This is a genomic window from Rhizobium sp. 01L419 (assembly GCF_056400025.1).
Map to the genome: position 1 here is coordinate 1 of NZ_JBFTSM010000020.1, position 56069 is coordinate 56069.

The following is a 56069-nucleotide window of genomic DNA, read 5'->3' on the forward strand; positions in this document are numbered from 1 at the left end:
TTCCCGCATCTGACGATCCTGGAAAACTGCACGCTGGCGCCGATCTGGGTGCGCAAGATGCCGAAGAAGCAGGCCGAAGATATCGCCATGCACTTCTTGAAGCGCGTCAAGATTCCCGAGCAGGCCAACAAATATCCGGGCCAGCTTTCAGGCGGCCAGCAGCAGCGCGTGGCGATTGCCCGCTCGCTCTGCATGAACCCGAAGATCATGCTGTTCGACGAGCCGACCTCGGCGCTCGATCCGGAGATGATCAAGGAAGTGCTGGATACGATGGTGGGCCTTGCCGAAGAAGGCATGACGATGCTCTGCGTCACCCACGAAATGGGCTTTGCCCGCCAGGTTGCGAACCGTGTGATCTTCATGGACCAGGGCCAGATCGTCGAGCAGAATTCGCCGGCTGAATTCTTCGACAATCCTCAGCACGAGCGCACCAAGCTGTTCCTCAGCCAGATCCTGCACTGATCGAACGGCGCGGAAAGGATCTCGAAAGATGTTTTTGTTCAGCAAGGTGAATCTGCCCGACGCGCGCAGGATTGTCGTCTTGGAGATCGACGGTCGCGAAGCCACCTGCTTTGAAGGTGATACGGTTGCCGCCGTCCTGCTTCTCAGCGACCTGCAGCCCTACCGCCGAAATGTCGTTTCCGGAGCAGAAAGGGCGCCATTCTGCATGATGGGCGCATGCTTCGAATGCCTGGTCGAGGTCGACGGAGTACCGAACCAGCAGGGATGTCTCCGTAATGTGGCAGATGGCATGCGCATTCGCCGGCAGCTGATACTGGCAACCAGTACCACACTCAAGGAGCTCGAAGAGTGATCGAAGCCGTCGATATTCTTGTCGTGGGCGGCGGGCCAGCTGGGATGGCCGCGGCGACGATGGCGGCAACGGAGGGCCTCTCTGTCGTACTCATCGACGAACGTCCCGATGCCGGGGGGCAGATTTATCGAGGGCTGGAGGGCGGCCCGTTTCGCCATAGCGTCTTGCTGGGTCCCGATTATTCGGGCGGATCCGCTGCCATCTCCCGCTTCAGGCGAGCCGGCGTCACCTCGCTCTTTGGCGCGAGTCTATGGCGCATAGACATGAAGGAACAGGGCGGCGTCGCGTGCTACACCATGGATGCACAGTCCCGGCGCCTGGCATTTCGAAAACTTATCCTGGCCACTGGCGCGGTCGAGCGGCCCGTGCCGTTCGAGGGTTGGACGCTTCCCGGTGTGATGACCGTCGGTGCGGCCCAGCTTCTCCTGAAGTCGTCCGCGATAGCTCCGGTCGGACGCGTCGCGTTTGCAGGAAACGGCCCGCTGATGCTGCTGTTTGTGACGCAGCTACTTGCCCTCGGGGTTAGGGTCTCGGCGCTTCTCGATACTGCGCCTCCCACGAGGGTCGCCAAAGCCGCGCTCGGCAATGTTGGAGCTCTTGTGAGCAATGCGGGCAAGATTCGCAAGGGACTGCGGATGCTGCGGGATATTCGCGCGGCCCAGATCCCGATCCATAGGAACGTCGCTGGCCTCGTCGCGCGTGGTAACGGCAAATTGGAAACGATCGCTTTCGAAGCCAATGGTGTAGAAGATCAAGCCGACGTCGACACGCTGCTGGTACATGAAGGCATCATTCCAAACACGCAGCTTTCCCTTGCTCTGGGGTGCAAGCACAGCTGGAACGAGAGGCTGCAATGCCTGCAGCCGGACATCAGCGAATTTGGAGAGAGCAGTATCGCGGACGTGTTCATCGTCGGGGACGGCGCTACCGTCAACGGCGCGGTCGCTGCCCCGGCGTCAGCCGAAATCGCGGTTGGTCTAATCCTTGAGCAGATGGGACATGCGAACACTCGTTCGCGCGCAACCGTCCAGAGGGCAAGGAGGGTCATCGGGCGTGAACATGCTTTCCGTCCGTTCCTCGAAGCACTCTATCCGCCACGCCTTTCAATCGCGACGCCGTCCGCCTCCACCATAGTCTGCCGGTGTGAAGAGGTGACGGCCGGCACGCTGCGGTCTGCCGTCGAGGATGGCGCCATCGGTCCGGCGCAGGCAAAGGCGTTCACCCGCTGTGGCATGGGCCCATGCCAGGGGCGCATGTGCGGCCCGCCGGTGTCCCGCCTGATCGCGGACGAGGCGGGGCGGCCCGTCGGTGACGTCGGCGCCTACAACGTCCGCTTCCCGTTGAAGCCTGCCACCGTTGCGGAAATGGCCGGGTGCGGAGAGGCAAACACCATAGTCGAGGCGCATCATGCAGCTTGAGACAGAGGTGGCCGTAATCGGCGGTGGTCTCGTCGGAATTTCGATTGGATATGGTCTCGCACTTCGGAAGGTCCGGAGCGTCGTGCTGGACGAGGGTGACAGCGCAATCCGAGCGAGCCGCGGGAACTTCGGGCTCGTATGGGTGCAGGGAAAAGGACTTTCTCTTCCCGCGTATACGGGTTGGGCGATGCGTGCCGCCGAGTGCTGGCCCGAGTTTGCTAGTAAGCTCCGCACGGAGACAGACATTGATGTCGGGCTCACCCAGAATGGTGGCCTTTACCTTTGCAGGTCGCCCGAGGCGATGGCCCAGCGCGGGAAAGATCTCGCCGCGGTCCAGTCGCGCTTCAACGGCCGCTATGATTTCGACATGCTGGATCACGTGTCCGTCAGAAAGCTTGTACCGGAGATCGGAACCGATTTTGCTGGAGCCAGCTATTCAAGGCATGACGGTCAGGCCAATCCGTTGCGGCTGCTTCACGCGCTGCATCGCGGCTATATGCGACGAGACAGTCGCTATCTCCCCGGCATGGGCGTCCTCGACATCAAGCACAACGGATCGAAATTTGTGCTCACGACGTCCAGGGGCGAGGTGACCGCGGAGTGTATCGTGCTTGCGTCCGGTCTGGGGAATGTCGCCCTTGGCGACATGCTGGGGGTGCGGATCCCCGTGAAGCCGGTGCGCGGACAGATCATGGTAACCGAGCGTGTGCCACAGATGTTCAAACTTGCCATCGAGCAGGTGCGGCAGACGGAAGACGGCACGCTGATGCTCGGTGGCAGCTGGGAAGAGGTCGGCCACGATCTCAACACAACGTTCGAGGCCACACGCCGGATCGCCGCGGACACGCAGGCATTCTTCCCATTCCTCAGGGATGTCCGCATCATCCGCAGCTGGGCCGCACTCAGGATCATTACACCCGATGCGGCACCCGTCTATGAGGAAGTCGTGCCTGGAGCGTTCCTGGTCACGTGTCACAGCGGCGTGTCTCTTGCCGCCATTCATGCCTTCGAGACGGCCGGGTGGATTGCAGATGGAGGCATTCCCGACGGGATGCGGGATTTCAGTCTCACGCGCTTTACCGCATCGAGTTGCACCGGTTGAATACAGCGATCTCTTTTCCCTAACGAACGTTCGGTTGTTTGGCGCTCAGACGGGGTCAACCTCACATTTGTGAGCGAATGCATGATATCGCCGAGGAATTTCTTCGTGCGCGGGCTCCTTGGCGTGTCAAAAAAACACGTGCGGATTGCCGATATCAACGATCTCGCCAGCCTTCCATAAACACGACGCGGTCCGCCACTTTTCGGGCGAACCCCATTTCGTGGGTAACCACGATCATGGTCATCCCGTCCTCCGCGAGCGAGATCATTGTGTCGAGAACCTCCTTCACCATTTCCTAGTTAAGGGCGGAGGTGGGCTCATCGAACAGCATGATCTTCGGCGCCCATGCAGACGGTCCCAGTCACCTCGAACTGCTCGCAGAAATCAGTTGCGGCGATCGCAGCGCGCAGATTGGCGATCATGATTATGGTCAGCGACGAGATTTCGGTTGGCAAATTGAAGCTCGATCGACCAGCAATATCTGAAGGCGTCTTCCTGTGGATTTTTCGAGCGTGTGAGCTAACCGCTAAACAACCCACATCCATTAGAGCGACCGAAATATCTGCTCGATTTTCTCGCGGGTATCGCCCCGAGCAAGGCAAAGCGCGAGCAGGATTCGTGCCTTGTGGGGATTGATGTCGCTGCCCGCGATGATCCCGATCTTTTTGTGATAAGCGCTATCTACCACGAGCCCCGACCCCGTGCGAGAAGATTGGACGACAATCACGCCGGCCTCGACCAGCTTACTCAGGGCCAGCGTCTCTGCGGGCGTCGCCATGCCTGGACCGAAGCCTGCTGAAACAATGCCGCGCGCTCCAGCGGCCGCGAACGCTAAGGCGGCACTTCCGTCCGCTCCAACGTGACTGTAGGTAATGTCAACACGCGGCAAGGCTCGAAGAAGCTCGTGCGAAAAGCCTCGGTTCCGGTTGGAGCTTTCCTCAGTACGTGACATCCGTACTTCCGATCCGTCGATGTAACCGAGTGGGCCTGTCCACGGAGACTGGAAGGCACCAAGACGTAGTGTGTGGGTCTTTGTCACCGCCCTTGGCGAATGAATTTCGTCGTTCAAGACGACAAGCACCTCAGGATGAAGATCAGGCGACGAAGCAGCGCGGACCGCGGCGGCGAGATTTGCATGTGCATCGGTCGATATGCCAGTGAGTGGTCGCATAGATCCCGTAAGGATCACCGGTACTCTCAGTTTGAGCACCAGAGACAAAACCCAGGCTGTCTCCTCCAAACTCGCAGTCCCATGCCCGATCACAATGCCCGACAAATCCGGGTCCTCAGCAAGCCTCAAACAGATCTCGGCGAGGTCGGCCCAGTCGTTATAAGTCAGCGCCGTACTGTCGATCTGTCTGAAGTTAACGAGAACGATTTCGGCGATCTTCCCTTGAATGCCGACGCTCTCTATCAGGGAGGCCGCATCAACGCGCTCATCGTCGGCGTTGTAATCCATGAGATCGAACTGATCTTTCCCGATTGAAGCAATCGTTCCACCGGTTCCGATGAAGGCAACTTTTGGCAGCATTTCTGTTCCAATCTCGCTAACGACTGTCGGGGTATAGAGGCCTCTACACGGTTGCGGCAAGCAGACCGGAAAAGTATGAGAGAAATTGACGTGAATAGGGCTCAGGAGCATACCCGGCAGCTGTTCCGGATGACGATCGCCACTGCGCCGTGTTGACCTCATGGCTTGAATCGGCTCAGGCTGCGGGCATGGGTGCAAAGATAGTGTTCTCGTGAAACATGCGCGGAAGTTTAGTCTCTCAGTTTCATTGGTACGTAGACGAGCAAACCTGCGATGACGTCAGATGGCGACGTGACGGGGCTATTTTATTGAAAAATCCTGCCCCAAGGCTTCCCTGAAGCTTTGGCTTTCTTGGAAGCGTGCGATGAATCTCAGGCAGATTGAAATTTTCCGGGTTGTTATGACGAATGGTACTACGGCACGTGCGGCTGAAATATTACACGTCTCCCAGCCTGCGGTGAGCAAAATGATCATGGAACTCGAACGGTCTCTCGGCTTCGATCTGTTCAGCCGTGTTAAAGGAAGGCTGCATCCGACTCCCGAGGGGCAACTGTTTTACCGCGAGGTAGAGCATGCTTATCTTGGGCTCAGTCATCTGCGTGGCGCGGCGGCCAGAATTCGCGATTTCGGATCTGGTGAATTGAGAATTGCCTGCCTTTCGGCGCTTTCGACGAATGTGCTGCCGCGCGCGTTGAATGTATTCATGTCCCGCAACCCGAATGTAGCTATTACATTCCAGGCGCGGATGTCATCGACCGTCAGGGATCTCGTGGCATCTGGCCAATTTGATCTCGGCATTGTCGCTGATGAAATAGACCAGACCGGTGTCGAGGTTACGGCGTTCGCTCAATTTCGTGTGGCCGTCGCCGTTCCTGTTGGTCATCCGCTGGAAATGCTCGAAACGATCCGCCCACAGGACCTGGATTCCATCCCCTTTATCGCTTTAGCTCCTGAAGATACGACGCGAGGCGAAGCCGAAACTGTTTTCCAGAGCCTCGGCGTAAAGGTGAGAGTGGTGATGGAAACGCCGTATTCAACAACGATCTGTGCGATGGTCGCGGCGGGAATTGGCGTCGGACTTGTCGATCCACTGACCGCCGAACCCTTTATCGGGCGTGGCCTGACATTGAGACCATTCGAAACAGGGTTGTATTTCCGGACGCTGTTAATCACCCCACCCAACCGGATAGCGTCACGGCACCTCCAGGAATTTATCGACGATTTGAGGCAGGCAATCTGAGCCATTCCGGCGGGCAATGTGCGAGGTTCGTTTCTGGCATATTATAAGAGGCCGGAAACGATCCATACGCGTCCGCGTGACGTCAGGCGATAGCGCGTTCAACCTGAGAAGCTTTGATCCGGCCCCTTATGTTATTCTGGACGCCGCCAAAGAACGGGGAACCAGTCTTCCCTCAGCCGATCGCCGTTTTTCATGCCGTGACCCGGAAAAGGCGGTGACGTTCGCCCCGGCCGCTCGATATATCTAACATCATCGCCCACCAGGCGGAGCGAAAACGCCCGACGTCGTGTGCCGCTTTGATTGCCGCGCGCCCCATGTAAAACGTAGTAGTTGAAGGCGACGGCATCACCCGGCTCCATTTCCCATTCGCGAACCGGCATTCCCTCGGCGTCTGGGTCCGGTACGGGCATGTAGAGATCATCGTCGGGATAAAAGTTCTCCTCCGACAACCACCGCGTCGGTAGGACCGGTTTTTCCCAAAGGTGCGAGCCGGCGACACACCGCAGTGAGGCTTCACGCACAGGGTCAAGCGGCGACCAGAAACTTATAGTCTGTTTTCCGTCCACGAAGTAATAGGGACCATCCTGGTGCCAGGGCGTCGGCCTGGACGTGCCGGGCTCCTTGACCAGAACATGGTCATGAAACAATTGCACTGCTTCAGAAGACATGAGGTCCGCGGCTACCTCGGCCGCTGGTGATTGGCGGATGACGTCACGGAACTCGTCAATGCGTTCCCAGTTGCAGTAGTCGTCGAAGAACCGGCCGCTATCTCCCGTTTTCAGGTTTTCTGCGGCGTATGGACCCGGGTGAGCCATGTTGACTTCAACGCCTCGTCTCAGGGTCTCCACATGATCGCTGAACAGCCCCTTTATCAAAACCACGCCTTCAGTCTGAAATGTCTTGATCTGATCCGGGGTTACGAATGGATTTTTCATTGGTTTCTTTTGCCTCCGTTGCAAGTTGCATGGTGGCGGATGATCCAGTTAATTTCTAATAATGTCTTTGGAAGAAGGTCATAATCTGATGTTGCATGTTTCATTGCGTCAACTCGAATACATCGTCGCTATCGGCAAAGCCGGGAGTATGTCAGCGGCCTCGCATCAGTTGAGCGTGTCTCAACCCGCGCTATCGGTGGCAATCACGCACATTGAGAACCGCGTGGGTTTCCCGCTATTCATTCGCCGAAAGGGAGTGGCGATTACCCCGACCGCCTTCGGGCGGATTTTTTTAAAAGACGCTGAGGATCTCATTGCTGATGCCGATCGGTTGGAGCAGCCCGGCGCAATGTCGCGACGAAGACAGGCACGCGTGAGAATAGGAATCCTTGAGGAACTCGCACCTGCATGGTTTGCTCCTGTCATTGTGAAGCTGAGAGAAACCTGTCCTGACACAGAGTTCCAGGTGCTTGCGATGTCGTTTGAAACGCTCACGAGCGCACTGCTGTCGGGGCAGATTGATCTTGGATTGACCTATGACCTTGGCCTTGACGCCAGTTTCCAGCGTGATCTGCTGGTCCACGTGGCTCCCTGGATTTGGATCTCGCCCGAGGACGAACTAGCGTTGCGTGAGACCATTTCTCTGGCCGAAATTGCCGATCGCCCTTTAATCTTGTCCGATCAGGCTTTGTCTGTGCGTCACATGCTCGGTCTATTCCGGACAATTGGTTTAACTCCCACGGTCAAACACAGAGCGGCATCCATTGAGTTGCTTCGTAGTCTCTCTGCAAATGGCGAGGGGATCGGGATTAGTTATACCAACCCTCCGGGATCGACGACCTATGATGGCAGACAGGTCGTGCGGGTCCAGATCACCGATGCGTATGCTATCGAGCCGGTTGTCCTTGCTTATACCGGCCTTCAGCCGGAGCCTCTAGGGCTGGTGCGTGCCACAATTTCGATGTTTGCTCAAACCCGTTGAAATGGGGTGGCAGCGGCATTGGCTTGTAATCGGTGAACGGGCTCACGATCGGCTGACATCCAACGCTTAGAAAGGCGTGGTACCTCACACCATTTGTGCTTGAATGCCAGATAGGCCGGCACGACCCCAAACTGAACACTAAAAGCTATAACCTGTACGAATAGATAGCCCGATTCTTACTATTGGACGCAGATATGCGTGGGTCTCATATTGCCCGTGTCGGAAAGCAGATGCCGGTCCTCCCAAGATGTCTGCTCGTCCGCCGCAACAACAATATGGGGAACATCAATGTTCAAAACGACCAGTCGCCTCCCAATGATTGCAGTGCTTGCCGTATTCGCCACGGGCGGCAACAGCTTTGCCCAGAGTTTCGACACGTCCTCGATCAAGGTCGAGGAAGCTCTCGCTGCCCGGCTACCCGAAAAGATCAAATCGGCCGGCGTTCTTACGATCGGTTCCGACACGTCCTACGCGCCATGGGAATTTCTCAGTGAAAAGGACGGGCAAACGCCTGAAGGAATTGACGTGGACATCGCAAACGCCATTGGCAAGAAGCTCGGTGTGAAAATCGATTTCCAGACGGCTGCATTTGAAGCGATTCTTCCGGCTTTGGGCACCAAGTTCGATATCGGGGTCTCGGCATTTTCCATTACGAACGAGCGTATGAAGGCAGTCAATTTTGTCAGCTACGCCGATACCGGGAGCCTGTGGGCTGTCAAGGCTGGCAATCCGACGAAGTTCGACCCGACGAATCTCTGCGGTCGAAAGATCGCTATTCAATCCGGCACCTACTTCGAGCGCTCGATCAACCAGGAGAATGATCAGTGCAAAGCCGGAGGTAAGGCAGAAATTGAAATTCTTCCGTTTTCGAAGCAGCCCGAAACGCTGACACGTGTGGCTGCCGGCGGCGCGGATGCGACGGTCTCCGGTGAGGCCGGAATTGGCTACGCCGCCAAACAGTCGAGAGGGCAGCTTGAAACGCTGAAGTCCACGTCCGGACCGCTGAGCAAACACGGCCCGAATGGTATCGCTGTCGCCAAACCGGATATGGCTCTCACCCAGCTTATCGCAGATACGATCAACTCCCTGATCGCTGACGGGACGTACAAGTCGCTTCTCGATACGTGGGGCATCGGTTCGGTTATCATCGACAAGGCCCTGGTCAACCCCGAAGTCAAGATCTGACCATGGCTTCCAACATCAAGAACATCGGGGTCGGCCTGACGCCGGCCTTCCTTAACAAACCGGGAATAACACGCAACGTCGTGGTCCCTCGACGCCATCCGGGTCGCTGGCTGGCCATCGCCATCCTGGCGATCATCGCTCTCCAGATAGGCCAGGCAGTCTCCGCCAATCCCAACTTCCATTGGGACGTCTACCTCACATATCTGTTTTCGCCGCAGGTCGTCCGGGGCGTTGGCTGGACACTTCTACTAACGGTCATTGCGATGACGGTAGCAATCGTGGTCGCCGGGTTGCTCGTGGTCATGCGTGACAGTGAAAATCCTGTTCTGCGCGGGCTTGCCTACTCCTGGGTGTGGTTTTTCCGCGGGACGCCGATCTATACGCAGTTGCTTTTCTGGGGCCTCTTCGCTGTTCTTTTTCCCAACCTCAGCCTGGCGATCCCGTTCGGTCCCGACATCATCAGCGTCGAGACGAAATACATCGTTACACCGGCAATGGCTGCTATCCTCGGACTTGGGTTCAATGAATCCGCCTACCTGACAGAAATATTCCGCGCCGGGTTTAACTCCATCGATCGGGGGCAGGCCGAGGCTGCACAAGCACTTGGGATGAAGCCGCCAAAGATCTGGTGGCGGATTCTCATGCCGCAGGCAATGCGCGTGATCATCCCACCAACCGGGAATGAAACCATCGGCATGCTCAAGATGACGTCTCTTGTTCTGGCAATTCCATTCACACTTGATCTGACCTTCGCGACCAACGCGATTTCAAATCGGCTTTATCTCCCGATCCCGCTGCTGCTCGTGGCCGGAACCTGGTATCTCGCCATTACCAGCTTGCTGATGGTCGGTCAGCATTTCCTCGAACGCCATTTCGGTAAGGGCGTTTCCGTTCATCCAGCCCGGGTGGAGTAGGCCATGAACGCAAACATACCCGAATTCTGCGTCGAAATGCAGAACATTCACAAATTCTATGGCCCGGTACATGCGCTCAAGGGTGTCGATCTTCGCGTGAAGCGAGGCGAAGTCTGTGTCGCGATCGGACCGTCAGGATCTGGCAAATCGACATTACTCCGATGCATCAACCAGTTGGAGAATATCTCTGCGGGCCGGGTGTTCCTGAAAGGCGAATTGCAAGGCTTTGTCGAGCGAGATGGTCGGTTCCATCCTCTGTCACTGAGCCAGATCGCCGCACAGCGACGGCTGACCGGAATGGTATTCCAACGGTTCCAATTGTTTCCACATATGACTGCCCTCGAAAATGTCATGGAAGGTCCTTCGCACGTCAAAGGTTGGCCAAAAGAGCAAGCTCGGTCCAAGGCCAATGAGCTTATGAAACGTGTTGGGCTGGACGGTTTCGGCAACCGTTATCCTGCGCAGCTTTCGGGCGGCCAGCAACAGCGTGTCGCGATAGCCCGTGCATTGGCGATGGAACCGGAGGTCATGCTGTTCGACGAACCGACATCGGCGCTCGATCCCGAACTTGTCGGCGAGGTCCTTGATGTCATCAAGGATCTGGCACGAAGCGGTATCACGATGGTGGTCGTAACGCACGAGATCGGATTCGCTCGGGAGGTTGGCAATCACCTGGTCTTCATGGATCAGGGCCAGATCGTTGAAGAAGGGCACCCTCGCACCATGCTCGCCAGCCCGAAGAACCCGCGTACCACGGCGTTTCTGTCCAAGGTGCTGTGAGCGGGGGTGAGCATGGTCAGATACAGCTCCTTTCATCTCTCAGCACGACCTCTGGATGAACCCTGCAAGAATTCGACACCGAAGGCGATTGCTTGTGCTCAACTGCAAGCGGATGGGGCCCTTCGCTCGAGAACACACGAGGACACACAAGGGATCTCAAGCAAATACATCGAAATCGCACCGGGCGCTTCGAGGGGGCAACGATCCAGATCATTTTCTCCATACTCGGTAACTCCCGAGAATAGCACAGCGCAGGTTCAGTCGCTTTGGCATTGATTGCTTCAGCAGATTGAAGCCGTTTTTAGAAAGGTTCGCTCATGAACGATCTCACACAATGTGTCCTTACACCTGAGGTCACGAATGAAGGATTTTCGCCGCTCGGCGTCGGCGTGCACCGCGCCTCGACAATCGTGTTCAAAGACGCAGCCGCCTACGCCTCGCGAAGCGATCGCGGCCATGAAGGTTATTCTTATGGTCTGTACGGAACGCCGACGACACGCACCCTCGAAGCCAAGCTGACTAGCCTTGAAGGCGGTGCCTGGAGTTTTCTCACGCCTTCGGGCCAGGCTGCGAACGCGCTTGCAGTGCTACCATTCCTAGCAACCGGTGATCATATCCTGATTGCCGATACGGCCTATCCACCGATGCGGGATCTGGCAGAAACAGACTTGCGCCGTCTCGGTGTCGAGGTCGAGTTTTTCGATCCCCGGTCGCCTGAGGACGTTGCGTCGAGGATGCACAAATCAACGAAGATCGTCTGGTGCGAAAGTCCGGGTTCGACGACGATGGAAATCGTCGATCTGCCGAAGATTGCGGCCATAGCTCATGAGCACGGAGCGTTGGTGGGCGTCGATAACACATGGGCGACACCATTGAACTTCAAGCCGCTCGAGCACGGTGCTGACATCGTAACCGAAGCGCTAACCAAGTTCGTATCGGGTCACTCCGACGTGCTGATGGGATCGATCACCATCAAGGACGCCCCGCTCATTAAGCCGATCCGGTCGCTGATTGGCAGGATGGGCATCGGCGTCTCTCCGGACGATGCATCACTGGTATTACGCGGGTTCGAAACGCTCGGTGTGCGTCTGCGGCACTCTGAACGAGTTGCCCTGCAGTTCGCCGCCAAGATCGCAGATCACCCGGCAGTCGAACAGGTCCTTCATCCCGCGCTCGAGAGCTTTCCTGGTCATGCGCTTTGGAAGCGGGATTTCCTGGGGTCAAGCGGAGTGTTCAGCATCGTCTTCAAGTCAGAGGCTGCGGCCCATGTGGCGGCAGCTCTTGACACGTTGAAGGTCTTTGCGATTGGCGCGTCCTGGGGCGGGACCAGGAGCCTTGCAGCTCCGATGTCCATCGACGCATTTCGGACAGCGACATCCTGGTCGGGACCCGATGTCATTCTAAGGCTGAGTATCGGCCTTGAGGACGAAAACGAATTGTGGGCCGATATAGACGGAATGCTCGCAGCGCTCGACGCCCGGATAAAGTCGTCGTCAAGCAAAAGCCGGAGATCGGCTTCGAGCCGTGGCTGATTGGTCTTCCGCCGCGTTCTCGCTGGTAGATAAATAAGGAAACAGAGACGTGCCCAACAGAGATGACGTATTCGATGATATCGACCTGAACTTCGATGTCACCGTGGCCAAACTGCTTGAGCTGATCGCCATACCGTCGATATCGAGCGAGCCTTCGGGCGAAGCCGGAATCGCCCGCGCGGCTGAATGGTTGAAGCAGGAACTGGATACGAACGGGCTTCCGGCGCAGATCGTTGCAACCAAGGGACATCCAGTCGTGTTGGCACGATCGGCAGTTGTCGCGGGTGCAAAGCGCCCCAGCCTGTTGTTCTATGGGCATTATGATGTGCAGCCGGTGGGGGATCTCGCCCAATGGACACATGCGCCGTTTGCGCCTCGGGTGATCGAGGAAGATGGTCTGCATCGTCTCTACGGGCGTGGTTCTTCCGACAGCAAAAGCCAGCTCTGGACATTTATCGAGGCCTTGCGGGCTTGGAAATCGGTTTACGGCGAGTTTCCGGCCGATGTCATTGTCCTTCTGGAAGGAGAGGAAGAATGCGGATCGCCCAGTCTGCCCTATTTCATCGAACGTCATCGGAGCGAGCTTGCGTGCGACGTCGCTTTCATATGTGACGCCGAGATGTGGTCATCGACGCAACCGGCGATCACTACTCAGCTCAAGGGACTGCTGCACGAACGTGTAAAAATTTTTGCCCCCAATCCCGACCTTCATTCGGGGCACTACGGGGCGGTTGCCGCAAATCCGATCCGGATCCTGAGCACGATCCTTGCCGGGCTCCACGACGCAAAAGGCAAGGTAGCGATCGAGGGCTTCTATGACGGCGTCCGAGACATCCCGGATAACGTTCGGCTACTATGGGGCGAGCTAGCAAAAGAACGAAGCCTCATCGGTGACGTCGACCTCACAGGAGGCGTCACGGAGGAGGGGTATTCATCGTTGGAAGCGATGTGGGGCAGACCAGCCCTCGACATCAACGGGATTACCGGCGGGAACCAGGGGCCTGGCGAACGTTCGGTCCTACCCGGATCCGCCACTGCCCGTCTGTCCTTCAGACTTGTTGCCGGCCAGGAGCCAGAAACCATCAGGAACCGGTTCCGCAGCCATGTCGAGGCTCGTCTGCCTGCAGGATGCAAAGTGGAGTTCGAAGGTGTTGGTGGAAGCTCCGCGGTGGTGCTGTCACAGGAGAGCAGGTTTTTGACGGCTTCGTCGCGCGGCCTGCTGGCGGAGTGGGGGACGCCCGCCGTGCTTCGCGGGACAGGTGGCGCCATTCCGCTTGTGGAGCAGTTCAGCCGCGGGCTGGGCGCTGAATGTGTGGTCATCGGGTTTATCTTGCCGGGCGATGCCATCCACGCACCGGACGAACGCTATGATACTGAACGGCTGCGAAAGGGAGCTCGTAGTTGGGTGAGGATCTTTGAAGAGATCCAACAGGGCGCCGGTAACTGACCGTGGAGGATGTGCACATCTTATCGGGCCGACTGGAAGAGGATGCGCTCGGCGTGCGGGTCATCCCGGACGATGTCGCCTTTGGGATTCAAACGATGCGAGCGGTTGAGAACTTCTCGATCTCCGGCCGGACCATCGCCGATATCGAGGGCTTTGTGCCGGCAATCATCTTGATCAAACACGCAGCCGCCGAAGCCAATCGTCGGGCCGGTGAGCTTGATCCGGCTATCGCGCAGGCCATTGTCACTGCAGCCTCTGAACAACGGGTTGATGTAGCAGCCGAGAACTATCCGGTCGATATCTATCACGGTGGCGGCGGCACGGCTGCCAATATGAATGTCAATGAAGTGTTGGCGAACCGCGCCAGTGAAATCTTGGCGGGCAGAAAAGGGCCGGATCCGGTTCATCCCAACACCCACGTGAATATGTCACAATCCACCAACGACGTCATTCCCTCGGCGATGAAGATGGCCGTCGGCAATGAGCTCGGATTGCTCAGGTCAGCGTTGGATCTTCTTGTCGATGCCTTGAAGGAGAAGGAAAGTGTCTTCGCCGGCACCGTGAAGTTGGCACGGACTTGTCTGCAGGACGCTCTGCCCATCACCTTTGGCCAACAGTTTTCGGGCTATCGCTCCGCGCTGGAACGGCAGTCGCGCGATCTGGAATTATTGGAAGATACGTGCCTCGCTTTACCGCTAGGCGCTACGGCGGTAGGTACGGCCTTCGGTGCGTCTGCCGACTATCGCCGGCTTGTCTTCGAAGAGCTTCGAGCGCTGACCGGCAAGAATTATCACGTCGAGAAGAACCTGTTCGACGCGCTGCAGAATGCGGATCATTGGATACGGGTCTCCGGAAGTCTCAAGGCAATCGCTGTCACGCTTTTAAAGCTGTCGTCCGATCTCAGATTGATGTCCTCGGGTCCCCGTGCCGGGTTTGGCGAGATCAGCTTGCCTGCGATGCAGCCCGGCTCGTCGATCATGCCGGGCAAGGTCAATCCGGTCATGCCGGAAATGATGATGCAGGTCGCTTTCCGGGTGATCGGGAACGATGCGACGGTCACCCGCGCAGCCGAAGGCGAGCTGGATCTCAACGTCTGGGAATCAATCATCCTTGAGGCTTTGAGCGAGACCATCCGGCTCATGCGGCGGGCCATCCCGCTTTTTGTCTCCGGCTGCGTCGCCGGGATCGAGGTGAATGCCGACCGCGGCCATGCCGACGCTTCAGGCTCACTCGCCCTCTCGACTGCCCTTGCTGCAATTTACGGCTACCCGCCCGCCTCCGCTGTGGCCAAGCACGCAGAAGCTCGAGGCATTCCGGTATCGCTCGCCGCCGTCGAATGCGGGCTGATGAGCCAGACAGATGCCAAAGGGCTTTTCGTCGATGTTTCGGTGTTCGCGGACGCGGAACGGTCAGAGCAGGTAATTGCGGAATTCAGGGAAGCCGCTGCACATCCTGCGGCGTCGCAAGGGTGAAAGCGCTCGTCTCTCCCGCTTTTCTGCGGCTGTGGATCGGTAACACGGCCTCTGGCCTTGCGACCTGGGCCTTGCCATTCGTTCTGGGGTTCGCTGTGGTTGATGGCCGTCTGACCGCCACCGATCTCGGCATCGCTCTTGCCGCCCGCACGATCGGATTTCTGGCCGCTGTACCGATTGCAGGCGTGCTGTCCGATCGGCACGGGCCAAGGCCGATTATCCTCGCATCAGGACTTGTCGCTGCAGTGGCCACGCCATTCATCGTAGCAGGACTCTTCGGACCAGATGCGTGGGCACCATGGTTGCTCCGCGCAGGTGCGTTTGCCGCGGGTATGGGCCAAGGTGCTTGCAGACCCGCCTATCAGGCAATCATCCCTAAGCTCGTATGCGATGATCTGTTGCAACCAGCCAATGCTGCGATGAGCATTTCTGTCCGCGTCACGAGCATTATCGGTCCGGCCGTCTTCAGCCTGGTGGCGCTTAGCGCGGGAACGAGGGCGGCGCTTTTTGCGATCGGACTTCTCTGGCTCGCCAGCGCGCTTGTTCCCCAGCGAATAATGGTGACTGACAAGACCAGGATTGCTCGACGAAAGTCGACACTCTTTGAGATCTGCCGCGAGTTTGCAGAGGGTGCGCGAGAGGCACGCCGCCACCCATGGTTCGTGGCCGGGCTCGCCGCCCTCACTGTCACCATAGCGACCGGTTATTCGGTTACTTCGGTTCTGCTGCCTGAGATAAGTCAGGACTCCTATGGTGGCACGACCCTTTTGACGGCAACTGCCACTGCCTACATGGCAGGTGCGCTTGTCGGCGCACTGCTCCTCACAGGTTGGAGGCCAGCCGATAGAGGATGGGTGGCGCTTGCCGGCCTTTCCCTTTATGGGCTTGTCCCGTTCAGCCTACTCCTTGCAGACAATATGGTGTTGCCGATTGCGGCGTATTTCGTCGCTGGCATTGGCATCGAGATTTTCAACGTCCCCTGGTTTACGTCGATCCAGAACGAGATACCGAAAGACCGGTTGTCGCGGGTCTCGTCGCTCGATTTCCTGTTTTCCTATGGAATGGCGCCAGCAGGTCTGGCGATTATGACGCCCCTGGCAAACGTAATGGGCCGGGATTGGGTTTTGATGGGAACAGGCGCAGTGTGTCTACTCACTCCAGCCGCTGCGATGCTGGTGCCGACGGTACGCCGTTTTTCCGGCCCGGGAAGCTTGTCATAACGCGGCGCCAGTGGAAACCGGGGCGCCACAGTGATGCCAGGGATCAGAAGCGCTGTGATACCGTCAAATAGATCGAACGCCACTTGATCTCGCGGCGTTGCCAGCCGCCATCCGCGAACTCGGTGAGACGACGAGCCTCACGACTGCTGCATTGACGGCCTTGGTCGTCCATATTTCTCGCACCTTCCGTTCCGAGCGCGAAAGATCTTAGAGAGTGAGCGCGCCTTCCGAGAACCGTTATCTGATCACACACGTCAGCTTCGCCTCTAAGCAAAAGTGACCTCGTTGGCGCATTCGGCCGCGTGCGCTATCGAGCGCTTTTACCCATATGATAAAAAGGGCCATCGCAGCTGAGACATGGGCGCTTCCAGCGCGGCTCATCATTTTGCCGACCGCCCGGCTCCGCTTACTTCAGACGTCGCGATAGCTGTTGCGCCGATGAACGCGGCCTCACTGAGACGAATGTCCCCACTCCTGGAACCGCATCGATTACTCCGAGCCTTGACAATTCTTGCCTAGCGCGATCAGCCGTCATCTTGCTGACGCCAAACCGGGACATCAGCTCGGCCTCTGAAGGCAGGCGGTCACCGGGTGCCCAGAACCCTTTGTTGATTTGATTCAGCATCTCATCGCAAATTTTCCGATACCCGGTCGGCGAGTTCCTTTTGTTTTCATCCATTTGATATTCTTCCTCCGACACAGCTGATCTGTGCTTGATGGCTCATCATATCTCGGAGTCTTGCGCCGGGCTCATAACTTGAGATTATGAAGTTATGCGCAGCCAGCTGGGGATGGTCACTTCGGACGCATAAACGTTGGGTCCAGGCTGTTGGCACTAAATGATCTAAGATAGGCGTTTTCGGCAGGGGCCGCCACGGCAACGCGGAAAACAAAAGCTCGCGTCGCACGCTGATGCGCAAGGACTGGACTCACCTGAACCAGCTTGTGAGTCTATCCGGCCAAGCGATATGGGGAGCCGAGGCTGGCGTCGTCCATTGCTGTTCCATTATAGAGAAACGGCGTCCGCTCGCGAGAGTTAACTGTGAATGAAGGCGACGAACGAATGAACGCATGGCGCACCTCTCAGCAAAAGAAATCGAGGGGTGCTGCCTGCTGCCGCATATTGCCAGGATTGACTTCGAAGGCAAGCAGGATCACCTGAGGAGAACTGGTCACGTGTCTTTGAAACGACTTTGAAATGTCAAGGACTCAGCGCGATATCACAATTTCGTGATCTGGGAGGCGGCCGGCGGTTACCTGCTTATGGTTGACTTCCCGGTCCAAAATTTTGGGAAGCAAGAATAGAACACGGGAAAAAAGCTGTCTCGCAGGTCGCTCTATCTCGCCGCCGCTACGTTCATGCGCGACCGCGACAAGCGTCTTCGAGCGCGTGCAGCCCAACTCGAAGAACTCGTACTCCCTTGGCATCAGCCTTTCTGAAAATGCTTATGATGCCCTCAACAGCGGCTTCCACCAAGAATTGATCAAAATGGTCCGGCAACTCAACGATTCGCCTAACCACAACAGCATTACTGCCACCCACCATCACAATTCCACTTCGCCAAGACTTTGATCGCCCAATACTACACTGATGGTATCACTTGGTGATGATTGCAATGCCGCGATCCTTGAAACCGATCTCGACCTCGGTTGCGGCTGCTAGCGGGTTTTCGACGGCGGGGTCAACCACAAAGAGCGTGCCGATCTTCGTCTTGACTTCATACTCCACATGGTCTCCGAGATAGGCCGAATGCGTGATTTGTCCGCCGAACGAACCGCCGTTCTTCGGCGCCAAAGTAATGGCGTTCGGACGAACCGCGAGCTGCGCCGGACCGGGACGGACATTGCGGCCGGGAACCCGATGCACGAGCCCCTCAACGTCGATCGTGGCACTTTCGCCTTCGACGCCAACCACCTCGCATGACAGCACATTGGCCTCGCCCATGAAGTCGGCAATGAAGGCGGAACTCGGCTGATCGTAGAGGTCGCGCGGCGCCCCCTGCTGGGCGACTTCCCCGTCCTTCATGACGATGATTTGGTCGGACACGGCGAGCGCCTCGTCTTGGTCGTGCGTCACATAGACAGCGGTAAAGCCGAGCCGCTGCTGCAACTCGCGGATTTCGGTCCTGACTCGGCGGCGAAGGCGCGCGTCGAGATTCGAAAGCGGCTCGTCGAGCAGCAACACCTGCGGCTCGAGCACCAGCGCACGGGCAACAGCGACACGTTGCTGCTGGCCACCCGAAAGTTCAGCGGGCAACCGCTGGCCCATGCCGCCCAGGCCGACGAGCATCAGTCCTTCCTCGGCGCGGTCGCGTGCTTCCTTGCGTTTCAGGCCTGACGATTCGAGGCCATAGGCGACGTTATCGAGTGCCGTCATGTGCGGGAAGAGCGCGTAGGACTGGAAGACCATCGAGACGTCACGTTCATTTGCCGGCAGCATCGTCACGTCCTTGCCGCCGATCAGGATCCGGCCGGAGGTTGGATGTTCGAGGCCGGCCAGCATGCGCAGTGTCGTCGTCTTGCCGCAGCCCGAAGGGCCGAGAAGCGTCACCAGCGTGCCCGGCTCGATCGTCATCGACAGATCAGGGATGGCGGTGAAGGCGCCGAAGGTCTTGCGGACGTTCTGGAAGACGACGGAACCGGCTTTGGTGCTGATCATGCGGTTTTCTCCTTGCCGAGCGGTGCGGAAGCGGTGGCGGTTGGCGCTGCGATGGCGATGCGGTTTTCACGCCGCAGCCGCCGCTCTCCGACGAGGAACTGGAAGCCCGTGATAACGGCGACCATGACGACGATCAGCGTCGAGGAATAGGCGATCGCCACGCCGTATTCGCCGTTCTCGACGAGGCCGACAATATAGGATGTCGCCATGTTGTATTGGGCGCTGACGAGGAAGACGACGGCGCTGATCGAGGTGATGGCGCGCACAAAGGAATAGACCAGCGCGGCGGTGATCGCCGGCCGCAGCAGCGGCAGGATGACCTTGCGGATCGTCCGGAAGCTGTCGGCGCGCAGTGTCAGCGAGGCCTCGTCGAGGCTCTTGTCGAGCTGGCTCATCGCCGCGACACCACCACGCACGCCGACCGGCATGTTGCGGAAGACGAAGCAGGCGATGAGGATGACGGCGGTGCCGGTCATTTCCAGCGGCGGCAGGTTGAAGGCCATGATGTAGCTTATGCCGATGACCGTTCCCGGGATCGCAAAACTCATCATCAGCGCGAATTCGAACAGATTGCGCCCCGCAAACTTCTGGCGAACTATGAGATAGGCCGTCAGCAGGCCGACAGCGGCCGTGAGCGGGGCGGAGATCAGTGCGATCTCCATCGTCGTCCAGAACGAATTCCAGGCGACCCCCGTCCACGCCAGGCCGCCGTCATCACGGAAACCGATCGAGAACGCACGGATGTAATGTTCTGTTGTGAGCGTGTTGTCGAGGCCCCAGGTCCGCACGAAACCACCGAACAGGATCATCGCATAGACGATGATGGTAAAGATCATCCAGGGGACGACGATCGCATGCACAGCAATCGAAACGACGCGTGGCAGTGCGATATGCTGACCGGAATCGCCCTTGCCGGTGACGGTGGCGAAGTTCTTGCCGGACAGCCAGAAACGCTGCGCCAGGAAGGCTGAAAGCGTGAAGCAGAGCAGGATCATGGCGAGCACCGCGGCGCGCGACGGATCGTTTTGCGAGCCGACCACAGCGAAGAAGATTTCCGTCGACAGCACGCCATGGCTGCCGCCGAGTACCAGAGGATTGCCGAAATCAGCCATGCTTTCGATGAAACCGATCAGGAAGGCGTTGGCCAGGCCGGGTTTCATCAGTGGTAGCGAAACCCTCCAGAAGGTGCGCCAGCGGTCGGCGCGCAGCGTCTGCGACGCCTCTTCCATGGATGGACTGACGCCTTCGACGACGCCGATGAGAACGAGGAAGGAGATTGGTGTGAACGAGAGCACCTGGGCAATCCAGATGCCGGTCAGGCCATAGAGCCATCGACCGGGCTCCACGCCAAGCAGAGACGACACGAGCTGAGTGGCGACACCGGACCGGCCAAAGAGCAATGTGAGCGCCAGCCCGACGACGAAGGGCGGGGTGATGATCGGCAGGATTGTCAGGAGACGGAGACCCTTCTTGAAGGGGAATCGTGTGCGCGTAGCGACCAGGGCAAAGCAGAGACCGAGCGTCGTCGAGCCGGCCGCCGTCATGATCGCCAGCCAGAGCGTGCGCCAGGCAACACCGCAGCGTTCTCCACCGACGATGCAGCCGAGACTCCAGACTGACGAATCCTGAATATTCGTCAGGAAGCCATCCGGATTGAAAGAACCGTCGAAATCCTGGAAAGCGCCGACGAACATGCTGCCGATCGGATAGAAGACGAAGACAGTGACGAGGAAGACCAGCATGGCGATCGCGCTGACGACGAACGCATCGCCCTTCATCACGCCACGTTCGGCCAAGCCGAAGGAAAAGATCAAGACGAAGACGAGGCCGACGACGATGGCGCCCGCGCCCATCGACGGCTGCCCGTCAGAAAGCGTCCCGAACAGCGTTTCGCTGATCGTCCAGTTCCAACCGGAAAAGCCGATAGCCAGCCCTTGCAGGGCCAGAAAGCCAAGACCGAGGCCACCCGCCCAGGCGAGCAACGCACTGCGGCGATCAGGATCGCGAAGGAAGCGCGCGACGCCGCCAAGCAGAACGCAAAAGGCGGCGATCGCGAGCCACCATCGGCCATGAGAGACGATCTGCAGGATTCCAGGCGCCGTGGAGGGATCGTCCGGGAAATCAGACAGCCAGGCGAGGCCGAAGAAGCCGCCTTCGATCCGATACCACGGGAGCAGTATCAGGGCGGCGACAGCAAAGACGAGAGCGATATCCAGTCTGCGATTGTGGTTCTTCATCGGGTCGCTCCCGCTTGAGCAGCAACATGCATCTGGCCGGCGGCTTCCGCAGCCGGCCATTGGATTTGGATGGAGGTCAGTTGGCGTTCGCGCCGATTTCCTTGTCCCAGCGCGACAGAAGCGCCTTGCGCTTGTCAGGATCGCCGTAGGTCTTGAAGTCGTAGTCGATCAGCTTGATATCCTCGAACTTTGGCGATTCCTTCGGAACGTCGGCCGATTTGTTCGACGGCAGCTGGAAGGACTTGGCGTCCTTCATGTGCGACTGCACTTCGGCCGTCAGCGCCCAGTCATACCACTTTTTGGCGTTCTCAAGATTCTTGGCGCCCTTGATGATCGACATCGAGCCGATCTCGTAGCCGGTGCCTTCGCAAGGGGCGACCGACTTGACCGGGAAGCCCTCCACAGTCTGCGCGACGGCATCGTGCATGAAGACGATGCCGATCGTCGCTTCGCCGCGGGCGGCAGCCTTCACCGGCGCCGAGCCTGACTTGGTATATTGCGAGATATTGGCGTTGAGTTTTCCGAGGTAATCGAAAGCCTTGTCCTCGCCCATGATCTGCACGAGTGTTGCAAGGGCTGTGTAGGCGGTACCAGACGAATTCGGATTTGCGATCTGGATCTCGCCCTTGTAGGACGCATCGAGGAGGTCGGCCCAGCACTTCGGTTCCTTCAGGCTCTTCTTGGCCAGCAGGTCGGTGTTATAGCCCCAGCCGAGAGCGCCGGCGTAAACGCCGACCGTACGATAATTGGCACTTTCGGCTTGCTTCTTTGCCCAGTCGTTTAGCTGGTCGAGCATCGGCGACTTGTATTCTTGCGTCAGGCCTTCGCTGGCGGCCTGCAGATGGGGGTCGCCGGTACCTGCCCACCAGATGTCCGTCTTCGGATTGCGCGCCTCGGCGCGGACCTTCGCATAGGTTTCTCCCGAAGACAGGCGAACCATATTGACCTTGATGTCCGTCTGCTTCTCGAAACTGTCCTTCATCATTTCGCAGATCACGACGTCGGCCGAACAGATCAGGTTGAGATCCCCAGCGGCATGCGCCGAGTAGGCAACAAAAGAGACACCCGCGACAACTGCTGCCGCAATAACATTGGCTGAACGCATTCTATCCTCCTGGAATGATGTCGGCGCCTCCACGCCGTTCGCTTTTGCAAGCGTGTGCAAAGCCTGCATGAGCACAAAGGCCCTGTCAATCACCTTTGTCATAAAAGTGTCATAAAGAACCGCGGGTCGTGTCTTGCACGCAATTGCAAATTTGTGCACAGTCTCGGCAAAGGGAGGTGCCGGTGGTCACTAAGGATTTTGTCAGCGCTCAGGAAGTCGCGGCGAAAGCGGGCGTTTCGCGCTCGGCGGTATCGCGTGCCTTCACCCCAGGGGCGAGCGTATCGGCGGAGACGCGCAGGCGCGTAATGGATGCAGCCGAGGCGCTTGGCTATCACGTTAATCATCTTGCCCGGGGACTGATGACGAATGAGAGCGGAATCGTCTGCCTCATCGTGTCGGAGCTCGGAACGCCGTTTCGCTCATCTCTCATCAGGGCGATCACGCAGCAGCTTCAGATGAGCGGAAAGATCGCGATGCTGGTCAACACTGACCGTTCCGATGGAAGTGTGGACCGGGCGCTGCGGCAGGCGATTCACTACCGTGCCGATGCATCGATCATCCTGTCCGGACTGCCGGACAAATCGATCACGCAGCTCTGCCTCAAGAATGGTCAACGCCTGGTTCTCATCAACCGCGATGACGATCAGCCGGGGCCGTTACGCATCAATCTCGACGATCACGAGGCCGCCGGCCGCATTCTCACCGCCTTCATCCGCGCAGGCTGCCGCCAATTGGCATTCGCCAATTCCGAGGTCGGCACGCCGAGCCTGATGGCACGCGAGCGCGGTTTCGTTGCGGCAGCCGCCGCCCTTGGAATAGAGGTCGTGGTCGAGCGTCACGGCTCGACCGGCTATGAGGCGGGAAAGGTGGTCGCCCAGAGGCTGCTGACGCGTAAGGAACGGCCGGACGCGATTTTCTGCGCGAACGATCTGCTGGCCTGCGGCGTCATGGACGCCGCCCGCCATCAGTTCAAGATCTCTGTTCCCGACCAGCTTTGCATTGCGGGTTTCGACGATATCGAGCAGGCATCGTGGTCTTCCTATGATCTGACGACCTTCGCGCAGCCGGTTGAGACGGTGGCGCGCGAAGCTGTCGCGTACTTGGCGGCTCCTGCGTTGCCGCAGGATACCGGTGAGGTCAGATCCCTAAAACTTCATGCCGAGCTGGTGTGGCGCGGCTCGATCCGCGGCGGGTGACCGGTTGCGGCGTCAAACTTCGCGAATGAGCTGGAAAAGGCTTCATATCCTCCATCGGACCATACATGAAGAACGGCGATAAACGGCAGAAAAACAAGGACGCAGGTTTGCTGCAACAACTTGCGCTCGTTCCCGAGACCTTATTCAAGGCCGCCTTTCTGCAGCAGTATGGCGCGGTCTGCTTTCGTTATGTCGGAGACGAAGAGCAGATCGAGATCTTGCTGATCACCTCGCGCGAAAGTCGTCGATGGGTCATACCCAAGGGCTGGCCGATCAAAAAAAGGAAGCCCTTTCAAACAGCTGCCATCGAAGCCTTTGAGGAGGCGGGTGTCGAGGGGAGCGTGCGCAAAAAACCGATCGGCCGATATACCTATCTCAAGGAACTTGGACCTGACACAGTGTCGCCTTGCATCGTCGAATTGTTTCAGATCGAGGTCAAGGGCCTGACCGCTGACTTTAAAGAACGCGGCGAGCGGGTTCTCGCTTGGGTTTCTCCTGATGAAGCGGCGCGGCGCGTGCGTGAGCTGGAGCTCAAATCGCTCCTCGTATCCTTCAGGCCTCACCCGCCGCGAGCAAAGATAAAAATCAAGAGATGAGGGGTCCTTTTTCGGGTGCGGTTCGCATCTCAATCTTGTCTTTCATGAAGCGGACGCCGAGACCGTTAGAAAGCGGCTGAGCGCATGGGGCGCCACATGTCCTAACCTCAAAAACACGGAACGCCACCATTATGAGTTTATCGTCAATCGAAAAAGCATCGGACCAGATTAGGGATCGAGATATCGTTACTGTTGGTTCGACCGAGGTTTATGCCAATCGCTGGATGACGGTCCGCGAGGACAAGATCCGGCGCCGCGACGGTTCGCCCGGCCTCTACGGCTTTGTCGACAAACCTGATTTCGTGATGATCCTGCCCTTCGACCATGGCCATGTTCACCTGGTTCAACAGTTCCGATATCCGATCAAGTCGCGTCAGTGGGAATTTCCGCAGGGGAGCTGGGAAGATAATCCGGATGCCGATCCCGAAGAGCTCGCCCGCGGCGAGTTGCAGGAGGAGACCGGGTTGATCGCTTCCTCACTGGTCAGGATCGGCACCATCTATCCGCTCTATGGAACCGTAACCCAGAGATGCCATGTCTTCTTCGCGTCGGATCTGACGGCGGGAGACAACAAGCCTGAGCACGAAGAGCAGGATCTCATCCGGGCGACGGTTTCGGTCGACGAGCTGCAACGGATGATCCTTGATGGCGATCTCCAGGACGCAGGCACCATTGCCGCTTTTGGGCTTGCGAGATTACGCAAACTTCTGTGACAGCGCCGTCGCGATATGTGACGACAGGGCAGCTGTTGCAGGCAATCAACGAAGGCCATCAATTTGCTTGCAGACATCAGGGCGGGTATGAAACGAATTGTCTTATTCTCGGGCGGCAGCGCCTGTCGATCAATCAATGTCGCGCTATGTCGAAGCGGAGCCGACGTTATCCGCGTCGTGCCTGCCTGGGATAGCGGCGGTAGCTCGAAAGTCCTTCGTGAACGGCTTGCAATCCTCTCAGTGGGAGCCATCCGCCAGGCCTTGATGACGATGGCACATGGAGAGGGCTGCGCCGGCGACGTGGTCAAGATCTGCAACGCCCGGCTTTCGGCCAATCTTGGCCTTGAGGATGCCCGCAAGGAATTTCTCTTCTATGCGGACGGCCGTCATCCGTTGCTTGAGAGAATGGAGCCTGGCCTGCGGGGAGCGATCCTGAACTATTTGAACACGTTTCACACTGCTGTCGGCCGCGATTTCGACTTCAGGCACGGGAGCGTCGGCAATTTCATTCTGACGGGCGCCTGTCTGGCGCATAATGGAGATGTCAACACCGCGATCTTCGTGTTCAGGAAGCTGTGCGGCATTCGCGGAAACGTGTGGCCGTCGTCCTGCGACAACAACCTGCTTCTCTCAGCAACGCTGAAGGACGGCCGCACGCTTTCGCCCCAGGACGTCATCACATCGATGGCGGACGAGGAGGCAAAGGTTGGAATCGCAGAGGTCGCACTGACCTGCGCCGATCAGCGCCTGGCGCTTGCCAATCCCGCTGTGCTCGACGCCATTGCCCACGCGGACCTGATCGCGTTCGGTCCGGGCAGCCTCTACACAAGTATCCTTCCGCATCTTCTGGTCGGTGGCCTCGCTTTGGCGGTCGAAAAGGCCAGCTGCCCAACGGTCTTTATCGGCAATATCCTGCAATGCCGGGAGACCATGGGGCTAACGCTCGAAGACGTTCTGTCGGCGACGGATCTGCACGGACGCAAAGGGGGCGCAACCTCGGATCTGTTCACCTTCGTCCTTGCAAACAGGATGCTGTTTCCGTTCGAAAAGACGGTCGGAAAATTTCCCTACCTACGAGAGGACCGCCAGGAGAGGAACGATCATCAGGTCATCAAGGGTGAATTCGAAGATGCCTGGAGCCGTGGCCAGCATGACGGCGACGCAACAGCTGCAGCCTTGCTGAAAATCGCTTCCGGAGGTGCTTGGAATGCATGAGATAGTGAACAGGATCGACGAGGTCAGGCGCTTGAAGGGTTTCCTGACCGTTGGCGAAACGCTGCAGCTTGCAGATCTCGGCGTCACCATCATTGATCCGTTCTCGACCTTGATTTCCCGCCGCGCCAACCTGGCGTCTGGTGTCTTCGTCTGGCCCAATGTGACATTGGAGGCGGGTCCTGAGGCGGCGGTCAGCATCGGCGCGTCGACCGTGCTTCACAGCGGCGTGCGGATCGCGGCTGGGGCCGGCTCGATTGCCATCGGTGCAAACGGTGATCTCGGCCAGGAGGGCGGCTTCACCTTCGTCACCAGTGCGCCAAGTGACAAGATCCACATCGGAAACGACGCCCGGTTGAATGGCGGCGGCTCCATTGCCGGGAGCGCCAATCTTGGTGATGGAGCACAGGTTCTTGGCCCGATCCGCATCCAGAATTGCCAGCTTGGCGGCGGCGGCTCTTTTCGAGAACCTGATCCGGATAAACGAGGAGGAGTCCTCAAAGGCATCGGCATTGCCAGAAACATTGATGTCCCGACCGGTATGGTCATTCAAGCATTTGGGCTGTTTTCTGAAGCGCCCGTCCGGTGGCAGACCTATTTCCATACGAAAAAAGACGAGTGACCCTACAAAGACTGAGACCCGGCGGGCATCCGCCGAGCGCGCTTGCAACTCCCGTGAAAATTCATCGGAGAGAACGAGTTTATATCCCATGATTACTGGACTTGACCCAATTGCACGCGCGTGCAATTGTGAGCGCGTGCAAAGCATCTGAGGGGAAATCACATGCATCCAGTATCCGACGTCGCCTTGGCGGAAACGCGTGCGGACTATTGCCGCACTATCATCCGCGCTGCCGGGGATCTGGTTCTCAAGGGCTTTTATGCAGGAGCGGGACCAGGCCTGTCGATGAAGGGTCCACAAGACTATCTGACGGAGACCGACGCCGCTTCGGAGGCCCTGATCCGCGACGGTATCCTGGCTCGCTTTCCGGGTGACAGCTTCTTCGGCGAAGAAGGCGGTGGCGCTATCGGTGAGCGCGTTTGGGTCGTCGACCCCGTCGACGGCACGGCCAATTTCGCGCGCGGCATTCCCCATTTCTGCATTTCGATCGCTTACGTGGAGAAGGGGGTGACGCAGTTCGGCGCCATCTACAACCCCGCGCTCGACGAGCTTTATTTTGCTGAGCGCGGCCACGGCGCCCGTTTGAACGGCAAGACGATTCGGGTCGCTGCGACAAATCGTTACGATGCCACCACGATCGAAATGGGATGGTCGACCCGCGTTGCGAACGAGACCTATCTCGCCGTGGTGAAGGGGCTGCTTGATCTTGGGACCAATGTGCGACGGGCGGGTTCGGGTGCGCTGGCTTTGGCCTATGTGGCCGATGGCCGCTCCGACGGCTATGTAGAACTGCATATGAATTCCTGGGATTGCCTCGCAGGCCTTCTCCTCGTCAGCGAGGCGGGTGGCGATGTCTGCCCCTTCTTGGAGATCGGCAGCCTGGAAAACGGTGGCCCGGTCCTTGCGGTTGCCCCGGCGATAGCTGCCGGGATCAGCAAGATTGCAAAAATCCCGCTCGCTCTAGCCGGCAACCGGCCGGAGGCAACACATCCGGCAGGGTCTATAGCGTCCGCAGGAACGTGAAGCATAGACGGTTCGCAACGGCCAGAGGCGCAAGCCCAGGAGGATTTGACATGGATGGACCTGTCTACGCACGCCCGACCATCAGTTTGATCGCGGAAGGCCTCGGACCCTTCCGGGCCGCTCTCTTCATTGGCGGCGGCGGCGGCGCAAGCAATATCGGCCTGCTGCGTCAGCACCAGATCACGACTGTGGTGAACTGTGCCGTCAATCTCGACATCAACTATGTAAAGGCGGATGAGGAAGCAGCCGACATAAGACCATCAGGCTACGGCGATATCCGCTACTACAAGGTCGGTCTGATCGATGGAGAGGGCAGCCCCGATACGATGATGCTCGGCGCCTATTACATCCTCGACGGGGCTCTGCGCCAGACCATGCCGAAGCGGGAGACCTATCCCTTCCCTGACGGCGGCAACATCTTGGTCAATTGCCGCAGCGGCCGCAGCCGCTCCGTTTCGCTGGTTGCGCTTTTCCTTCACAAGCAGCAGCCGCATCTCTATCCGTCGATGGACGCCGCCCTTGCCATCATTCGTGAGCGGCGCGAGTTGCATCCGGACGAGTGGTTCGAAACGCCGAAGCCGGCGCTCTATGACGCGGCCCGGCGTGCATCAGAATGGATCGACCTGATCGAAGCTCGAAAGCAGGGCAATTGATGTCGCCTCGTCCTTTCCCCGAAATTGCTGTTGTTGCGGACGCACATTTTCACGATATCGATGCCGATTTCAGCTTTTCCGGTCTCAGGATCGGCGGCCGGGCGCTGACCATGCGTAGCTGGTCGGACACACGCCAGTCGACGCGGGTTTTCAACGAAAGCGCCGGCGCACTCCACGCCGCGCTCGAGAAGGTGGAGAAGCGCGGCATCCGCCATGTCGTGCTGTTGGGCGATTATAGTGACGATGGCCAGCGGGCGACGACGGAAAAATTGGCAGATATCCTGCAGCGGCACAGCCGCGACCATGGCACAGCCTTTTATGCGCTGCCTGGAAATCATGACATCTTCGGCCTGCGTGGCCGCCATCACACCAAGGAATTCCTGACGGAGGCCGGTCGGCCCATCCTCGTCTCAAGCGATGCCGGGCTTGCCGGCAAAGGTCCTGTCTTCAGCGATAGCATGTATTGCGAAGGATATCCGGAGGGACTTCGCCCGATGGCGAATTTCGGCTTCTTCCGGCGGCCGGAATACGTCCATTGGGAAAGCCCGTTCGGATCGTCCGATTCCGAGGAGGACAGGCTTTACGAGGTATCGTCGCCGGACGGTCGCAATCGCTACCAGCTCATGGATGCCTCCTATCTCGTCGAACCGACGCCCGGTCTCTGGCTGTTGATGATCGATGCGAATGTCTTCGAGCCGCTCGATGGCGCCTTCACGCATGGGGAAGAGGCTGCCTTCACCGACAGCACCGCCGGCGGCTGGAACGCCATGCTGCGGCTCAAGCCCTTTATTCTCTCCTGGATCAGCGACGTCGCGCGCCGAGCACGTCGTCTCGGCAAGACCTTGCTTGCCTTTTCTCACTACCCTGCCCTTGATCCGTTCGATGGCGCTTGCGAGGCCGAGAAGGCTCTTTTCGGTGAAACCAATGTCGTGCGCCGCACGCCGCGGCTCGAAGTCGAGGACGCCTTTTGCGCCGCCGGTGTGCACGTTCATTTCAGCGGTCACCTGCATGTCGAAGGCCTCACTAGGCGGGGTCACGACAAAAGTTCCTTCACCAATATTGCGGTGCCGTCCCTCGTCGCATTTCCTCCGGCCTTCAAGGTCATCAAGCCTTCGCATCATGACGTGGTGATCGATACGGTCGAATTGGCGGCCACGTCCGTCGATCATCGTCTTTTGGCAGGCTATCGGCTGGAAACGGCCGCATCCCACGAGCACGGCGAGGCGGCTCACGCCGCCGAAACCTATGGCGATTTTCTGCGGGCTCATAAACGGGCGCTTGTCGTCCACCGTTACCTTCCGAAGGAATGGCCAGGCGCGATCGCTGCATCGGTCTTGCCGATGAGTGTCGCACAGGCGATAGAATGCTTCCCCGGACAGGGTGAAGGCTTGACGCCATCAAGCGTTGCCTTGGCCGAAAACCTCCCAATGATCGAGCTGATTGCCGATTGGTACTGCCTGCGGCAGGGCGCCTATCTGGCGATAGCGTACATCGAACCAGAACGGCTGGCGCTCTATCGGTTGCTGGCAGATCAATTCGGACTTGAGCCCGGCGCCCATGATGGATCGCTTGCACGGTTTCTCGGCATTTTCTTTGGAGCGCTCGGAGCGTTTCTCGATCGTGCCACAGAGTCCCGAAGCAGCGTTGTCGTCCGCCTTGAACGGGAGCTGCAGGATGAGCCGGCCTAGCGGCGAGATCGAATGGAAATGGCGTTGCATCGGCAGGACACCGGTCTGACGGCCCGATATGGATGAGTGCCGGGTGCGCGTCCGGTCATAGGCAGCAGGTGATGGTATGGAATCGACTATCGTCAGCATCAATCTGTTCGGCGCAGTTGCGCTGCTTCTCTTCGGCCTCGCCCAGGTCAAGGATGGAATGACGCGCGCCTTCGGTACAAAACTCCGTGCGGGGCTCGCGAGAAGTACCAGAAGCGGTGCCCGGTCGATCTGCGCGGGCTTCGTTGCCACCATTGCTCTGCAAAGTTCAACGGCGACCGCCTTGATGGTCGCCTCCTTCGTCGAAAGAGACATGATCGTGCCAGCCATGGCGCAGATCGTGCTTCTCGGAGCAAATGTCGGGACGGCTGCGACCGCGTGGATTGTCGCTCTTGGCCTTGGCTGGCTTTCGCCGCTGCTCATCCTTATCGGGACGGTCCTGCTGCGCGGGAAGTCCATCGCGCTCCAGGGAGGGGGTACCGCTCTTGTCGGGGTCGGCCTGATGCTCTTGTCATTGCATCTGCTGTCGGGAGCGACCGATCCCATCCGTCAATCGCCGGCTCTCAGCCTCTTCATCACCATGCTTGGAAATGCATGGCCGGTGGCGTTGATCTTCTCGGCCGTTCTGGCGATTTTGGCATCGTCCAGCCTCGCGGTCGTCGTTCTTATCCTGTCGCTCGCCGCCGGTGGCGGTATCGACACCGGGCTCGTAATCGTGCTCGTCCTTGGCGCCAACCTCGGAGGAGCAGTTCCCGCCGTCCTTGCCACCCTTCGGGCACCGACGAGCGCCCGCAGAGTCACGCTCGGGAACCTGATCGTGCGCGCAATCGGCGTGTGTATCGCCCTTCCTCTTGCAGGCTATGGTGCAGACCTTCTGGAATTATCGCCGCTGCCGCATCAGAATTTCGCCGTCGATGCCCATCTCGCCTTCAATCTTGTCGTCGCCCTTGTCGCCTGGCCATTGTCGCCCTTCATCCTGTCGCTGATGTCTCGTCTGCTGCCGGAGGCAAAGCAGGATCTTGAGGAGAGCAGCTACCTGGACAGCAATGATCTCGCTCGTCCGCTCTCCGCTCTTGCGGGCGCAAGCCGCGAGGTCATGGTCGTCGGCGATCTGGTCGCACGGATGCTGACGCAGGCAAGTGAGGCGATCAATCGCAACGACCCCTCGGTTCTTGCCAGCGTAACAATGCTGGAAGGCCGGGTCGATCGGATCCAACACGCGATCAAGGTCTATATTTCCAAGCTTGGTCATAACGGCTTGAGCGCAGAAGAACATCGCCGTTCGATGGACATCGTTGAATATGCCATCAATCTGGAGCATATCGGCGACATTATCGAAAAAGGCATTCTCCCGGAAATCGCCAAAAAGATCGATCGTGGCCTGCAATTCTCGCGCGACGGGCAGGAAGAAATCGCCGGCCTGTTTAACGTGACGCTGGAGAGCATCCGCATGGCGCAGACTGTCTTTGCGACACAAAACGCGATGCTGGCGCGCCGCTTGGTGGAGATCAAGGAGGATGTGCGCCGGCTCGAAAAGCAGTCGGCCGAACGGCACCTGCAGCGCCTGCGCGAGGAGCGGCCAGAAAGTATTCAGACGAGCTCGCTGCATCTCGATATTCTGCGCGACCTGAAGCGTATTCATGCCCATATCGCAGCCGTTGCCCATCCGATCCTCGATCAAAGCGGTCTTCTAATCGAAAGCCGGATCCGCCAGGCGAACTAACGCGCCGTCGTCCTCTCCACCATGGCAACCGACACGACCTGGATCCTTGTTTCGGCCTGGTCGCTGTCGAGCGCAGTCAGCACTTTTTCGGTCAGGTCCTCAAGCGGCTGGGCGACCGTGGTCAACTGGTAGCTCTTCCAGCCCGCCTGCGGAATGTCGTCGAAACCGACGATCGACAGATCCTCAGGCACGCGGCGGCCCATCTCCAGGCGGGCTGCGTCCAGAAAGCCGAGCGCCATGAGGTCGGTGACGCAGAATGCGCCATCGATCGTCTTGTCCGAAAGCAATTCGCAGGCGGCCCTGTAACCGCTGTCGTAGGCCGTCGGACCGCCAGACCAAGCCACGACTTCGACACCTTCGATCCCCATGCGCTGGCCGAACGCATTTGCCCGCCGAACCTGTGACGGGGTCTGGCTGCTGCTTGAAACGACAGCGACCTTTTTGCAACCGGCTTTGACCAGCCGCATGGCGGCAAGCTCGGCTCCGTGAGAATCGTCGCTCAGCACCATGCTGGTATCGGTTCTGTCGATGCGCTGGTTGATCAAAATGAGACGCACGCCATTGGCAATGCACTCGTCGATGATCGATGTGGGCGGCTCACCGGACAGTACGATGATAGCCTGCGCGCGAAACTCGAATAGAAGCTCGATGAGGGGCGCAATATCCTTACGCGCGTCGGCTGCGTTGAGCAGCAGGCACTGCAGGCCCTTTCGCAACAGGCCGATGCTTAAGAGATCAAGCTGCCTGGAGATGAATGGCGAACTCAGATTGGCGCCGACCACGCCGATGAGATTAGAGCGATCGCTCATCAATCCCTGCGCCAGGCGATTGACGCGATAACCAAGTTCGCCAGCCGCTTTCAGCACCTTGCGGCGCACCGATTTCGATACGCTGCCGCCATTGAACGTGCGCGATACAGCTGAGCGCGATACGCCTGCGCGTTTCGCGACTTCCTCTGCCGTCACAAATGTCTGTGCCATCAATCGTTCCCACCTGAACCAGAGCATATCACAGGGCATAAAGTGCAGGTTTTTCCAATCGAAAAATTACGCGCCTCCGCCAAGCGCGCTCGATTTAGCGATGTCGATCCTGACAAGGATGCAAGGAAAAATGACAGCGATCTGCACCCTCGGCGAATGCACATGCAAAGCTGTTCGAAAAATCAGATTTTAGGACAAAAAAATACAAACAAAAACAACATGATAATATATTGATCGCGCGTGCATTTTGTCGTTGACAAAGTCGTCAATTCGATGAATCATGTGTTCCAGAAAGAGGGGCAAATGGAATGCTTATTCCATTGCTCTCGCCGAGGGTGAACGCCGGGAGGAGCCGTGCGTTTGGCAGCACGGCGGGCTGCAGAGGCCCGTCGATGGAGGACTAATTTCTTTTCCGCGCTCGATGCGCCAGGGCCGCCCGCTTGGCGGATGCTCTGCTGTGTCTGCTTTTGCCTGAGGCAGGCAACTCAAGCGCGGCAATGATGGGAGGTACAATGGCACTTTTAAGCGATACGGCGAAAGCGCAAGCACCCGGAAACAGGAGTGCCGCCACGCCGTCCGGGTGGCAGGCGTGGCGCTATCGGATCAAGGTCGCGTTGCGCGAGCCGACGACACTGATCGGTGTCATGACGGCGCTGCTCTTTACCTATCTGATCGTCGTCCCCATCATTTCTATCATTTTCGACGCCGTTCGTGTTCAGTTTGGGCACGAGCGACGGCTCGGCAAGGAGGTGGGAGATTTCACCTTCTACTATCTTGATCGCACATTCTTCTCGCCGGTGGCGACCGATCTCTTCTGGCACCCGCTTCTCAACACGCTGACCGTTGCGTTGGGCGCCATTGCCCTTTCTCTGGCGATCGGCACGACTCTGGCCTGGCTGATCAGCCGTACCGACATGTTCGGACGTCGGTGGTTTGCAACGGCCTTGATTGTCCCTTACATGCTGCCGGCCTGGACCTTTGCGCTTGCCTGGACGACCCTGTTCAAGAACCGCACGATCGGCGGACAGCCGGGTTGGTTCGAGGCGGTGGGCATGACGCCGCCCGACTGGGTCGCTTACGGTCGTTTTCCGATCACGATCATCCTTGCTTTGCATTATACCCCGTTCGTGATCCTGCTTTTCGGGTCAGCGCTCCGCCGCTTCGATTCCCAGCTTGAAGATTCGGCCCGTATCCTCGGCGCCCGGCGCCATCAGGTTGCACTCCAGGTCATTTTGCCTTTGATGCGGCCGGCGCTCCTGTCGTCGATGGTCCTGATATTCGCAAAGTGCCTTGGCGAATTCGGCGTTCCCTATGTCCTCGGCCTGCCTGTGAAGTTCGAAGTGCTTTCCACGTCGCTGTTTCGCAGCATCGCGTCTCGCCAGACCGGGGTGGCAGGTGTCGTTGCGGCCTCGATCATGGTGATCGGTATCATCACCTTGATGATCGATGCACGCCTGGTGCGCGAAGCCCGCCGTTTCGTCACCATCGGTTCAAAGGGCTCGATGAACCGTCAAAGCCGCTTGGGCAATATGCGTCTCCCGGCCACAGGTTTTGCGGCGGCGATCTTCCTGCTCAGTGTTGGCCTGCCATTGTTGACGCTCGCCTTGTCGACCGTCATGAGAATTCCTGCCCAGTTCACGCTCGACAACTTCACGCTCGACTATTGGATCGGCACCAATCTCGATACGGTCGCGCTGCAGACAGGCATTCTCCTCAGCCCGGATCTTTGGGCGGCGGCCGGCAACACATTGATGATCGTCGGTCTTGCATCCCTGACCTCTGGTATTCTCGGTCTCTTCGTGGGCTACGTGGTCATCCGCACACCGGTGCGTGCCTTGTCGGTCTATCTTCGCCAGGTGACGTTCCTTCCCTATCTCGTGCCGGGCATTGCATTTGCGGCCGCCTACCTCTCTCTGTTTGCCGTCCCGCGCGGGCCGATGCCAGCGCTCTACGGCACCGTGACTATCCTCGTGCTCGCCCTCATCGCTGATCAGATGCCTTATGCTTCCAGAGCCGGAATTTCCGCGATGACGCAGCTCGGCAAGGATCCCGAAGAGGCAGCACAGATCGCCGGAGCAGGATGGTTGCGCCGCATGATCTCGATCGTGATCCCCATCCAGAAAGGTTCTCTGGTGACCGGCGTGCTTCTGCCCTTCATTTCCGGGATCAAGGGCCTCAGCCTGTTCGTGATCCTCGCCGTCCCGAGCACCGACGTGCTGACCACCTATTCCCTGCGGCTGGTCGATTACCACTACACCCAGGCGGCCAATGCCGTGGTCCTGATCATTGCCGGCATTGCTTATTTCGGCACGCTGATGGCCCAGAAACTGACCCGCACAAATCTTGCAGAAGGACTTGGAAGCTGATGCCTACGATCAACCTGCGCGGTGCGCAAAAAAACTACGGCGTGAATTCGGCAAATGCGGTCTCCGACCTCGATCTGGAAATTCGCGATGRCGAATTCATGTGCCTTCTCGGCCCTTCGGGCTGCGGCAAGACGACGACTTTGAGGATGATCGCCGGGCTGGAAAACCTGTCCGGAGGTGAAATTCGCGTCGGAGACAGGCTGATCGATTCCGTTGCCGAAGGCGTTTTCGTCCCGCCCGAAAAGCGCGAGATGGGTCTCGTCTTCCAAAGCTACGCGCTCTGGCCGCATCTGACGATCGAGCGAAACACCGATTTCGGCTTGCGGCTGCGCAAACTGCCGAAAGCCGAGCGTGAGGCACGCGTCGAGCGCGTGATGCAGGCGCTCGATATTGCCAAATACCGCGATCGCTATCCGTCGCAGCTTTCCGGCGGCCAGCAGCAGCGTGTCGCGCTGGCGCGCATGCTCGCCGTCAATCCAGGCGTCCTGCTTCTCGATGAACCTCTGTCGAATCTGGATGCTCGGCTGCGGCTCGAGATGCGCGCTGAACTCAAGCGGCTGCACAAGGAGTTCAAGACGACCATCGTTTTCGTGACCCATGACCAATGGGAAGCGATGACGCTTGCGACCACGATCGCGGTCATGAACGAAGGCACGCTGCAGCAAATGGGCACGCCCAACGACATCTATGATCGTCCGGCCAATCGCTTCGTTGCAGAATTCGTCGGCAGTCCGCCGATCAACATCCTGACATTTGGACAGCCGGGTGTCTGCGATATCGCCGACAAGGCCGAAGCCTATTTCTCGTCGCGCTATCCGGCTCTTTCCCACATCGGCTCTATCGGTATCCGGCCAGAGGCGATGGGGTATGTCCTGAAGGTAGAAGAGGTGCCGCAAGGTGATTTTTTCGGGGAGATGACCGTTACCGGCGTCCTGCCGACCGGCGGCAGCTGGATCCTCGAATTGCGCAGCGAAAACCACACGCTGTTTTTGACGACCCACGCTCTACCGCGGCTCGACGGCGGCGAACGCGTGTTTTTCCATGCGCCACCCGCAGCATTGCATGTCTTCGACGGGCATGGAGAGCGAATTTCGGAGGCCGATACGCTGTTGAGGGCGCGCGCCTTCAATTGAAGGCCCGCCACAAAGGATACGCTTGCTGAAGGAGGAACAGTATGAAGCGGACTATGATTGGCGGCATGAACCGCCTGCTGTGCGCGACCGCGGTCGCGGCCACATTGGGAAGTGCGGCAAGGGCTGACGAGCCCTTCGATCTTGACGGGTTGATTGCCGCCGCAAAGAAGGAAAAGCCGATCACGGTGTATGACAGCACCGGCAAGATCGTGGAAATGGCAAAGAATTTTGCCAAGAAATATGGTCTTTCTGCCGAGGGCTCGAAGGTCAAGGCGTCCGCTCAGCTCGAGATGATCATTCGCGAGGCGCGCGCCAATAACATCCAGGGTGACGTTTCGATCGTCAGCGATGCGCCTGCCGCCGTGGCCCAGCTGATACCTCAGGGTTTTGCCGAGAGCTGGCTTCCGCCGGATCTCGCCAGCAAGATACCGACCGAGTATCAGGATCCCCTGACGGTCGTCACGAGCGCGAATGTCTGGGCCTATAACACCCAGATTTTCGACAAATGCCCCGTCACCAATATCTGGGAACTGACCGAGCCGAAGTGGAAAGGCAAAGTCGCGATGCAGGATCCGCTCGGAAAAGCGTCCTACGTTGACTGGTTCAATCAGATGGCAAAGCATGGTGACGACAAGGTCGCCCAAGCCTACAAGGAGCATTACGGCAAGGATCTGAAAACCGAGGAGGAAAGCTCCACCGCCGCTTGGGTCAAAGCGCTCGCGGCCAACGCACCACTCTTGACCGATGCAGATGCGGCCGCCGCAGATGCAGTCGGCGCGCCCGGTCAATCCGAGCCCTTCATGGGCCTCATCAGCTCGGCCAAGTTCCGCGACAATGCCGATCAGGGCATGAAGCTTGGTCTCTGCAAGGACCTGAAGCCCTGGGTCGGCTGGCTCTATCCCGGTGTTGGCCTCATTACAAAGGGAACCGATAGTCCGAACGCGGCCAAGCTATTCGTGCACTACATCATGACCGAAGAGGGCATCGCCCCCCAGGCGATCGACGGCAAAATGTCGACGAACAAGGACGTCAGTCTTCCGGCAGACGAGCCCTCCGGAATTGGCAAAGTTCTCGCCCAGCTTCTGCCCTACGCCATGACGACCAGCCTCGATGACTGGGATGCCCGCGAAACGTGGCAGGACTTTTGGCGAGTTAACTACCAGAAATAATCGATGGAGCAGGGAGGKGGACATGACCATGTCGAATGAAGCCAGATCGGCAAAAAGAGGACTGATTGCCAGCATTGCTGCCCTTATCTGTGCATCGGCACTTTGCAATGCGGTCCATGCCGAGGATGCGTTTGAGCTGAACGGGCTGATTGAAGCTGCAAAAAAAGAACCGCCGATTACGGTTTACGCCGTCACCGGCAAAATTGTTGATACGGCGCAGGCCTTCACGAAGAAATACGGCGTGCAGGCCAGCGGCAAGAAGGTCAACGAGGCCACACAGATCGAATTGATGATCCGCGAGCATCAGGCCGGCAACATCGTCGGTGACGTCAGCGTCGCCACCGATGTCGCCACCGCAATGGGCCAACTCCTGCCCGAAGGCATCGTCAAAAGCTGGGCGCCATCGGATCTGCGGAAGGATATTCCCGAAGCGCTACGCGATCCCCTGGTGATCGCCTCCGATGCCCATGTCTGGACCTACAATACTGAAAAATACGACAAATGCCCGGTCACAAACATCTGGCAGCTGACCGAACCGCAGTGGAAGGGCAAGCTTGCCATGCTCGACCTTTTCGACAAGCCCTTATATGCAGACTGGTTCAACCAGATCGAGATGCATCACGATGCCGATGTGGCCAAGGCCTATGAGGCGCTCTATGGCAAGAAGCTCGACACCAGCGGAGAGAGTGCCACTGCCGCCTGGGTCAAGGCATTTGCCCAAAACGGGCCGTTGCTTTCGGACTCGACGACTGTCGCTGACGCAGCCGGGGCGCCCGGCCAATCAGACCCATTTTTTGTGATCACGTCGACGGCAAAGTACCGGGACAACCAGGCAAAGGGCCTGAAGCTTGGCCTTTGCTCGGGTGTCCAGCCTTTCTCCGGCTTCCTCTATCCGGGTTTGGGTCTGATTGCGGCACAGACAAAGAGCCCGAATGCGGCAAAACTTTTTGTGCGCTACCTGATGACGGAAGAGGGAATAGCACCGCAGACGGCAGATGGGAAAATCTCCGGCAATTCAACGATCCAGTTGCCCGTAGACGAACCGTCTGGTGTCGCCGGCCACATCAAGGAGCTTATGGCATTCGATGCGTCCACAGCCGCTGCCGATCTCGACAAGCGTGAGAGCTGGCAGGATTTCTGGCGCATGAACTACAAGAAATAAGCGTCGAAGCCCGCTCTTTCGTCTTCTTCCTGGGAGGGAACCATGAACAGAATTGCGATCTCTTTTATAGGCCTGGCGACTGTCGTCGCTGGGTCTCTGATCTCCGTTGCTACGGCTGCAGCCGGTGACGCCGCCGCTATCGATACGCTGATCAGCGCGGCCAAAAGCGAAAAGCCGATCAACGTCTACGACAGTACCGGCAAGATCGTCGAGATGGCCGAGAATTTCAGCGCCAAGTACGGTCTGAAGGCGACCGGTATGAAGGTTTCGGCCAACAGCCAGCTCGAGATGATTATCCGGGAAAGCCAGTCGAATAATGTCCAGGGCGATGTGCTCCTGATCACTGACGCTCCCGCGGCGTTGGCGCAGCTTCTACCCGAAAAATTCGTCGAAAACTACGTACCTGCGGATATGACCGCGAAGATCCCTGAGCAGTTTCAAAATCCCCTGGCGATCTCCACCAATGCCAATGTCTGGGCCTATAATACCGAAGCCTATGACAAGTGCCCTGTCGCCAATATCTGGGAACTGACGGAGCCGAAATGGAAGGGCAAGGTTGCGATTATCGATCCGCTGACAAAGGGAAATTATACCGATTGGTTCAACCAACTGGAGGCTCACGGCAGCGATGCTGTCGCCGCCGCTCACAAGGCCCGGTTCGGCGAGGAACTCGAGACGAGCGAGATGAGCGCAGCCGCTGCCTGGATCAAGGCCTTGGCGCAGAATGCGCCACTGGCGACCGACAGCGATGATCGCATCTCCGAGGCCGTGGGCGCGCCTGGCCAGAAGGAACCGTTCTTCGGGCTGCTCAGCTCGGCCAAGTTCCGCGACAACAAGGACAAGGGTTACAAGCTCGGCATCTGCACAAAACTCGAGCCCTGGGTCGGTTGGAACTACATCAAGCTCGGCCTGATCGCGTCCAAGTCGCAGAGCCCGAATACCGCAAAGCTCTTCATCCATTACATCCTGACTGAAGAGGGCATTGCGCCCCAGATGAAGGACGGCAAATTGCCGACCAATATCGACGTCAAGATGCCCGACGACGAGCCGTCAGGTCTAATGAAGGTTGCCGACAGACTGCAGGCCTATGACTCATCGACCGGTCTTGATGATTTCGACCGGCGCGAAGAATGGCAGGATTTCTGGCGCTTAAACTACACCAAGTAGGCAACCTCCGGCGCTCCAAGCGCCGGGATCTATCCTGAAATGACAGACTGGATATGCTCATGCAAAGCTCTAATCGCGACAAGCTCGATCCTCAGACCGAAGAGCCCCTTCTGCGCTCCCGTCGGCTGATGGAAATTGCAAAAGGTGCGGCACTTGCCGTTCGTGAACCACTTCTCGCTGCCTTCCGATCCACCATTTCGGTCGATTACAAAGTCGATCTTCACGACATCGTCACCATCCACGATAAACAGGCCGAGAACACTATCCGCGCCTTCATTCTCGAACATGAACCCAATTCGGCCATCATGGGGGAAGAAGGCGGACAGGAAGGAAGCGGCACCATCCAGTGGTATGTCGATCCGATCGACGGCACGGCAAACTTCGCCCGCGGCCTTGCCTTCTGGTGCGTCGCCATTGCCGCGGTGATCGATGGGGAGGTTGTTGCCGGCGCGATCTACGATCCTGTCGCCGGAATGATGTTCAGCGCAGATATCAACGCTTCCAGCCTAAACGATCAGCCTCTTTGTTCGTGGTCGGTTGGTGAAGAGGTGCACGCGACACTGATCACGGGCTATCCGGTTGCGCGTGATTTTCGATTGGACGGTCGGGAGGTTGCGCTCGCCAATATGGGCATGCTCGTCGAGACATTTTCGACGCTACGCCGTCCCGGCAGTGCGGCTCTGAGCATCGCACATGTCGCTGCGGGTTGGGCGGACGCTGCCGCGGGATTTGGCGTGAACGCGTGGGACGTGGCAGCAGCCTCGTTGATCCTGAAAAATGCCGGCGGGAACTATGAACCACTAACACTCGGCAAGGTCCCGCTGGGCTCTGCCGATTTTCTCTGCCCTGGTTATATCGCAACTGGCGCTGGCGCAAATTACCCGACATTGGAACGTGTGGCGCGATCCATTTCCAGTGAAAGGGATGCCAGGGCGGCCGCTTAGGCGGCTCACTGGACGAACCATCGGCGGGTTCTGCTTCCTGCCCGCCTGATTATCTTGGTCCGTGGCCGATAGGCGCGGTGCCGCTCGGAGACAAACATGACAAAACCTGAAATTTCAATCGGACAGGAAGATCAGCTTCTTCCCAAGCTTAGCCTGATCTACGAAGCGCATCCTCTTTATGGGGTCGACCTGTTCATCTCTGGGAAGGAAGGCGCGAGCGATCTTGGGCTTCTTCGAAAAAACGGCATCACGACCGTCGTCAATTGCGCCGTCAATCTCGATTTCAATTTTGTGCAGCAGGAGAAGATCGTTTCCGATCACGTGGGCAGCATCTACGGGCCAGGCGAGATCCGCTACTACAAGATCGGACTGATCGACGGCGTCGGCAATCCGCAAACGCAGATGGTGGCCGCGCATTACATCCTGCGTGCAGCACTTGAACAGATCCTGCCTGACAAACCATCCTATCCGCGCCGCGATCGGGGCAGCGTGCTGGTCAACTGCCGCGGTGGACGTTCTCGATCTGTCGCCGTGGTTTCGCTTTTCCTGCATCTGACATTGCCTGACGAGTTTCCGACCTTGGACGACGCAATCACCTTCGTTCGGCTGCGGCGAGAATTGCCTGCCGATGAATATTACAAGGCGCCGAAGCCGGTTCTCGCCGAGGCTGCACGGCGGGCCGCGGAATGGATCAGGATGATCGACGCTGCCCAATAACCCCGCTTATTATGGTTGGTGTCGATCGCCCTTTGTCTATGGTGCTTCATGAAACGGCAAACTTCCAACAGCAGGCCAAGGGATCTGGAAGACCTTAAGAATATGATCGCGGCGCGTGTGATCGTGTTTGCCTGCCAGTCCGAGCGCGTCGCCCGGCTTGCCCTTGAAAAGCCGGAAGCGATCGCCTTCGGTACGGTACAATCGATCGCTGCTGAATGCTGCGTGGGGCCGACGACCGTATCCCGGGCGGCCAAAGCGGCGGGATGCGAGAGCTTCGCCGATTTCAAGGATTTGTTTCGAGCACATTTCAAATCAACGGCATCGAGGCGAGCTTAATCGCGGACGATTTTCATCATCAAATGTGCCTGCTCGATTTGACCTCCACGCCGGCGGTTCAAATCTGCTCAAGAGCAAGTACTCGAACTCAGCGCTCGGGCATTCGACTGCCGAGGACAAATTGGTAGCGCTCCGGTCGAATAAAAAATTCAGACTTTTCGGCACAAGCGCCGGTTTCGAAATAGGAGCTTCGTCCGAGCACAAGCAGGACCGCATTTTCCACCGCTCCGATCAGCGACGTTATCCGAGGCGAGACGGCACGTGCCCCGATCGCGATCTCGGCGGAGACAATGTCTACACCGGCTCTGTCTTTGAGAAGTGTATAAGTCGGTAGCTGTTCGGCGAACTCTCGCCGCAGATCCGACATGAAGGCTGGCAAGAGGCTTCGGCCCAATGCAATTGGTTCGTCATTCACCACATGAAGCCGCTCAAGAAGCGCACATTTCGTTCCGAACAGCGAGGTGAAAGCTGATGGCGTTTCAATGGCGCTCAGTTCGATAATGCGCATGGTGGCATCGAAGCCTTGGACTTTCAGCGACTCGTGAAAGCTACGCAGCGTATCGATCTGATGGCGCACCTGCTTGCCGGCCACGAAAGTGCCCTTGCCTTTCCGGCGCTCGATCAGCCCATCCTTATCGAGCTGTTCGAGCGCCAGCCGGACGGTGACGCGACTGACCGTGAAGCGTGCCATAATCTGCGATTCCGACGGGAGCCGCCCGGAGGGCTCGTATACGCCTTCGGTGATTTCGGCACGAAGGCGATCTGCGATCTGCAGGTACATAGCCACCGGGTTGTTCCGTATGAGACTCATCTATCTTCCATTGGGTCGAAATGACCACGGAGCAACAAAGCTTTGGAATAGCGTTCCCTATTGCTGCCACACAAGGGGAATTCTTCACATTGATAACCTGTATTATAATGTATTAAAAATTAGGGCAACTCCAATCCAGGGTCGTCCTAAAGCAGCATGGCATCTCCAGCTACACCACGGCAGATTTCATCCGGCGCCGCCTTTTCGGTGGACGGTATGTCTTTCGCATATCCCCAAAACCGGCGCGGCATATTCGAACGGTTTTCGCTGAAAGCTCGCCCGGGAGAATTCGTGGCGATCCTCGGTCCGTCCGGTTGTGGCAAGTCAACGCTCCTTAATCTTCTCTCGGGCTTCCTGCGCCCGCAATCGGGGCATATCACCATAGATTGCGCGCCTGTTGTGCCGGAGCATCCGGTCCTCGGATATGTATTTCAGTCGCCAAACCTCTTCCCTTGGCTGAGCGTGCTGGAAAACGTCCGCTTTGGCCTGCGCATGAATCGCCGTGGATCGTCCCAAGAGCAGCGAGCCGTCGCGCTGCATTTTCTGCGGCTCGTCGGTCTGGAAGAGCAGGCGCATGAGCCGCCTCACCGATTGTCGGGCGGCCAGCGTCAACGGGTTGCGCTGGCGCGCTCACTGGCGCTCGAGCCGCGTCTTCTGCTCATGGATGAACCATTCGCAGCGCTCGACGCCATGACGCGTGCATCCCTTAACGACGAATTGCTTCGCATCTGGTCGAGCTTGGGCAAGACCGTCCTGTTCATCACTCATGACATCGACGAAGCGATCTATCTCGCCGACAGGGTTCTCGTCCTCGGGCTGCCGCCGGCAGGCATCACCGCCGAAGTGGCGATCGATCTGCCGCGTCCTCGCGATCAGCGTGGCACGAGAGCCAATCCGCTCTTCGCAGAACTGCGCGAACGGCTCGGCGAGGAAATCGCCAAGGTCATGACCAGCAATCAACGCGTTACCTGAAGGGGAGCATCCGATGAAACACATTCTGCCTGCAGTTCTTCTCGCCCTTGCAGCGGCTCTGCCCGCCCATGCCGAGGATCCGCGGCCGCTTCGCATTGGCTGGGTCCAGGCCATGGCGAATGCGCCTGCCCTGATCGCCGAGGAGAAAGGCTATTTTCGGGACGAGGGCTTGAACGTCGAACTCAAGGGTTTCGGCGATGGTCCCGTCATCCAGCAGGCAGTGGCCGCAGGCGAAATCGATGTGGCCTATATCGGCGCGCCCCCGGTCTATCAATGGGCAGCGCGCGGGCTCGACGCGAAGATCATCGCCAAGGTCAACTATGGTCAGGCAGCGGTTATCGCAAAGGCGGACGGCCCCATCCACGCGCTTTCCGACCTTAAGGGCAAGAGGCTTGCCGGCGTCAACAAGGGCAGCGGCATGGACGTGCTGCTGCGCGGGTATGTTCTGAAAGAGGCCGCCGGCCTCAACCCGGACACCGATCTTGCACTGTCGCAAATGCCCGTGGGCAATATGAACGCCGCCCTCGATACCGGCGTCGTCGATGCAGCCTTTTTATGGGAGCCCTTCATCAGCCAATCGGTGCTCCGCGGTGCAGGTCGCGTCGTCTTCGACGTCAACGGCGCTCTGCCCGGTTATCCCTGGTACGTCGTGGCAGCGCCCGCCAAGACACTGAAGGAACGCCCGGATGATCTCGTGAAACTGTTGCGGGCGAATTCGAAGGCCATCGCCTTTCTGCGAGAGCACCCTGAAGAGGCCGACCGGATCATCGCCCGAAGCTTTAAGCTGGAATCCCTGAAGGCCGCGGACGGAAGCGTCGTGCCACCGGAAGCGATCGTCGCGGAGGCGAGGAAGCGCCTTGGGTGGTCGGCGGAAATCGAGCCGTCCGACCGTGCCTTCATCCAGCGGCTCATCGACTACTCGGTCGCCCTCGGCTTTCTCGACAAGCGCCTGAATGTCGACGACATTATTGACGACAGCTTCGCGGCAAAAGCGGCCGCTCAACGATGAGATCCGATCGATGAAGACGTTGGCAGCGCGGCTGCGTTTTCCGCAACCGTCCTGGCGCTGGGCAGCGCTTCCGTTCCTGATTGTCGTGTGGTGCCTCGCGGCAAGCCGCGTTCCCTCCTATGTGCTGCCGCAGCCGTGGGACGTGGCGGCCGAAGGGCTCCGCTGGATCCGGTCGGGCGAGCTGGGCCGCCAGGTCATAGCGAGCTTGTTGCGGGAATTCGGCGGCTTCGGCGCAGCCGTCGTGGCTGCCGTGCTCATCGGCGTGTCCGCCGGGCTTTGGCGGCCGTTTCGCGAATTCGCCCAGCCGCTGCTCGGTCTTTTCATGGCCATCCCTCCGATCGCCTGGGCGCCGCTGTCGCTGATCTTCTTCGGCCTCGGATATCTCTCGATCGCCGTCGTCATATTCATCGCATCGGCCTTTCCGATGGCGCTGACGATCCAGGAAGGGGTGCTTTCCATCAACAGCGGCGAGGTGCGTGCAGCACGCATCCTGGGAGCCAGACGGCTGCAATTGCTGGCCCACGTATATCTTCCCGCCTCTCTCCCTTTCCTCACGGCCGCATTGCGCATCGGTTTTGCCCAGGCATGGCGCGCGCTTGTCGCGGCCGAGATGATCGGCGCATCTCAAGGGATCGGCTGGATGGTCTCCATGGGCGGGCAGCTCGGCAATTCGGCGCAGGTGCTCCTCGGCATCACGCTGATTGGACTGACCGCGTGGCTGATGGAGAGCCTCGTGTTTCGACGGATAGAGCGCCGCTACGAAGGCTGGCGCGGACAATAACGGACATTTCCCATGACAGAGATTTTACCGCACAAGATGTTTCAAACCAGCACCCATTCTCCGACGGGGCTTGCCGATCATTTCGACACTCTGCCCTTTCTCGGCCGTCTGACCTGCCAGAGGCAGACGTTGACGGCCGGTGAGTGGACTGAATTAGAGCTCGTTTATGAGGTCGGCGCTGTCGGTCTCGCAGACGGAGCATGGCTGAAGCTCGCCTTCAAGTTCTATTCCGATTGGGCGCTGTTCCAGACAACGGACCCGACGGCCGCCAACTATGTTTCCGCCGAATATCACGCCGGCCCTCTGGTCCCGGGGCAAAGCCCGAGCACGGTTCAGGCACTGAAAGTGCGTTTCGATCAGAAGGGACATGAACGTCCCTTCCAGAAGGCTGTCATCATCGACGTTGTCGACGGCTATCTCAATCCCGGCGACAGGATCGTCATCCGCCTGGGCGATCGGCGCCAGGGCGGCGGCGGCACCCGTGTGCAGACTTTCGTGGAGAAGGCGTTCCGTTTCCGGCTGTTCGTCGATCCGCTGGGCAGCTCGAAATTTGCGGAAGTGCCAGGCGACTGTAAACTGGAAATCGCGGCCGGCCAGCCGTATGCCCTTCAGGTCATCGCCCCGCGGCTGGTCGGCCTCGGTCAATCCTTCGATACGATCGTGCGCGTCGACGACATATGGGGGAACACCTGCCATGATCGCGACCTGCAGGGAATGCTCGTCATTACCGCCCCGGATGGCAGGCAGCGAACGGAGCCAGTGGCATTCGCGGGGGAAGGCTGGGCATTCGCGCGGATTTCCGGCCTTTCCTCTGCCGAGGCCGGCGAATGGAAATTGGAAGCATGGCTGAACGGCGAACCCTCCGTCGCCGCGGGTGTCGCCTATGTCCAGAGCGAAGAGGGCGCCTTGCGCCCTCTCTATGCGGATCTGCACGTCCATTCCGACGACACCGTCGGCACCAATGACGCGACCTACAATCTCACGTATGGACGTGATATCGCCGGGCTTGACGTGGTGGGCTACACCGTCAACGACTTCAACATCACCGAGGCGAATTGGGACAAGGCCGTGGAGATCATCCACGATCTCAACGAGCCCGGTCGCTTCGTCTGCTATCCGGGCACCGAATGGTGCGGCAACTCCGCTGCCGGCGGCGACCGCAACATCGTCTTCCTGCGCGACGGCAAGCCCCGGTTTCCCTTCGACGAGCAGGGGCGCTCCCTTCGCTCTTTCGAATGGAACGAGACGACGGCGGGAGCGATCCGTCCTGGGATATGGCCGGTCGATAGGCTCTATGGCGCCTATCAGGATGATCCGGAGGGCCATTTGCTGATCCCGCATGTGGGTGGCAGGCGCTGCATTCTGGATTGGAACCATCCTGAGCTGGAACGACTGATCGAGATTGGCTCCGCCTGGGGACAATTCCATTGGCTCTACGCTGACGCTCTCGCTCGCGGATACAGGGTCGGCGCTTCCGCAGCCAGCGACGAACACCAGGGCCGTTGTGGCGGTGGTGCGCCAGCGACCGGGACCTTTGGTGCGCGCGGCGGGCTTACCGGCGTCGTTGCCGATCGTTTCGATCGCTCCGGCGTTGGCCGCGCGCTTCGGGCGAGACGCACTTTTGCCACGACTGGCGAACGGAGTTTTGCGGTTCTGTCCCAGGGAAAACATTTCATGGGCGAGGTGTTCAGCGCCGAGTCCGAAGAGCCGCTATCTTACCGCCTGCTCGGCCATTCCGGCTGGGAGGAGGTTCAGCTCTTCGACGGCGATCGCGTTGTTTGGCGACGCGATCTACATACCGAAGCCGGGCTCAGTGAGCAGAGTGTGCGTATCCGCTTCGGCGGCGCGCGTATCAAGGATCGCTATCGGGCGGCCTATTGGAACGGCGAGGTAGCTGTCACAGGTGCAGCGCTGCTGGACGTGCATGGGGTCGGTTTCGATCATCCCGAACAAAGCGTGTGGCGCACTGGGCTCGGCACCCTCGGCTTCAGGACGGCAACACATGGCGACGTCGACGGAATCGAACTGACGCTTTCCGACCTGCGCGACGCGCGCATCGCCATCGCCGCGAAGCTCCACGGCTACAGCAAGATCGGAGATCCGCTGCAGCCGCCGCCACATGTTCATGCTCCCGAAGTGTTGCTGGAGGCAAGCGGAAACGAGCTGATCGAAAAAGGCCTCATCTCGGTCGATCTTCCGGGGGTCGAGCTTAGGCTTCTGTTGGAGCGCATCACCGATCATACCTTGCCGCGAGATCTCTCAGGCGAGATACCGATTGCCGAACTCGGATTGCAGGATGGACGCGAACATCCGCTTTTCCTAACAGCGAGACAGAGGGATCAATCCCGTATCTGGACGTCGCCGTTGTTCATGACAGCTTGAACTAAGGGTAGGCCGCAGTCATCCGGAAGGTGGTCGCGTGAGCTGGGCGTCGACTTCGTGAGTGGGTCGACGCCACAGGCGCGGCAAGTCACTATCAGACTGTAAATTACAGCGCTGGCCTTGGCTCCCGCGGCGGATCGCTGAACAGCCACGATATTCTTCCGGTGGCAAAACTGTGATGTCGCGTTCCAGAATGTTGCTATCTATCGGCATCCTGCCGTCGCTGGTGTAGCGCGTCAGGTAATCGCATGTTCAAAGTGTAGGACAACGCGTCGCCGAGCTTAGTACCCGGCACAACCTTCGGCGCGATGGCGTCTAGCCACGCCTTTAGGGCGTTCAGGACAGGCAAGCTGTGCTGTTGCCGAAAGCGGTGAGTGCAGTCAGCCTGCATTTCACCGACGTCGGGCTTTCGTCTCGCGCCTGCCTTTCGATCCGGTAGAGCTGCTCAAAGAACCGGAGAGCTTGCTCCGGCGGCCGCCACCATTCTTTCTGGTCTTGAGGGCTTCGACGAAGCGTTGCCTGGAATGGGCCATGCATCCGACATTGGTCGCGCCATCCAATGTGCGCGGTATAGCCATCGCTCACCAATATGCCGCGATAATCACCCAGGAAGGTCTGAGGGTAATCTGGCCGCGGCCCGGCTGGTACGAAGCCGTTCCCGAAGTGGAATTCCTGGAAGCTAGGAGAGGCGAGGGCAGGCGTTACGCACCCGTCGAGACATGGTTTGCCGTCAAGACTGCACCTGACGCTCAGCACTGCCTGTCTATGCGGGAAGGTCAGGATCGCGCCGGCCACAGCGTCATCGAAGCAACCTGCGTAGCGAGGGCTTCGAAGCCCTCATGCCGAGCTATCGCATTGAGGTCCGCCATCATCCTCAGGGCCACTGGATCGAGCGCCGCTTCCCGACCTTCACCGGATACCTGTTCGTCAACATCGGTCCTCACGATTATCGGGCCGTGGAAGAGGCCGACGGCGTCAGCAAGATCCTGCGCTTCACCAAGCGCTATGAGGAACGTCAAATGCCGTTCGAGTTTGCTCAGGAGACGATCGACCGGCTTCGGTACATCCAGTTGGAGCAGGAGCAGAACTTCCTGTTCGCGCGGGCTCGTCGTCGGGGGAAGAAAAGATTGAGCGGCAGCAGCCGATCCGCGTGAAGCGAGGTAATCCCAACACTCGCAGGATTCGCCGGTCGCAGTTCACTGAGCGGCGGGCGGCTTCTCAGCGAGCCTGTCGTCGCCGTCTTCAGGAGCATTCATAACGGAAACGCTGAATGCCTTGAGTAATCTCGTGTGACATTTTGCTTAGGTATAACAATCCGGTTATATTCTGCGCACTGATTTGTGGATGTTCAGTGCGCAGGGTCGCCGGTCCACGCGGATAAACAGCAATCCGCACGAGAAATGCGTCTTCCTATCTCAGCCTTTTAGAAAATGCCCAGCCACAAGCGGCTCCAACAGCGATGCCGATCGACATGCCGACAGGAGCATTGTCGAAGAACGTTGCACCGAGGATCGCGCCAAAGCCGATCCCAATCCCGATTTCCAGTGCCATGACATCAGTAGAACATTAGGGGGATCGGCTGCACCTTATCGGCCTTGACCCGCGCTTCCTCGACATTCTCTGCAGGAAACATCCTGATAAAGTAGTTGCCGTTCCTGCTCCATTGCTCCGGCTTCGACTGTGTTATCGAATACATCCAGCAGGCGGTTTCGTGTCTCGTCCGCGTGGATCGCATAGACAAAGTATCGCATGGGGACCTCCTCGGGCCGGCGAGACCGGTTCAGCCTTTCCAGGCGTGAAGAAAACCAGATAAGCAACCGCGACGATGATCGCGACGACAAATGTCGTCAGCACGTATCTGATCATGCCCTGATGGCTTTTTTGTTCGGTATCGCTCATGGCCGTCAAAACAACCAGAAACAGGAATGTTCCAAACGGCTTCCCTCCAGTGATCCGCACGATTGTCACAGACCCAATGCCGACGCACAAAGGGATTTCATCGCAATTCGGGCTCCGCGCTCTACTTCTACTCCCAGAAGGAGCCCTAACGTGGAAAATCTTAGAGAATTTGCATCAAGCACGAATGGCGATCAGTGGTTTCTCGGCGTCGACGCTGCCACCAACAGAGAGGTAGTCGTTCACCGTGGTAACCCGTCATCCGGCGGCCACGAAACGACTACCAACGTGAATTCGTTCTTGAATCAGCGGCCCTTTGGTCCCGAACATCGAGCTTTGGACTTATTGCTCGCAGATCGACGAGCCGCCGAGAGCGAAGAGACACCGAATAAACCGGTATGATGCGCTAACCTGTGTCCGGCCAGGCAATCTAGCACCATGAACCCGCCCGGTTAGCCGAGGCGCGCTTTGTCGTAGCCAGCATTGGTGGTGGCCGGCATGAAGTCGTTACCACCGTTGGTTAGTGCGCCGCTGGTCGACGATGCGCCCATCTCTTTGACGGACCCCGATCTCGTAGCGCACCCCGTTGCGGACTGCGCGATAGTTTGAAAAGCAAAGACAGATTTTGCACTTTGATCTCCTCCGGGCCATCCGGGAAATAATCGAACCGCCCTTCAAAGAGCACCGTCCGCCGCAGCCGGATGATACGCTAGTTGGTCGACAGCGCTCTCGGCAAGAGAGAGATCGCGGGGCCTATCGTCGGTAGTCGATCGAAACTGCTAGACACCTCGCCGATTGGGGCCGCACCCATCAAGGGGTCATTGCCCGTCAACCGGCTACACGACGCCAGCCAGATTTGATCCAACCACGGCGACTGTAACTATATCGATGCCCCCAACCATTCGATGCCTTCCCCGTTGGCCAAGGTGAAATATTGATCCTTGCTGTCAGAGTCCGGCCCATCGAACCGTGTCACCTGACGCATTCGCATGAGGGTCCCAGCACTTCCGCCGCGCTCCATGCGGCGACCGGCCGGCGTCGACTTCATCGTGCGGCCGACGCGCAGGATCTGGTCGATCCACACCTTCAGGGCCGAGCGAATCGTCAAATTGTGCATCGGCGTTCCGATGACAATCACATCGGCCGCTTCGACTTCCCGAATAAGCACCTCGGAAAGATCTAAAGAACCCACCGGCGGGGCCATCGAAGCGGCCGCAAGGCGATGAGCTCTCCCTTGCTAATGGCGACTGGTTCTACTTCGCAGGGATCTGGCGGCGAGCGTCACCGGATTGGCAGGAGGCTTATGCCGTTCTCACTATCGACGCGAATCCCGATATCGCCCCTTATCACGACCGACAAATGGCCGTCCTGCTCCGCAACCGGCGAATGGCTCGAGAGCGAAACGGCCGACGAGGAGATCTTCAACCCGCTTCCCGCGGGTACGTTTCGCGTCAGATCCCGCACTGGCTCCTCCCATCAGGGACGTCTGGTTGTCTAATGCCGCGTGGACGGTGCGTGACGGACTACGGCATCTTGAACAGCGGCCCGGTCCAATCTAATATTAGGATATCAACATGTATATGTGGCGGAGAAGGAGGATGACATGCCTCTGACCGATGTTCGATGGACAGTGCCGGTGAGGATTCGGCTGCAGTGCGGTTTGGAACGCACGTTCGCCGGCGTCTACGACGCCTTGGATTTTCTGGAAAATGAATGGCCGTTGCGTCACGGAGAGAGGCATCAACGGGCGATGATGAGGTGTCGCGGTGCTTTGAACGGCTTCACACCGCCCATCGTCGCGCGAGAGGCTTTTCTCGCTGCCTGTCTTGAGGCCGGGATGGCTGCCGTCATGGCACCGCCAACGCGCACGTCCTCGCATCCTGCGCGCTCAAGCAGACAAGCCGCTTACTGAGCTGTCGTGGCTTACCAATGAGAGGGAATATTCGATTACGGCCGGAGTTGCTCCGACCGTCTGGACGATAGTAGACCCGACTAGCTAACCATCGACCCGATTTCGTGTGCGAAGTCACTCACGCGCGCGTGCGGATGATCGTCTTGCCTGTCCGTCGCTCTGTCGAGTTGAAGGTGGCGACTGCATTAGATGACGAAATCAATCGCCAGGCCATCGGCGGGACGCGCTTCAACCGGGCCAACGACGGAAACGAGCGTACCTCCGGCTCGTACCAGTCCCGCCGACCGCTTCTGGATCTCCCCGCTGCCAAGCGTTCAGGCCGGAGATCGGCAGGCTGGCACCCGCTGTGAACTCCACGTCACCCGGGAGCGGCGCGAGGTTGCGCGCCTCTACTGCCACATATTCCGCCAGGGTGCCGTCGCGATACCAGTCCGTCAGGCCGAGTACACGCTGTCCCAACGACAGGCCGGTGGTACCATAGCCGAGAGCTAACCACGCCGGCGAACTCATGACCGGGGATTGATGGCGTTCGCCCTTGGCCGACGCGATCGGTCAGGTGGACGGCTAACTTAGTCCGGTTGGCACAAAGCCCGACGCGTGTACTTCCAACGATTACGTCGTTTATCGCCGCCTGCGGCCGCTCCATCAGCTTCATGCCCGCCGTGCCGGCGGCTTCATCGAAGGACGACGCGGTATGCCGGCTGTTGATGACGATGCCAGGTATAGGGGCAGTCGTCGCCTTAGCTTTCCGATCCGGAGTCGACGATCCTGCGCGGTTCTCGTCATCCAAGAAAGTTGGTCCATGGGCTGGGCTTACACCATCGCGCAACCAGTCAGGGGAGCGCGATGTGACCGGCGGCATTACGCGAGCTAGCGACGCCAATCTGCGAAGAGCGTTGTGCCAAGCGGCCACCGTCATGATACATCGGCGTCGCTCGACTAGCCGAGAAGGTGGGCTGCACTGGTTGCTAAACGCCGAGGTGCAAAGCGTGCGATGGTGGCATTGGCCAGGCGCATTGGTGTCATCCTGCACCGATGTGGAGAGATGGCACTGAATTCTCTGCGGCAGTCCCGCTGATCGCCAGGGCAGGCTGAGCATCAACATTAGAATCATGTCGTCGACGTCTGTCTGAGCGCAGACCCTCGAGGTCCCAACCGGGACGCGGTTCCGATGATGCCGTGATCAGGACAGTCGCCGGCCTCCGGTCGAGCACGCCAATGAGACGGGCACATCGGAGTTACCGCACTGGACCAGCATCATGTTGGTAGCCATCGCGCGGACCACGGACCGAAGCATGAACCCGGGGTGATCTCACCCGAAGGGCAAACCGAGCCAGGCATCGCTAAATGAATCTATCGGCAGAGATACTACCTCAACCGTTGCCTGACTGCGCTGTTGCGGCCGTCACTTTCTGCTTGACTGGAACGGCCCCGTTACCGAAGGTCCTGACCCTCGCGGAGGTGACGCATGCAAACGACCATCGCGATCGATAACAGGCTCACTTGTCGTCGTAACGCTCGATCATGCGGCGCAACTGCGCGTTCTGCTCAAACAGTTTCGCAGAGAGCTGCGATCTGAGGTCCTTGATTTCGAGGTCCAGTTCAGTGGCCTCATCGAGAAATGTTTTCTTCACCGCCGCTGGCTCTTCCACCGCTCTCCTAGCAATGGGTGGGTCTTGGAGGTTTGTCCGCGCCCGAGCAGCATTTGCCCTTTGCTTTTTGGGACCCCCTGGCGAAGGTTGGTCGTGACCTTCCAGGGCACCGCCTTCTACCAGCTCGGCTGGTAAAATATCCGAGTCCTCCACCTGCGCGGGTATCGCGGCCGCTGCACCGACGGAATCTGGCTGTCCGTTTGCTGGGTTCTCGCCAACAGTCGACTTGGATTTTATAGCGGAGGGCGCTTCTGATTCGGCCTGCAGAGTAAGCTCCCGCCGAAGTTCCTCTGCCCGTGGGTCAAGTATCGCCACAAGCTCATCGGCCGGTTCGGCCGCTTCTTCCGCCCTGCGGCGCGATGCGAGGTCCTTGATTAACTTCCAGGGTGATCTCATCCCCATCTCCCGACTCGTTATGTCATTTCCATAGTATCGAGCGGGAGACCGGGCTTGCAATCCAAGCCCGGTCTTTAGTCGTGAGGCGGTTTAAAACTGCCGCCGATGAGTCTTGATGATCAGATCAATCCGAGCTTCTTGCGGAGGTGTGCGTTTTCGGCGCGAAGTTTTTCCGAGAGTGCCTGACGCAGCTTCTGGTTCTCTTCCTCGAGATTCAGAAGGTCTGCAAAACCGTCCGGTTCTGTCGGGGTGGTCTCGACTTTCTGCGGGGCGGGCTTGGCAAGCTGAGCCTTCGAAGCCGTCGGCTTCTTGGCGGTGGCAGATGCCTTTGGCTTCGCAGCCGGCACAACCGCCACTGGGGCAGGCGCATTCGACGCAGCGGTTTTCTTTCGTGGAGCGCGCGTCTTCTTCAGCGGAGCGCTTACCGAAGTATCAACAACCGCTTCCGCGGTGGCTTTGGGCTTGCGCGGTGCACGTGTCTTCTTTTCTTTTGCCTTCGAAGTCGCATCTACGGACGTGGTCTCGACTGCGGGAGTTGGGTTTGTATCATCAGCCATCGGTTATTCCTTGCGTTAAGTAAAATCGTTCGCGACCGTACAGAGTCGTTGTCAATATGAGCTCAAGATTATTTCGAACTTGTTGACGATGGCCTGAGACCCTTCTTCTCTCCAGTTTTCAGGAGAGTCTAGTGTTTGATTGACTGACATCGAAGGCACCCCTTTGCCTCCGGTGGCAAGTGCGCTGGGATTGCCAGGGCCGAAGCGGCGCTCAAGGCCTTCGACATATCCAGCAGAGCGGTGGTGATACTCGATCGGCGCGGCCAGGTCGTTCTGTTGAATGAAACCGCACAGCGCCTTTCGGACCGCGCGAGAACGTGGCCAGGCCGGCGATCGACCGCAGGGATCAGCGCCGGACCAAATGCCATCGGTGTTCTATTGTCGGGCATGCTGAACGACGGGGCCTCCGGATTGGCTGACCTCAAACGTTGTGGCGGTGTGACGGTCGTCCAGAACCCGCCCGACGCCGATGAGAGCGAGATGCCACGAACGGCACTGCTGGCGAGCGATATCGACTACCGTGCGCCGGCCAGTGATCTCGCCGCCCTTCTGGGTCGGCCTCGTGCGGGAAGAGCCCGGCCCGGCCGTAGCTCCCCCTCCTCGGGTCGCGCTGGAAGTGGCGATTGCTATGGGGCGGCCGTCGGATACTCCACCCATCGCCGAGATCGCGGATCCCGTCCCGTGAGTTGCCCCGGATATGAAGGGACGCTGTCACAGGTCAGGCGCTCGCCGCTGCGCTTCCGCTGTCAGGTTGGTCACGGCTATACCGCCGAGGCTTTGGCCTACGAGCAGGAGGGCTCCGTCGACGAGGCAGTGCGTATCGCTCTCAAGGTGATGGGCGAACGTGTCGTCTGACGGAGAAGATGACGCTCGAAGCAATGCAGGCAGGCAGAATCGCCGCCGCGGCGACCTTCGAAGAACGCGCCTCCGGGCGGCGCGTTCGACGAAATGCGAGCAAGGTCTCCAAGATGCTTCTGACATCGGTCACCTATAATCGCGCGCGAGTTCCCACGTCGCGTGAGGCAAGGCTACCAGCTCGCAGTTGCTCTGCTCTGATTGAGAGAGACGGTCGAGAAGCTGTCCAAATCGGTCGTCCACCGGCACAGCCGATGCTGAGCAGCGATTGTCGGCGCGACGCACTCCCGCATCGAACGCAAGTCTTGCGACATGATTTGCAACCTCGACTGTCATGGTTTGTTGCCCTTCAGATACACCACAACGCACAGGGGCAAGTCTCGTTCGAGGCCGGACAGGCTTACTCGAAATTCCACTCAGTAGCTTTGATGAGCAACTGGCGACCCGCCGCAACGTCGCCTTACGCGACCACGGGCGCCCCGCGATGATGTGGTGGAGAGCCCATTCGTTTTGGTGCGTCAGAGATTTTTCTGGCATGACCGCGCCGACTGGGGTGCGCGTCTCTGTGTCGCGCCTTCCCCGGACGAAGAAGCGGCATGGCGCGTTTCGCCAGGCCGCTCTGCGTCAAATCACGACCTGTTTCGAGGTGGTTTTCCTGTTCCGTCCACCGCTTCCGTAGGCTGTTGTTCCGATAGAGGTTCGCTGGTTGGCTCGGTCGATTGTGGCCCCAGTTCCTGCGGCGTGCGCCAAGGGCCGGGGCCGAGTTTGGGTGCGGCTTGTCCGCTCATTTCCTTCACGGCCAGATCCCAATGTTCTTGTTCCTTACCGGCGGGACACCCCTCGCGC

At 58.8% G+C, this 56069-nt stretch carries 52 protein-coding genes and 4 pseudogenes (1 of these 56 running past the window's edge); 39 read left to right on the forward strand and 17 right to left on the reverse strand.

Features of this window, described 5'->3' with window-relative positions; translation table 11 throughout:
• The 4 genes from AC1DUP_RS30055 to AC1DUP_RS30070 form a co-directional block, all read left to right on the forward strand.
• A partial coding sequence (locus AC1DUP_RS30055; protein WP_477836367.1) for an amino acid ABC transporter ATP-binding protein occupies window positions 1–462 on the forward strand: 462 nt, incomplete at its 5' end.
• Window positions 463–490: 28 nt separating this feature from the next.
• Complete coding sequence (locus tag AC1DUP_RS30060; RefSeq protein ID WP_115038220.1) at window positions 491–814, forward strand: (2Fe-2S)-binding protein; 324 nt, start codon at window positions 491–493, stop codon at window positions 812–814.
• The gene (locus tag AC1DUP_RS30065) at window positions 811–2232 is read left to right on the forward strand and encodes an FAD/NAD(P)-dependent oxidoreductase (RefSeq protein WP_115038219.1); all 1422 of its coding nucleotides are present in this window, start codon (window positions 811–813) and stop codon (window positions 2230–2232) included. Before AC1DUP_RS30060 ends, AC1DUP_RS30065 begins: the two co-directional genes overlap by 4 nt.
• On the forward strand, window positions 2222–3334 hold the full coding sequence (locus AC1DUP_RS30070; protein ID WP_115038217.1) for an NAD(P)/FAD-dependent oxidoreductase: 1113 nt from the start codon (window positions 2222–2224) through the stop codon (window positions 3332–3334). Before AC1DUP_RS30065 ends, AC1DUP_RS30070 begins: the two co-directional genes overlap by 11 nt.
• Before the next feature lie 80 nt (window positions 3335–3414).
• Here the strand turns inward: AC1DUP_RS30070 and AC1DUP_RS30075 are convergent.
• From AC1DUP_RS30075 to AC1DUP_RS30085, 3 genes and pseudogenes are all read right to left on the reverse strand, one after another.
• Window positions 3415–3674: pseudogene (locus tag AC1DUP_RS30075) on the reverse strand (ATP-binding cassette domain-containing protein); the annotation flags it as partial.
• Complete coding sequence (locus AC1DUP_RS30080) at window positions 3652–3789, reverse strand: hypothetical protein (RefSeq protein WP_162805079.1); 138 nt, start codon at window positions 3787–3789, stop codon at window positions 3652–3654. The pseudogene AC1DUP_RS30075 and the gene AC1DUP_RS30080, both read right to left, overlap by 23 nt.
• 89 nt (window positions 3790–3878) lie before the next feature.
• Window positions 3879–4865 carry an asparaginase gene (locus tag AC1DUP_RS30085; protein WP_477836370.1) on the reverse strand — a complete coding sequence of 329 codons (987 nt, stop codon included), beginning with the start codon at window positions 4863–4865 and terminating at the stop codon, window positions 3879–3881.
• Window positions 4866–5229: 364 nt separating this feature from the next.
• Between AC1DUP_RS30085 and AC1DUP_RS30090 the strand changes: the two genes are divergently transcribed.
• Window positions 5230–6105, forward strand: coding sequence for a LysR substrate-binding domain-containing protein (locus tag AC1DUP_RS30090; RefSeq protein ID WP_115038213.1), 876 nt, complete (start codon window positions 5230–5232; stop codon window positions 6103–6105).
• 131 nt (window positions 6106–6236) lie between these two features.
• Here AC1DUP_RS30090 and AC1DUP_RS30095 read toward each other — a convergent pair whose 3' ends face one another.
• On the reverse strand, window positions 6237–7040 hold the full coding sequence (locus AC1DUP_RS30095; RefSeq protein WP_115038211.1) for a phytanoyl-CoA dioxygenase family protein: 804 nt from the start codon (window positions 7038–7040) through the stop codon (window positions 6237–6239).
• Window positions 7041–7101: 61 nt separating this feature from the next.
• Between AC1DUP_RS30095 and AC1DUP_RS30100 the strand changes: the two genes are divergently transcribed.
• From AC1DUP_RS30100 to AC1DUP_RS30135, 8 genes are all read left to right on the forward strand, one after another.
• The gene (locus AC1DUP_RS30100) at window positions 7102–8022 is read left to right on the forward strand and encodes a LysR family transcriptional regulator (RefSeq protein ID WP_477836373.1); all 921 of its coding nucleotides are present in this window, start codon (window positions 7102–7104) and stop codon (window positions 8020–8022) included.
• Window positions 8023–8238: 216 nt separating this feature from the next.
• Window positions 8239–9207: an ABC transporter substrate-binding protein gene (locus tag AC1DUP_RS30105; protein WP_477821825.1), complete on the forward strand. Its 969-nt coding sequence runs from the start codon at window positions 8239–8241 to the stop codon at window positions 9205–9207.
• Window positions 9208–9209: 2 nt separating this feature from the next.
• Window positions 9210–10121, forward strand: coding sequence for an amino acid ABC transporter permease (locus tag AC1DUP_RS30110; protein WP_115038205.1), 912 nt, complete (start codon window positions 9210–9212; stop codon window positions 10119–10121).
• Between the two features lie 3 nt (window positions 10122–10124).
• The gene (locus AC1DUP_RS30115; protein WP_115038203.1) at window positions 10125–10901 is read left to right on the forward strand and encodes an amino acid ABC transporter ATP-binding protein; all 777 of its coding nucleotides are present in this window, start codon (window positions 10125–10127) and stop codon (window positions 10899–10901) included.
• 317 nt (window positions 10902–11218) lie between these two features.
• Window positions 11219–12433 (forward strand): trans-sulfuration enzyme family protein, encoded by a 1215-nt coding sequence (locus AC1DUP_RS30120; RefSeq protein ID WP_477836376.1) that lies wholly within the window; start codon window positions 11219–11221, stop codon window positions 12431–12433.
• A gap of 49 nt (window positions 12434–12482) precedes the next feature.
• Window positions 12483–13880 (forward strand): M20/M25/M40 family metallo-hydrolase, encoded by a 1398-nt coding sequence (locus AC1DUP_RS30125; RefSeq protein ID WP_115038200.1) that lies wholly within the window; start codon window positions 12483–12485, stop codon window positions 13878–13880.
• An 11-nt stretch (window positions 13881–13891) separates the two neighbouring features.
• Complete coding sequence (locus tag AC1DUP_RS30130) at window positions 13892–15352, forward strand: aspartate ammonia-lyase (RefSeq protein WP_477836378.1); 1461 nt, start codon at window positions 13892–13894, stop codon at window positions 15350–15352.
• Window positions 15349–16572, forward strand: a complete 1224-nt coding sequence (locus AC1DUP_RS30135; RefSeq protein WP_477836380.1) for an MFS transporter — start codon at window positions 15349–15351, stop codon at window positions 16570–16572. The genes AC1DUP_RS30130 and AC1DUP_RS30135 overlap by 4 nt, the downstream gene beginning before the upstream one ends.
• A gap of 406 nt (window positions 16573–16978) precedes the next feature.
• On the opposite strand, the gene AC1DUP_RS30140 is transcribed toward AC1DUP_RS30135, so the two are convergent.
• The 4 genes from AC1DUP_RS30140 to AC1DUP_RS30155 form a co-directional block, all read right to left on the reverse strand.
• Window positions 16979–17251: a GntR family transcriptional regulator gene (locus tag AC1DUP_RS30140; RefSeq protein WP_115038198.1), complete on the reverse strand. Its 273-nt coding sequence runs from the start codon at window positions 17249–17251 to the stop codon at window positions 16979–16981.
• A 918-nt stretch (window positions 17252–18169) separates the two neighbouring features.
• Window positions 18170–19231, reverse strand: a complete 1062-nt coding sequence (locus AC1DUP_RS30145; protein WP_115038194.1) for an ABC transporter ATP-binding protein — start codon at window positions 19229–19231, stop codon at window positions 18170–18172.
• On the reverse strand, window positions 19228–21468 hold the full coding sequence (locus AC1DUP_RS30150; protein ID WP_115038192.1) for an ABC transporter permease: 2241 nt from the start codon (window positions 21466–21468) through the stop codon (window positions 19228–19230). Before AC1DUP_RS30150 ends, AC1DUP_RS30145 begins: the two co-directional genes overlap by 4 nt.
• 76 nt (window positions 21469–21544) lie before the next feature.
• On the reverse strand, window positions 21545–22573 hold the full coding sequence (locus AC1DUP_RS30155; protein WP_115039181.1) for an ABC transporter substrate-binding protein: 1029 nt from the start codon (window positions 22571–22573) through the stop codon (window positions 21545–21547).
• Window positions 22574–22755: 182 nt separating this feature from the next.
• On the opposite strand from AC1DUP_RS30155, the gene AC1DUP_RS30160 reads away from it, so the two are divergent.
• The 9 genes from AC1DUP_RS30160 to AC1DUP_RS30200 all read left to right on the forward strand — a co-directional run bounded on the left by AC1DUP_RS30160 (window position 22756) and on the right by AC1DUP_RS30200 (window position 32026).
• Window positions 22756–23769: a LacI family DNA-binding transcriptional regulator gene (locus AC1DUP_RS30160; protein WP_113335522.1), complete on the forward strand. Its 1014-nt coding sequence runs from the start codon at window positions 22756–22758 to the stop codon at window positions 23767–23769.
• A 65-nt stretch (window positions 23770–23834) separates the two neighbouring features.
• Complete coding sequence (locus tag AC1DUP_RS30165) at window positions 23835–24365, forward strand: NUDIX hydrolase (protein WP_115038190.1); 531 nt, start codon at window positions 23835–23837, stop codon at window positions 24363–24365.
• A gap of 131 nt (window positions 24366–24496) precedes the next feature.
• On the forward strand, window positions 24497–25078 hold the full coding sequence (locus tag AC1DUP_RS30170; protein WP_115038188.1) for an NUDIX hydrolase: 582 nt from the start codon (window positions 24497–24499) through the stop codon (window positions 25076–25078).
• Between the two features lie 87 nt (window positions 25079–25165).
• The gene (locus tag AC1DUP_RS30175) at window positions 25166–26293 is read left to right on the forward strand and encodes a gluconeogenesis factor YvcK family protein (protein ID WP_477836384.1); all 1128 of its coding nucleotides are present in this window, start codon (window positions 25166–25168) and stop codon (window positions 26291–26293) included.
• A 31-nt stretch (window positions 26294–26324) separates the two neighbouring features.
• A complete protein-coding gene (locus tag AC1DUP_RS30180; protein ID WP_477836386.1) occupies window positions 26325–26912 on the forward strand; it encodes a hypothetical protein in 588 nt (195 codons plus the stop codon).
• Window positions 26913–27074: 162 nt separating this feature from the next.
• On the forward strand, window positions 27075–27935 hold the full coding sequence (locus AC1DUP_RS30185) for an inositol monophosphatase family protein (RefSeq protein ID WP_115038182.1): 861 nt from the start codon (window positions 27075–27077) through the stop codon (window positions 27933–27935).
• 50 nt (window positions 27936–27985) lie between these two features.
• Window positions 27986–28588, forward strand: a complete 603-nt coding sequence (locus AC1DUP_RS30190; RefSeq protein WP_115038180.1) for a dual specificity protein phosphatase family protein — start codon at window positions 27986–27988, stop codon at window positions 28586–28588.
• Entirely contained in the window at window positions 28588–30276 is a 1689-nt protein-coding gene (locus AC1DUP_RS30195; RefSeq protein ID WP_115038178.1) for a metallophosphoesterase family protein, read from the forward strand. The genes AC1DUP_RS30190 and AC1DUP_RS30195 overlap by 1 nt, the downstream gene beginning before the upstream one ends.
• 106 nt (window positions 30277–30382) lie before the next feature.
• Window positions 30383–32026, forward strand: a complete 1644-nt coding sequence (locus tag AC1DUP_RS30200) for a Na/Pi cotransporter family protein (protein WP_113335514.1) — start codon at window positions 30383–30385, stop codon at window positions 32024–32026.
• Here AC1DUP_RS30200 and AC1DUP_RS30205 read toward each other — a convergent pair.
• On the reverse strand, window positions 32023–33006 hold the full coding sequence (locus tag AC1DUP_RS30205) for a LacI family DNA-binding transcriptional regulator (protein WP_113335513.1): 984 nt from the start codon (window positions 33004–33006) through the stop codon (window positions 32023–32025). The two genes, AC1DUP_RS30200 and AC1DUP_RS30205, sit on opposite strands and share 4 nt — an antisense overlap.
• Before the next feature lie 512 nt (window positions 33007–33518).
• Between AC1DUP_RS30205 and AC1DUP_RS30210 the strand changes: the two genes are divergently transcribed.
• The 8 genes from AC1DUP_RS30210 to AC1DUP_RS30245 all read left to right on the forward strand — a co-directional run bounded on the left by AC1DUP_RS30210 (window position 33519) and on the right by AC1DUP_RS30245 (window position 42000).
• Window positions 33519–35372 (forward strand): ABC transporter permease, encoded by a 1854-nt coding sequence (locus AC1DUP_RS30210; RefSeq protein WP_115038176.1) that lies wholly within the window; start codon window positions 33519–33521, stop codon window positions 35370–35372.
• Window positions 35372–36505, forward strand: coding sequence for an ABC transporter ATP-binding protein (locus AC1DUP_RS30215; RefSeq protein ID WP_477836391.1), 1134 nt, complete (start codon window positions 35372–35374; stop codon window positions 36503–36505). The genes AC1DUP_RS30210 and AC1DUP_RS30215 overlap by 1 nt, the downstream gene beginning before the upstream one ends.
• Before the next feature lie 41 nt (window positions 36506–36546).
• On the forward strand, window positions 36547–37674 hold the full coding sequence (locus tag AC1DUP_RS30220) for an ABC transporter substrate-binding protein (RefSeq protein WP_115038172.1): 1128 nt from the start codon (window positions 36547–36549) through the stop codon (window positions 37672–37674).
• Between the two features lie 22 nt (window positions 37675–37696).
• A complete protein-coding gene (locus AC1DUP_RS30225; RefSeq protein ID WP_115038170.1) occupies window positions 37697–38836 on the forward strand; it encodes an ABC transporter substrate-binding protein in 1140 nt (379 codons plus the stop codon).
• Between the two features lie 42 nt (window positions 38837–38878).
• Window positions 38879–40003 carry an ABC transporter substrate-binding protein gene (locus AC1DUP_RS30230; RefSeq protein ID WP_115038168.1) on the forward strand — a complete coding sequence of 375 codons (1125 nt, stop codon included), beginning with the start codon at window positions 38879–38881 and terminating at the stop codon, window positions 40001–40003.
• A gap of 59 nt (window positions 40004–40062) precedes the next feature.
• A complete protein-coding gene (locus AC1DUP_RS30235; RefSeq protein WP_115038166.1) occupies window positions 40063–40947 on the forward strand; it encodes an inositol monophosphatase family protein in 885 nt (294 codons plus the stop codon).
• A gap of 96 nt (window positions 40948–41043) precedes the next feature.
• Entirely contained in the window at window positions 41044–41664 is a 621-nt protein-coding gene (locus AC1DUP_RS30240; RefSeq protein ID WP_115038164.1) for a dual specificity protein phosphatase family protein, read from the forward strand.
• An 18-nt stretch (window positions 41665–41682) separates the two neighbouring features.
• Window positions 41683–42000 carry a MurR/RpiR family transcriptional regulator gene (locus AC1DUP_RS30245; protein ID WP_477836395.1) on the forward strand — a complete coding sequence of 106 codons (318 nt, stop codon included), beginning with the start codon at window positions 41683–41685 and terminating at the stop codon, window positions 41998–42000.
• 88 nt (window positions 42001–42088) lie between these two features.
• Here the strand turns inward: AC1DUP_RS30245 and AC1DUP_RS30250 are convergent, their stop codons facing one another.
• Window positions 42089–42811: a GntR family transcriptional regulator gene (locus AC1DUP_RS30250; protein WP_115038160.1), complete on the reverse strand. Its 723-nt coding sequence runs from the start codon at window positions 42809–42811 to the stop codon at window positions 42089–42091.
• 216 nt (window positions 42812–43027) lie between these two features.
• On the opposite strand from AC1DUP_RS30250, the gene AC1DUP_RS30255 reads away from it, so the two are divergent.
• Genes AC1DUP_RS30255 through AC1DUP_RS30270 form a run of 4 tightly spaced genes read left to right on the forward strand, consistent with a single transcriptional unit; the run spans window position 43028 to window position 47955 of the window.
• Complete coding sequence (locus AC1DUP_RS30255; protein WP_477836397.1) at window positions 43028–43783, forward strand: ABC transporter ATP-binding protein; 756 nt, start codon at window positions 43028–43030, stop codon at window positions 43781–43783.
• Window positions 43784–43796: 13 nt separating this feature from the next.
• A complete protein-coding gene (locus tag AC1DUP_RS30260) occupies window positions 43797–44792 on the forward strand; it encodes an ABC transporter substrate-binding protein (RefSeq protein ID WP_113297669.1) in 996 nt (331 codons plus the stop codon).
• 10 nt (window positions 44793–44802) lie between these two features.
• Window positions 44803–45573 (forward strand): ABC transporter permease, encoded by a 771-nt coding sequence (locus AC1DUP_RS30265; protein WP_477836400.1) that lies wholly within the window; start codon window positions 44803–44805, stop codon window positions 45571–45573.
• A gap of 12 nt (window positions 45574–45585) precedes the next feature.
• Window positions 45586–47955, forward strand: a complete 2370-nt coding sequence (locus AC1DUP_RS30270) for a CehA/McbA family metallohydrolase domain-containing protein (protein WP_477836402.1) — start codon at window positions 45586–45588, stop codon at window positions 47953–47955.
• A gap of 59 nt (window positions 47956–48014) precedes the next feature.
• Here AC1DUP_RS30270 and AC1DUP_RS30275 read toward each other — a convergent pair.
• Window positions 48015–48602: pseudogene (locus AC1DUP_RS30275) on the reverse strand (IS66 family transposase); the annotation flags it as partial.
• A gap of 108 nt (window positions 48603–48710) precedes the next feature.
• Between AC1DUP_RS30275 and AC1DUP_RS30280 the strand changes: the two are divergent.
• Window positions 48711–49109 carry a transcription termination/antitermination NusG family protein gene (locus AC1DUP_RS30280; protein WP_477836515.1) on the forward strand — a complete coding sequence of 133 codons (399 nt, stop codon included), beginning with the start codon at window positions 48711–48713 and terminating at the stop codon, window positions 49107–49109.
• Window positions 49110–49365: 256 nt separating this feature from the next.
• Here the strand turns inward: AC1DUP_RS30280 and AC1DUP_RS30285 are convergent, their stop codons facing one another.
• Together AC1DUP_RS30285 and AC1DUP_RS30290 are read right to left on the reverse strand one after the other, a co-directional pair.
• Window positions 49366–49506: a glycine zipper domain-containing protein gene (locus AC1DUP_RS30285; RefSeq protein WP_477836404.1), complete on the reverse strand. Its 141-nt coding sequence runs from the start codon at window positions 49504–49506 to the stop codon at window positions 49366–49368.
• Window positions 49507–50731: 1225 nt separating this feature from the next.
• Window positions 50732–51055 carry an NAD(P)H-dependent oxidoreductase gene (locus AC1DUP_RS30290; RefSeq protein ID WP_477836406.1) on the reverse strand — a complete coding sequence of 108 codons (324 nt, stop codon included), beginning with the start codon at window positions 51053–51055 and terminating at the stop codon, window positions 50732–50734.
• A 62-nt stretch (window positions 51056–51117) separates the two neighbouring features.
• Here AC1DUP_RS30290 and AC1DUP_RS30295 point away from each other — a divergent pair, with 62 nt between their 5' ends.
• Together AC1DUP_RS30295 and AC1DUP_RS30300 are read left to right on the forward strand one after the other, a co-directional pair.
• Window positions 51118–51453, forward strand: a complete 336-nt coding sequence (locus AC1DUP_RS30295) for a hypothetical protein (protein ID WP_477836517.1) — start codon at window positions 51118–51120, stop codon at window positions 51451–51453.
• Window position 51454: 1 nt separating this feature from the next.
• Window positions 51455–51763 carry a DUF982 domain-containing protein gene (locus AC1DUP_RS30300; protein WP_113297675.1) on the forward strand — a complete coding sequence of 103 codons (309 nt, stop codon included), beginning with the start codon at window positions 51455–51457 and terminating at the stop codon, window positions 51761–51763.
• Between the two features lie 118 nt (window positions 51764–51881).
• On the opposite strand, the pseudogene AC1DUP_RS30305 reads toward AC1DUP_RS30300, so the two are convergent.
• Window positions 51882–52418: pseudogene (locus tag AC1DUP_RS30305) on the reverse strand (alcohol dehydrogenase catalytic domain-containing protein).
• A gap of 25 nt (window positions 52419–52443) precedes the next feature.
• On the opposite strand from AC1DUP_RS30305, the pseudogene AC1DUP_RS30310 reads away from it, so the two are divergent.
• Window positions 52444–52858 (forward strand): annotated as a pseudogene (locus AC1DUP_RS30310) (transposase); the annotation flags it as partial.
• 404 nt (window positions 52859–53262) lie between these two features.
• On the opposite strand, the gene AC1DUP_RS30315 reads toward AC1DUP_RS30310, so the two are convergent.
• On the reverse strand, window positions 53263–53811 hold the full coding sequence (locus tag AC1DUP_RS30315) for a hypothetical protein (RefSeq protein WP_477836408.1): 549 nt from the start codon (window positions 53809–53811) through the stop codon (window positions 53263–53265).
• A 119-nt stretch (window positions 53812–53930) separates the two neighbouring features.
• The gene (locus AC1DUP_RS30320) at window positions 53931–54368 is read right to left on the reverse strand and encodes a hypothetical protein (RefSeq protein ID WP_477836410.1); all 438 of its coding nucleotides are present in this window, start codon (window positions 54366–54368) and stop codon (window positions 53931–53933) included.
• Between the two features lie 387 nt (window positions 54369–54755).
• Here AC1DUP_RS30320 and AC1DUP_RS30325 point away from each other — a divergent pair, with 387 nt between their 5' ends.
• A complete protein-coding gene (locus AC1DUP_RS30325; RefSeq protein ID WP_477836519.1) occupies window positions 54756–55223 on the forward strand; it encodes a chemotaxis protein CheB in 468 nt (155 codons plus the stop codon).
• A 629-nt stretch (window positions 55224–55852) separates the two neighbouring features.
• Here AC1DUP_RS30325 and AC1DUP_RS30330 read toward each other — a convergent pair.
• Window positions 55853–56069, reverse strand: partial view of a DUF2934 domain-containing protein gene (locus AC1DUP_RS30330; protein ID WP_113297678.1) — the 3' portion only. It continues 53 nt past the right edge of the window; only the last 217 of its 270 coding nucleotides appear in the window; its start codon lies off the right edge, out of view; it ends in the stop codon at window positions 55853–55855.

What these genes read in the sequence shown, in the direction of transcription:
- AC1DUP_RS30060 (WP_115038220.1), top strand. Translation starts at nt 491, where the DNA reads ATGTTTTTGTTCAGCAAGGTGAATCTGCCCGACGCGCGCAGGATTGTC.
- AC1DUP_RS30070 (WP_115038217.1), top strand. Translation starts at nt 2,222, where the DNA reads ATGCAGCTTGAGACAGAGGTGGCCGTAATCGGCGGTGGTCTCGTCGGA.
- AC1DUP_RS30085 (WP_477836370.1), bottom strand. Translation starts at nt 4,865, where the DNA reads ATGCTGCCAAAAGTTGCCTTCATCGGAACCGGTGGAACGATTGCTTCA.
- AC1DUP_RS30090 (WP_115038213.1), top strand. Translation starts at nt 5,230, where the DNA reads ATGAATCTCAGGCAGATTGAAATTTTCCGGGTTGTTATGACGAATGGT.
- AC1DUP_RS30095 (WP_115038211.1), bottom strand. Translation starts at nt 7,040, where the DNA reads ATGAAAAATCCATTCGTAACCCCGGATCAGATCAAGACATTTCAGACT.
- AC1DUP_RS30100 (WP_477836373.1), top strand. Translation starts at nt 7,102, where the DNA reads ATGTCTTTGGAAGAAGGTCATAATCTGATGTTGCATGTTTCATTGCGT.
- AC1DUP_RS30110 (WP_115038205.1), top strand. Translation starts at nt 9,210, where the DNA reads ATGGCTTCCAACATCAAGAACATCGGGGTCGGCCTGACGCCGGCCTTC.
- AC1DUP_RS30115 (WP_115038203.1), top strand. Translation starts at nt 10,125, where the DNA reads ATGAACGCAAACATACCCGAATTCTGCGTCGAAATGCAGAACATTCAC.
- AC1DUP_RS30120 (WP_477836376.1), top strand. Translation starts at nt 11,219, where the DNA reads ATGAACGATCTCACACAATGTGTCCTTACACCTGAGGTCACGAATGAA.
- AC1DUP_RS30140 (WP_115038198.1), bottom strand. Translation starts at nt 17,251, where the DNA reads ATGGATGAAAACAAAAGGAACTCGCCGACCGGGTATCGGAAAATTTGC.
- AC1DUP_RS30145 (WP_115038194.1), bottom strand. Translation starts at nt 19,231, where the DNA reads ATGATCAGCACCAAAGCCGGTTCCGTCGTCTTCCAGAACGTCCGCAAG.
- AC1DUP_RS30150 (WP_115038192.1), bottom strand. Translation starts at nt 21,468, where the DNA reads ATGAAGAACCACAATCGCAGACTGGATATCGCTCTCGTCTTTGCTGTC.
- AC1DUP_RS30155 (WP_115039181.1), bottom strand. Translation starts at nt 22,573, where the DNA reads ATGCGTTCAGCCAATGTTATTGCGGCAGCAGTTGTCGCGGGTGTCTCT.
- AC1DUP_RS30165 (WP_115038190.1), top strand. Translation starts at nt 23,835, where the DNA reads ATGAAGAACGGCGATAAACGGCAGAAAAACAAGGACGCAGGTTTGCTG.
- AC1DUP_RS30170 (WP_115038188.1), top strand. Translation starts at nt 24,497, where the DNA reads ATGAGTTTATCGTCAATCGAAAAAGCATCGGACCAGATTAGGGATCGA.
- AC1DUP_RS30175 (WP_477836384.1), top strand. Translation starts at nt 25,166, where the DNA reads ATGAAACGAATTGTCTTATTCTCGGGCGGCAGCGCCTGTCGATCAATC.
- AC1DUP_RS30185 (WP_115038182.1), top strand. Translation starts at nt 27,075, where the DNA reads ATGCATCCAGTATCCGACGTCGCCTTGGCGGAAACGCGTGCGGACTAT.
- AC1DUP_RS30190 (WP_115038180.1), top strand. Translation starts at nt 27,986, where the DNA reads ATGGATGGACCTGTCTACGCACGCCCGACCATCAGTTTGATCGCGGAA.
- AC1DUP_RS30195 (WP_115038178.1), top strand. Translation starts at nt 28,588, where the DNA reads ATGTCGCCTCGTCCTTTCCCCGAAATTGCTGTTGTTGCGGACGCACAT.
- AC1DUP_RS30200 (WP_113335514.1), top strand. Translation starts at nt 30,383, where the DNA reads ATGGAATCGACTATCGTCAGCATCAATCTGTTCGGCGCAGTTGCGCTG.
- AC1DUP_RS30205 (WP_113335513.1), bottom strand. Translation starts at nt 33,006, where the DNA reads ATGGCACAGACATTTGTGACGGCAGAGGAAGTCGCGAAACGCGCAGGC.
- AC1DUP_RS30210 (WP_115038176.1), top strand. Translation starts at nt 33,519, where the DNA reads ATGGCACTTTTAAGCGATACGGCGAAAGCGCAAGCACCCGGAAACAGG.
- AC1DUP_RS30220 (WP_115038172.1), top strand. Translation starts at nt 36,547, where the DNA reads ATGAAGCGGACTATGATTGGCGGCATGAACCGCCTGCTGTGCGCGACC.
- AC1DUP_RS30225 (WP_115038170.1), top strand. Translation starts at nt 37,697, where the DNA reads ATGACCATGTCGAATGAAGCCAGATCGGCAAAAAGAGGACTGATTGCC.
- AC1DUP_RS30230 (WP_115038168.1), top strand. Translation starts at nt 38,879, where the DNA reads ATGAACAGAATTGCGATCTCTTTTATAGGCCTGGCGACTGTCGTCGCT.
- AC1DUP_RS30235 (WP_115038166.1), top strand. Translation starts at nt 40,063, where the DNA reads ATGCAAAGCTCTAATCGCGACAAGCTCGATCCTCAGACCGAAGAGCCC.
- AC1DUP_RS30240 (WP_115038164.1), top strand. Translation starts at nt 41,044, where the DNA reads ATGACAAAACCTGAAATTTCAATCGGACAGGAAGATCAGCTTCTTCCC.
- AC1DUP_RS30250 (WP_115038160.1), bottom strand. Translation starts at nt 42,811, where the DNA reads ATGAGTCTCATACGGAACAACCCGGTGGCTATGTACCTGCAGATCGCA.
- AC1DUP_RS30255 (WP_477836397.1), top strand. Translation starts at nt 43,028, where the DNA reads ATGTCTTTCGCATATCCCCAAAACCGGCGCGGCATATTCGAACGGTTT.
- AC1DUP_RS30260 (WP_113297669.1), top strand. Translation starts at nt 43,797, where the DNA reads ATGAAACACATTCTGCCTGCAGTTCTTCTCGCCCTTGCAGCGGCTCTG.
- AC1DUP_RS30265 (WP_477836400.1), top strand. Translation starts at nt 44,803, where the DNA reads ATGAAGACGTTGGCAGCGCGGCTGCGTTTTCCGCAACCGTCCTGGCGC.
- AC1DUP_RS30270 (WP_477836402.1), top strand. Translation starts at nt 45,586, where the DNA reads ATGACAGAGATTTTACCGCACAAGATGTTTCAAACCAGCACCCATTCT.
- AC1DUP_RS30285 (WP_477836404.1), bottom strand. Translation starts at nt 49,506, where the DNA reads ATGGCACTGGAAATCGGGATTGGGATCGGCTTTGGCGCGATCCTCGGT.
- AC1DUP_RS30290 (WP_477836406.1), bottom strand. Translation starts at nt 51,055, where the DNA reads ATGGCCCCGCCGGTGGGTTCTTTAGATCTTTCCGAGGTGCTTATTCGG.
- AC1DUP_RS30300 (WP_113297675.1), top strand. Translation starts at nt 51,455, where the DNA reads ATGCCTCTGACCGATGTTCGATGGACAGTGCCGGTGAGGATTCGGCTG.
- AC1DUP_RS30315 (WP_477836408.1), bottom strand. Translation starts at nt 53,811, where the DNA reads ATGAGATCACCCTGGAAGTTAATCAAGGACCTCGCATCGCGCCGCAGG.
- AC1DUP_RS30320 (WP_477836410.1), bottom strand. Translation starts at nt 54,368, where the DNA reads ATGGCTGATGATACAAACCCAACTCCCGCAGTCGAGACCACGTCCGTA.
- AC1DUP_RS30325 (WP_477836519.1), top strand. Translation starts at nt 54,756, where the DNA reads ATGCTGAACGACGGGGCCTCCGGATTGGCTGACCTCAAACGTTGTGGC.